Genomic DNA, 54,674 nt, shown 5'->3' on the forward strand with positions numbered 1-54,674 from the left:
TGCTGTTCTTCCTCGTCGCCACCTCTGTCGCGGTGTACTTCGTGCAGGACCTGCCGCGCCAGTCGCTGGCCCGCATGATGGCCTACCAGCTTCCCTATGCGGTCATGCAGTTCATCGGTCTCGTGATCGTGTGGTCGTCGCGGCAAAGGCACGCCCGTCTCGACCGCATCCTGATGGCGGTGCTAGCGGCCAGCGGACTGCAGTTTGCTTCAAAGCCGTTCATCGCGCATGCGCTCGGCGGCTGGGGCGCCAACCCGCAGGCCTATCTGCAAAGCAACTACGCGCTGGTGTCTCAGTCGCTCGGCACCGTCTTTGGCTTGGCGCTGGCGCTGCTGATTCTGGCCATCCTGGTTCGCGACGTGCTCGCCGAGGTGACGTCGAGGTCGGAGACGGACACGCTTTCGCGCCTGCTCAACCGCGGCGGCTTCGCCCGCCACGCTGAGCAGGCAGTGCTGGGCGCCGTGCGGCAAGGCGTGCCGGTCGCGCTGGTCATCGCCGACCTCGATCATTTCAAGACCGTCAACGACAGCTTCGGCCATGCGTCCGGCGACCGGGTGATCGAGACCTTTGCCGGTTTCCTGCGCGAGGCCGCCGCCGACCACCATGTCGCCGGCCGCATCGGCGGCGAGGAGTTCGCCATCATCCTGCCGGGAACCAACCTTGCCGCCGCCCGGCTGTTCGCCGAGGGCGCGCGCAGCGCTTTCAGCGCGCTGCCCATCGATGGACTGCCGGTGGACAATCGCTGCACGGCAAGCTTCGGCGTCGCCGAGCTTCATCCGAGCGAGGATTTTGCCGGTCTGATGCGGCGCGCCGACCAGGCACTTTACCAGGCGAAGAATGCCGGGCGCGATTGTGTGCGTGTCTCCGCCGGGCCGGCCGGCGGAAGAGAGATTACAGCCGGCGCTGGTTAGATCCGGATCACTGGCAGGGGCTGAGCTCGGGCATCTCGCCATCAGCAAGCCCGTACATATAGCTGCGCCCTTTCACGAACACCGGCGGCCGGTAACAATCGCCGGAGCCGGTGATTTCGTCCGATTCATTCTCGTAGATCACCTTGGGCTGGCCGGCGCCGGTGTAGTCGGACAGCTGCTTGGCCAATTTGCCTTCGCCGACCAGGATGCGCTTGTAGCCGGCGGCGCTGTCGATGACGAGATTGCCGAGCGAATCGGCGTAGACGCGGTCGTGGTGGCGTGCGCCAGCGAGCGCTGGCGCCGCCAGGCCAACGACGGAAGCCGCCACGATGAGCGCCGCAAGGCGCATTCTTTCCGAGTTCGAACGCATGGCGTCCTCCTTGTTTAGAGGAAAGCCTCCTCGAAACAGAAATTAACCTTTTCTTAACCTTTGTTAAGAGGCCGGCGCGTTTCGCAGCGATGTCTCGGTAAACATGGTTAATATCCGACTGGGTGGAAAATCCGGTGGCCATCTTTCGGCCATGCTTGGCCGCACCATCGCGGCCGGCGTCCAGTTCGGCATAGGATGACCTTGATCTTGGCAACGCATCGTGGCCGGTTTGCCGCGCGGGAGGGACAGCATATGGCGCCAGGCCGGACGTTTCGGGTGACGCTTGTCCTGTTGCCGCTTCTGGTCGCCATGGCCTGCGTGCCGCAGAATGATCCTCCGAGAGCCGGCAACAGGGCCGCTACGTCGTTCTCGCTGGCGCCTGCCGCCTCGGCGGGCGGTTCCGGCACCGACATGACCTCGCCGCAGCCGCGCACCGCGACCTACAGTTGCGCCGATGGCGGCAGGATGACCATCGAGAATCTTGGCACCTCGGTGCATGTTCTCGGGTCCGACGGTACCAGCGAAGATCTGCAGGCCTCGCCGGCCAACCAGAACAGCCGTTACCAGCAGGCGCATGACGCGATTGTGATCGATGGCCGCGAAGCGCTGGTCATGAAGGCTGGGTCGACGCCGGTGACCTGCAAGCGCTGACTTGGGGGCCATGTCGGACCGCTATGTTGCACTGCAGCGATAGCGAGCCGGCTTCGGCCCAATCACCGCTAATCGATTGAAGCCTGCGCCTGCCTTTTAGTCAGACTAAATTACGTTTTCGAAACGGTTTTCTGGCTTTGACGCGGTGCAAAAAGAGCATTAGAAACCGGCTGTCCGAAGTCGCATCCGGAAGCGGCAATGCCGCATTTCCACCTGAGGCTCCAGGGACGCCGAACTGGGGGAGCCATGAGCAAATCACCAGCCACCCGCGCAAGACCGCTTTCGCCGCACCTGACCGTGTACCGGCCGCCGATCACCATGACGATGTCGATCATCCATCGCATCACCGGCGGCGCGCTCTATTTCGGCACGCTGCTGGTCGCCATATGGCTGATGGCGGCGGCAAGCTCGCAGCCGACGTTCGACTGGATCAATTGGGCCTTCGGCACCTGGCTCGGCCGGCTGATCCTGTTCGGCTACACCTGGGCGCTGATGCACCACATGCTGGGTGGTGTGCGCCATCTGGTCTGGGACACCGGCGCCGGCCTGGAGAAGCACACGGCCTCGAAGATCGCCTGGGCGACGCTGGCCGGCTCGGTCCTGCTCACGCTGCTGATCTGGATCGCCGGCTATATGGCGCGGGGAGCCTGATCATGAGCACTGGCAAGACCGACATGCGCACGCCGCTGGCGAAAGTCCGCGGCCTGGGTTCGGCCCGCGAGGGCACCGGGCATTTCTGGCGCCAGCGCCTCACCGCCATCGCCAACATCCCGCTGACACTGTTCTTCGTCGGTTTCCTGATCGCGCTCAACGGCGCCGGCTACGCGGACGTGCGAGCCGCGCTTGCCGATCCGTTCGTGGCGCTGGTGCTGGCCCTGGTGCTCATCTCAGGGCTCATCCATATGCGGCTCGGCATGCAGGTGATCATCGAGGACTACGTGCATGGCGAAGGCATGAAGCTGGCGCTTATCGCGCTCAATACGTTTTTCACCATAGCGGTCGGCGTCGCCTCGATCTTCGCCCTGCTCAAGCTGGCATTCGGAGGCTGAGTTGGCCAAGGACGCAAAAGGAGCCAACACCGGTTCCGCTTACACCTATGTCGATCACAAATTCGACGTGGTGGTCGTCGGCGCCGGTGGCGCCGGCCTGCGCGCCACGCTCGGCATGGCCGAACAGGGCCTGCGCACCGCCTGCATCACCAAGGTTTTCCCGACCCGCTCGCACACGGTGGCGGCGCAAGGCGGCATCGCCGCTTCGCTGTCCAACATGGGGCCTGATTCCTGGCAGTGGCATATGTACGACACCGTCAAAGGTTCGGACTGGCTGGGCGATGTCGACGCCATGGAATATCTGGTGCGCGAAGCGCCGGCGGCGGTCTACGAGCTCGAGCACTATGGCGTGCCGTTCTCGCGCACCGAAGAGGGCAAGATCTACCAGCGGCCGTTCGGCGGCCACATGATGAATTACGGCGAAGGCCCGCCGGTGCAGCGTACCTGCGCGGCCGCAGACCGCACCGGCCACGCCATCCTGCACACGCTCTACGGCCAGTCGCTGAAGAATAACGCGCAGTTCTTCATCGAGTATTTCGCGCTCGACCTGATCATGGAGCCGGACGGTACCTGCACCGGCGTCGTCGCCTGGAACCTCGACGACGGCACCATCCACCGCTTCTCGGCCAAGATGGTGGTGCTGGCGACCGGCGGCTATGGCCGCTCCTATTTCTCGGCGACTTCGGCGCACACCTGCACCGGCGACGGCGGCGGCATGGCCGCACGCGCCGGCTTCCCGCTGCAAGACATGGAGTTCGTGCAGTTCCACCCGACCGGCATCTACGGCGCCGGCTGCCTGATCACCGAAGGCGCGCGCGGCGAGGGCGGCTATCTCGTCAACTCCGAGGGCGAGCGCTTCATGGAGCGCTACGCGCCGTCGGCCAAGGACCTTGCCTCGCGCGACGTCGTCTCACGCTGCATGACGCTGGAGATCCGCGAAGGCCGCGGCGTCGGCCCGAAGAAGGACCACATCTTCCTGCACCTCGACCATCTCGATCCGGCCGTACTGCACGAAAGGCTGCCGGGAATTTCGGAATCGGCGAAGATCTTTGCCGGCGTCGACCTGACCAAGGAGCCGATCCCGGTCCTGCCGACGGTGCACTACAATATGGGCGGCGTGCCGACCAATTACTGGGGCGAGGTGCTCAACCCGACGCCGAGGAGCCCGGACAAGGTGTCGCCCGGGCTGATGGCGGTCGGCGAAGCGGGCTGCGCCTCGGTGCATGGCGCCAACCGGCTGGGTTCGAACTCGCTGATCGACCTGGTGGTGTTCGGCCGCGCGGCCGCGATCCGGGCCGGCCAGGTCATCGACCGCAAGTCGGCGATCCCGGCGCCCAACGAAGCCTCTGTCGAAAAGATCATGGGCCGCTTCGACCGGCTCCGCCACGCCAACGGCTCGACACCGACGGCAAGCTTGCGCGAAAAAATGCAGCGGGCAATGCAGGAAGACGCGGCGGTGTTCCGCACGCAGGAATCGCTGGAGAATGGCTGCAAGCGCATTTCGGAAATCTGGACCGAGCTCAAGGACATAAAGGTGTTCGACCGTTCGATGATCTGGAACTCCGACCTGGTCGAGACGCTGGAACTGGAAAACCTGATGGCCAACGCCATCACAACGGTCTACAGCGCCGAGGCGCGCAAGGAGAGCCGCGGGGCGCATGCGCGGGAAGATTTTTCGGCGCGCGACGACACGGCCTGGCGCAAGCATACGCTGGCCCGGCTCAGCGAAGACGGCAAGGTGACGCTCAGCTACAGGCTGGTGCACACCGAGCCGCTGCTGGCGGAAAAGGACGGCGGCATCAGCCTCGCCAAGATCGCGCCCAAGGCCAGGGTGTATTGACCATGGCGCCGGCGGCTTCGGGATATTCCGGTACGCCCCTTCCGGCCAAGCTCGGCCTGAAGGACGGGATGACCGCCGCCTTCATCGCGCTGCCATCGGAACTCGACGACCTGGCCGGCGCCGTGGCTTTTGCCAATGTCGACCGGCTGGCCGATTGGTCGGAGATTTCGGGAACGACCCAGAAATACGATGCCGTCCATGCCTTCACCCGGCAGCGCGCCGAGATCGAGGATCGCCTCGGCGATGTCGAAGCGGCGATCAAGCGCGACGGCATGGTCTGGGTGTCCTGGCCGAAAAAGGCATCGAAGGTGCCGACCGACGTCACCGAGAGCGTCGTTCGCGCCGAGGCGCTGAAGCGCGACCTGGTCGACGTGAAAGTCGCCGCCGTCAATGAAATCTGGTCCGGGCTAAAGCTCGTCATCCGAAAAGACCGCAGGTAACGGTTGAACTGACGCTCCCCAAGAATTCGAAGATCCAGCAAGGCAAAACCTGACCGAAGCCGGATGGCGCACGGTCTCTATCGCGCTTTTCGATGACCTCTGCGATATGGCTGGCGCTGTCGACTTTGCACAGATCGACCGGCTGGCCCGTCTGATCGAGAATTTCGGCGCTCGCCTGAAATACGATGCCGTCCATCTATCACACAACAATGCGCTTAGAGCGGTTCACCGTTTCACGGAAACGACGAACCGCTCATGCACGCCGTTCGCCCAAAACCGAGGTCACTTTTGAGCGACGTATATTAGCGATCTCGAAAGTAATTGGCCGTTTGATATTTGCGCTCATCAGCATTGCCTTAGTATAGCTTTAAGTGATTCTCGATATCCACTTCGGAAATCGTCGATCGAGTGCGAAGTATGCTCGGATTTCATGCTATTCGTTGTTGGCCAATTGGATCATTGGTCAGCGTCGCGACAGTGGGGTCGCTCACCTGGCTCGTGTCGCTGGTTTATCTTCAGGAGAAAAGGCTGCTGGCGGTCCTTGGCCTGGGCGCTCTGTGCTCGCTTCTCTTGCTGGATCGCCTCCAAGGGGTCAGGACGGATCAGCCAACAAGCAGGTGGTTCAGCGCCTACTTGTCGCTTATTCCTTGTTTTCTCTTCCTTTTCTATGTCTACGTCGAAAGTGTTTTCGGCTATTTCGATTGGGGCGCGATGTTCATGCATGTCGACGCCGGAGTTCTCACGCCCGGTGTCGTTCTCGAATGTCTGGTGAATACGGGAAACACGATACTGGTCATTTTGGTCGTTCTTTTCGGCCTTGGCGCACTGAAGGCGCGCGGCACGCTGACACGAAGATTGGACGTTGCCTTGATGGCGTTCTTCCTAGCGGCAAACCCGATGCTGACGCGCCCGATCGCGGCTGCGATCCATCTCAACCCGCTGCATGATTTCCTGTCCAAGCGGTTCGTCGATATCACCTCTTTGACAAAACCGGCCGGAACAGCGTCGGAGACTGTCGCGCCAAGGAACCTCATTCATATTTTCATCGAGAGTGCCGAGCGCACCTACATGAACGAGGCGGAGTTCGGCGACGTCATGGGCCCGCTGCGCGAATTCGACAGGCGTGGCGTTTCGGCGACCAACATGGTGCAACTTGCCTACACCAACAACTCCATCTCCGGGATGGTCGCCGCCAACTGTGGAACGCCGCTGCTAATAACGTATTTCACAACGCGCCAGTACATGGAGGAGAATTCGCAATTCCTGCCAGGCCTGACCTGCCTGGGCGATGTTCTGAAGGCGCGAGGCTATCAGCAGAACTTCATTTCCGGTTGGCCGCTCGGCTTCACCGGTCAGGGAGAATTCTATTCCACCCATGGCTATTCATCGCTGTTTGGGGGATCCGAAGTGGTGGCCGCCGTCGGTGGGCGTGGCAGCTCTTTTGGCGCCGATGACGCCCAGGTTCTGGACATGAGCTTTGACGTTTTGCGGCGCGCGAACCGCGACGGCAAACCGGTCTCGCTGACGATCGCCCTCAGTGGTGGGCATGCGCCGGATGGCTACCTGACTGACAAATGTATCGGCAAGACAGGACTTTCCCCACAAGCCCCCAATATTCTCCATGCCGTGAAATGCACCAACATGCTGGTCGCAGACTTCATCCACAAAGCCGAGGCCGAAGGTCTGATGAGGAACACCGTTCTGGCGTTGCAAAGTGACCACCTCAGCGCGCCGAGCACGGTGACGGATCGCCTGAACACGTTTGAACGGCGCAATTTTTTCTCCCTGTCGGGCGATGGCATTCTCTCCAAGGCGTATACCGGGCTTTCGGGCACGATTGACATATTTCCCTCCATTCTGGAGGCGCTAGGCGTGCCGCTCCCAAATGACCAGGCTGCCCTTGGCGTTTCGCTGCTTGGGGATCGACCGACGCTGGTCCAGGCACTTGGACAGGGCCAGTTCGATGACGCGATCCATGCCGAGGATGTGCTCGTCAGATCATTCTGGCAGCTGAAACCGGCACGGACGGCCGGGGCGTCCGAGGCTGAGCCGCATTAATGCCAGGGTGCACACCGGCGGCAAGTGTTCGATGCCAGATAGCGCCTTGATTTGGCACCCAGAAGCCGATTAAAAGGTCACGTTCAGAGGCACGCCAATGGTCGAACTTACGCTCCCCAAGAACTCGAAGGTCCAGCAGGGCAAGACCTGGCCGAAGCCGGAAGGCGCGACCAATCTCAGGGAATACCGCATCTACCGCTGGTCGCCGGACGATGACGAGAACCCGCGCATCGACACCTATTTCGTCGACATGGACGATTGCGGACCGATGGTGCTCGACGCGCTGCTATGGATCAAGAACAAGATCGATCCGACGCTGACCTTGCGCCGCTCCTGCCGCGAGGGCATCTGCGGCTCCTGCGCCATGAACATCGACGGCTCCAACACACTTGCCTGCACGAAGGGCTGCGACGACATTTCCGGCGCCGTCAAGGTATACCCGCTGCCGCATATGCAAGTGGTCAAGGACCTGGTGCCCGACCTCACCAACTTCTATGCCCAGCACGCCTCGATCCAGCCGTGGCTGAAGACGGTGTCGCCGGAGCCGGCCAAGGAATGGCTGCAGAGCCACGAGGAGCGTGAGAAGCTGGATGGCCTCTATGAGTGCATCCTGTGCGCCTGCTGCTCGACCTCCTGCCCGAGCTACTGGTGGAACGGCGACCGCTATCTCGGCCCGGCAACGCTGCTGCAGGCCTATCGCTGGCTGATCGATTCCCGCGACGAGGCCAAGGGCGAGCGGCTCGACAATCTCGAGGACCCGTTCCGGCTCTATCGCTGCCACACCATCATGAACTGCGCGCAGACCTGCCCCAAGGGCCTCAATCCGGCCAAGGCGATCGCCGAGATCAAGAAGATGATGGTGGAACGGCGGGTGTAGTTTTAGTGGGGAAATCACCTCAGCCGTTGCGATCCTTCCCACCCCCCTCTGTCCTGCCGGACATCTCCCCCGCAAGGGGGGAGATTGGCCGTCATCCCGGCTTTCGCTAATTTCCAACTTTGCGAGAATGGTCTGACCGCGCTAAAGCTGCCGATCTCCCCCCTTGCGGGGGAGATGTCCGGCAGGACAGAGGGGGGTGCTGTCCCGCCGACCTCAGAAGGATAGCGACGCCATGACAGATACCGACCTTCCCATTCTCTCCCCTGTCGAGGCGCGCGTGCTTGGCTGCCTGATCGAGAAGAAGGAGCTGACGCCGGATGTCTATCCGCTGACGCTCAACAGCGCGCATGCCGCAGCCAACCAGAAGACGGCGCGCGAGCCGGTGATGGCGGTCGAACTTGTCGAGGTCAGGCGGGCGCTGAGCCAGTTGGAGCAGAAGGGCCTGGTCCGGCAGGTCTTCGCCTCGCGCGTCGAGCGCTACGAGCATCAGGTGGCGCAGCATTTCTCGCTCACCACGGCGCAGATCGCGCTGATCGGCCTGATGCTGTTGCGCGGCGCGCAGACGGCGCATGAATTGCTGGCGCGAGCCGAGCGCATGGCGCGGTTTTCGTCGATCGAGGCGCTCCGCACCGACCTCGACCTGCTGATCGGCCGCCGGCCGCCGCTGGTGGTGCTGATCGAGCGCGGCCCCGGCCAGCGCGAGGAGCGTTTTATGCATCTGCTGAGCGGGGCACCGCAGATCGCGGCCGTCGCCATGCACCAGGCCCCGTCGGTCGCCTCATCGGTCCCCGGCCTCGAAGAGCGCATCAGTACCCTCGAGGAAGAAGTTGCGAGGCTGCGCACCCTCATCGAGGCGCTGACCGGCGGGCGCTGACCCGAGAGTCCGTTTCAGACGATCATTGTCGACGTTGGGCGCCGCCCCTCATTGCCCTGCCGGGCATTTCTCCCCGTATAGGGACGGGGAGAAAGAGGACGGCCGCGACGCCGGCGTTCTTTTTGGCGAAACCGTCGATGTGAGCGCCCCTCTCCCCGTCACTATACGGGGAGAGGATGCCGGCAGGCAGGTGAGGGGCGGCGCAACGTCAGCAGGCTCTGCGATATTGTTCACCCAAGCCTGGCGTCTAGCGACACTTTTATGGCGCCGAGCGCCTTGGAGACCGGGCATTCGGCCTTGGCCTTCTCGGCCAATTCCTTGAATTTCGCCGCATCGATGCCCGGCACCTTGCCGACCACGGTGAGGGCGCTGCCGGTGATGCCGGTGCCGGGAACCAGCGTCACCACGGCCTTCGCGTCGAGCTCGGTGGCGGGCGTGCCGTTTTCAGCCAGGAAGTGCGAGAACTGCATGGCGTAGCAGCCGGCATGCGCCGCGGCGATCAGCTCTTCCGGATTGGTGCCGGATTTGCCGCTCTCGTCCTCGAAGCGCGCCTTGAACGAATAGGGCGTGCCCTTCAGGGCCCCGCTCTGCGTATCGAGCGTGCCATTTCCCTCTTTCAGATTGCCTTTCCAGACGGCGTTTGCGGTGCGGTCCATGAATTCCTCCTTGGTTGTCGTGGTGGGTTGTCGTGGCTGGTTGCCGGGCTTGTGATCGGGGTTGGGCCGGCGTCCGGTCAACTATAGCGCGCGCAGACACGAAGGCCACTGCGCTCTTTGGACCACTGCACGGGTGTCGACGGCGGTCGCTTCGATTCTTTTTGAAAAAAGCGCGTGCAGAAATGTCGACTTTGATCCGCCTCGCCCGTCCTGCGGGCGGCCACCCAAGTGATGGCCGGATGGAGGATCACATGGATATGCTGTTTTGTGCGCATTGGAAGAAAAAAGCCGGCCGCGGAGGCGGTGGACAGGAAGCCGACTGGATGCACCAGCCCGCGCCGGCGTTCGGCCGGTTTCTGGCGGCGGTTGCCATCATCGGGGTTGCGGTGTGCATTCTCGACCATGCAGCGGCGGGCAAGGGCCGGGCCGACACGCTCGTCGCCTCGACACAGCAAGGGAGCTCGAAATGAAATATGTTTGCCTGGTCTATGGTGAGGAAAAGGATCTTCACGCGCTGACCCCCGCAAGGTCGGTCAAGCTCAACGCCGATTCGCTGGCCTACGACCGATCGCTTGAGGACAAAGGCCTGCTGATCGTCGCCGAGGCGCTGCAATCGGTGAAGACCGCCAAGACGGTGCGGCGACGCCAGGGCAAGCGGCTGGTCACCGACGGGCCCTTCACCGAGACCAAGGAGCAGTTGCTTGGCTTCGTCATGGTCGAGGCAAGGGATCTCGAAGAGGCACTGGACATTGCCGCCGGTATTCCGCTGGCCGAACTCGGCACCATCGAGGTCCGCGCCATCTACGACATACCGGGATCATAGATCCGTGCCATGCGTTGCGGTCACTTCGAAACCAGGGCGTTCGGTCAACCTAACGTCTCGGTCGATCGCAACTTTTGCGCGTTGATGCAAGGCAAGAGTTCTCCTATCGTCACCTGGATTTTGGGGGATTCTTCATGCCTTTCCTGATTGCTATCCTTGGCGTGTTGGGCGCGGCGGCGTTCTGGTGGTACCGGATGAAGGCGATGAACGAGGCGGCGCGTGACGTTGCCGATGTCATCGGTCGGGTCCAGGGCTCCGTGCGCCGCAAGAAGCTGCGCAAGCAGGCGGCCCTGTCGCCGCTGACGGCGATCGACGATCCAGTGGTGGCGGCCGCGACGTTGATCACCGCCATCGTTTCCGAAGATGGGCCTGTGCTGCCGCAGCGCGAGGCGGTCATTCGCGCGGTGATTTCCGAGATCGCCGACAAGAAGAAGACCGACGAGGCGGTGATCTACGCCAAATGGGCCGCGTCACAGATCGACGACACGACGATCGTCATCGACAAGCTGGCGCCGTTCCTGCGCGAACGGCTCGATGTGGCCGAGCGAAACGATCTGCTGCAGATGGTCAACCGCGCCGCGCAAGGTGGCGAGAAACGCCTTGAGATCGCCGACCAGAGGATATTGCGGCTGCGGCAGAAGCTGGGCTTCGAGGTCAACTGATGTTCGGCTGAGGCCACCTGACCTGAATCTCAACACACCCTGGCATGTCGGTGTCAGATCGCCTCGCCCTTCAGCAGGCGCGGCGTCCCGGCGGACAATCCCGATGCCTGGCGGATAAAAAACTCCTTCAGTCGCGGCATGCGCTCGACCAGGCCGAGGCCGATGTCACGGACGGCGCGCAGCGGGCCGATGTCGTTGGAAAACAGCCGGTTCAGCACGTCTGTGGTGATGCCCATCTGCACGGTGTCGAAGCGCCGCCACTGCTGGTAGCGTTCGAGCACGTCGAGCGCGCCGATGTCCTGGCCGAGGCGGTCGGCCTCGACGATCACTTCGGCCAGAGCGGCGACATCCTTGAAGCCGAGATTGAGGCCCTGGCCGGCGATCGGGTGGATGCCGTGGGCGGCGTCGCCGGCCAGCGCTATGCGCGGCGCGACGAAGGCGCGCGCGATGGTCAGGCCGAGCGGCCAGGCGCGCGGCTTGTCCGCGACGCGGATCTCGCCAAGCTTCAGGCTGAAACGCTGTTCGAGTTCGTGCTCGAAGACGAGATCGTCACCGGCAACCAGCTTCTCGGCATCATGCGTGCGCTCGACCCAGACGATCGACGAACGGTTGGTGCCGTCCTCGCCGGGCTTGAGCGGCAGCGTGGCAAACGGGCCGGCCGGCAGGAAATGTTCTTCCGCGCGGCCATTGTGCGGGCGTTCATGCGCCACCGTGCAGACGATGCCGGACTGGCCATATTCCCACTTCACCGTCTTGATGCCGGCCATGTCGCGCAGCTTCGAGTTGACGCCGTCGGCGGCAACCAGCAGCCGGGCCTTCAGCGTCGCACCGTCGGCAAGATGCACGGTGATGCCGGCGCCGTTGGTGTCAAAACCCTGCACGGCGACGCCTTCGATGATGTCGATGCCGAGTTTCTCGGCGCTGGCCCGCAAGCCGCCGTTCAGTACCCGGTTGGCGACCATATGGGCAAAGGGTTCGCCCGGTGCGACCTCGCCGTCGAAGGTCAGGAAGACCGGGCGCACCGGATCGGAGGTGCGCGAATCGGTGATGATCATCTCGGTGATCGCCTGGGCCTGCGGCGCGATCTCGGCCCACACGCCGAGCTGGTCGAGCATGCGGCAGGCGGCGGCGGCAATGGCCGATGCGCGGCCATCCCTTTGCCAGGCGCCGGCGGGTGCGGCATCGACCAGAGCGACGGCAAGGCCCGGACGCGCCTGCTTCAGCGAGACGGCGCTGGCCAAGCCGACATAGCCGGCACCGGCGACCAGAACATCGAGCCCGGATCTGTTTTTTGCGTCGGTCTTGCGTTCCATCTTCTTCGCTCCTTCCACGCCGACCGGGCTTGCGCCCTTGACTGCCTGTCCGTCCTGTCGGAAACCGCCATAACACTTCTGCGGCAAGGGTGCGAAAATATGACGGCTGCCATGGACGAGCTTCTCGGCATTCTCGACCTCGAGAAGCTGGAACACAATCTGTATCGTGGTCGCAGCCCCTTGCTCGACTGGCAGCGCGTGTTCGGCGGGCAGACCATCGCCCAGGCGCTGGTGGCGGCACAGCGGACAGTCGACCCCGATCGCCACGTGCATTCGCTGCACGGCTATTTCATGCGGCCCGGCGACACCAAGGTGCCGATCGTCTACGAGGTCGACCGGATCCGCGACGGCGGCTCCTTCACCACGCGCCGCGTGGTGGCGATCCAGCATGGCCAGGCGATCTTTTCGCTGGAAGCCTCGTTCCAGCAGGACGAGGTCGGCCTCGAACACCAGGTGCCGATGCCGCAGGACGTCCCGGCGCCAGATACATTGCTGTCGCAGCGCGAATTGCTCGGCAAGTTCGGCGAGGCGGTGCCCGAAGGCATCAAGCGCTACTGGGAGCGCGACCGGCCGATCGAAATGAAGCCGGTCATGCTGAAGCACTACACCAGTCGCGAAAAGCTGGAGCCGAAGCAGAACATCTGGATCCGCACCACTGGTCCGGTGCCGGCGGATCGCGCCATCCAGGCAGCGGTGCTGGCCTATCTCTCCGACATGACGCTGCTCGACACATCGACCTTCGCGCATGGCCGCGCCATTTTCGATCGCGATATCCAGGCGGCGAGCCTCGATCACGCCATGTGGTTCCATCGCAGCCATGCGCTCGACGACTGGATGCTCTACACGCAAGACAGCCCGTCGACTCAGGGGTCGCGCGGCTTTACGCGCGGCTCGCTGTTTGCCCGCGATGGCACGCTGATCGCCTCGGTTGCGCAGGAAGGGCTGATCCGGCTCAAGCGATCGCCTGCAGAGTAGGCATTTTGAGAAAATTGCCTAATTTTTAAGCAGACGGTTTGCCGCCGTTGCGGGCACCTCGTCGCTTTGGCGACCTCAATTCTTTTGTTTACAATGGGTTAACACCCTGCTTCGGCAATTGGCACGGAGCTTGAATCCTGTCGGGCACTCTCCGGCTCTTTGGGTTCGGTGAAGTCGTGCAAACGCGGGGGACCGCAACAGCAAAGGGTGAAACCTTATGAAAATCGTGATGGCAATCATCAAGCCGTTCAAGCTCGACGAGGTGCGTGAAGCGCTTACCGCCGTCGGCATCCAGGGCCTGACCGTCACCGAAGTCAAAGGCTACGGGCGTCAGAAGGGACATACGGAAATCTATCGCGGAGCGGAATACGCGGTCAGTTTCCTGCCGAAGATCAAGATCGAAGTCGCGGTCAGTGCCGACGTGGTCGACAAGGCCGTCGAGGCTATCACCGCGGCCGCCAAGACCGGCCAGATCGGCGACGGCAAGATCTTCGTTTTCGGCATCGATCAGGCGGTGCGCATCCGCACCGGCGAAACAGACACCGACGCGCTCTGAGCGGCGAACACGTATTCCAATGGAGAGTTCAATGAATATTCCTTCCACCTTGAAGACGACGGGACGCGCCGCCCTTTTAGGGTCGCTCGCTCTCGCAGCATTGGGCACGGTCGCCGCCTTCGCGCAGGAAGCGGCTCCCGCCGCGGCCGCGGCTGCACCGGCTGCTGCCCCCACCCCGGTGCTCGACACCGGCAACACCGCCTGGATGCTGACCTCGACGGCGCTGGTGCTGATGATGACCATTCCGGGCCTGGCGCTGTTTTACGGCGGCATGGTGCGCAAGAAGAACGTGCTCGCCACGATCATGCAGAGCTTTGCCATCACCTGCCTGGTGACGGTGCTGTGGTTCATGTTCGGCTATTCGCTGGCCTTCTCCGACGGTGGCGGCATGAATGCCTATCTCGGCGGCACCTCGAAATTCTTCCATCACGGCATCACCACAGCCTCGCTGTGGCTGCCGGGCGTCGCGAACATTCCTGAATTCGTCTTCTCGATGTTCCAGATGACCTTCGCCATCATCACCCCGGCACTGATTGCCGGCGCCTTCGCCGAACGCTTCAAATTCTCGGCGCTGCTGATCTTCATGGCGCTCTGGCTGCTGGTCGTCTACGTGCCGATCGCGCATTGGGTCTGGGGTGGCGGCTTCCTCGGCACGGCTGGCGTACTCGACTTCGCCGGCGGTACGGTCGTCCACATCAACGCCGGTGTCGCCGGTCTGGTCTGCGCGCTGGTTCTCGGCAAGCGCGAAGGCTACGGCACCACCAACATGGCGCCGCACAACCTGGTCTACTCGGTGATCGGTGCTTCCCTGCTGTGGGTCGGCTGGTTCGGCTTCAACGCCGGTTCGGAACTGGCTGCCGACGGCCTCGCCGGTGCCGCCATGCTCAACACCCAGGTTGCCACCGCAGCAGCGGCGCTGGCCTGGATGTTCGCCGAATGGATCGTCGCCAAGAAGCCGTCCGTGCTCGGCATCATCTCGGGTGCCGTCGCCGGCCTGGTCGCGGTGACGCCGGCTTCCGGCTTCGTCAACCCGACCGGCGCCTTCATCGTCGGCATCGTTGCCGGCGTCGTCTGCTACCTCTCGGCGGTCAAGGTCAAGCACATGTTCGGCTATGACGACTCGCTCGATGCGTTCGGCGTGCACGGCGTCGGCGGCATCATCGGCGCCCTGCTCACCGGCGTGCTCGCCGATCCGGCGATCAACAGCCTGTCGTCGGGTGCTTCGCTCGGCAAGCAGATCTACGGCGTCGCCGTCACCATCGTGTGGACGGCTATCGCCACCTTCGTGATCCTCTACATCGTCAAGGCGCTGGTCGGCCTGCGTCCGACGACCCAGGAAGAGGTCGAGGGCCTCGACATCTCCCAGCATGGCGAAGTGGTGCCGTAAGGCCAGCTTAGCCAAGGGGCCGGTGGAACCCTCCTCCCGCCGGCCCCCTTGCCTGCCTACGCAATTCCGAACGGAAAACCACTGCACATTTTCCTGGAATTGCCTTGATAAGATCCCGTCGTGACGTTCCCGAAAGGAGGTCACGCATTGAGGCCCGGACACGTTCCGGGCCTTTTTTTTGGTCCGTTCTGCCAATGACGGAATTCCGGCAATCATGTTCACGTGACGAAGCTCTTTTAGGAAGCATCGACCGCTCTGGTCCCGACCTGTGGGGACGATCGTCGTGCTGACTTAAGCAGGATCTCCCGACAAACCGTTCCGGCGGCAGCCCTATCCGCCGGCGCCGTCGTCCATCATGGTGTTTGTCAGCGTCTCATAGGCCCTGCTGCATGACTGGGAATGAGGGCAGTTCCTGACGATCATCACAGGCGCCACCGTCAGGACGGCCGCGATGAAAATCTGCAGGCCGAGCCCCAGCAGCCCAAATCCATTGCCGAAAAGACCCCTGTACAGAAAATACAGGCCCTGCATCAGACAGGCGGTGGCGAGGGTGTGCAGCAGGGGGCCGGTCGCTCTTGCATAGGGCGTCACGTAACCGTCCGGGAAGCCCACCATGCCGAGTTCGACAAACCAGTGCAAAGCGAGCAGAAGACTGAGCCCTGCCCAGCCAAGAACCGCCACGCGAAGGATGACAGATTGCATACCTCTACCCAAATTGGTGGCCCTGCGGCAACGTCACGGCCCTTTCTCAGGTCGCTTTCCTCGGGCAGCAAGCGGTTCAACCGGCGGTAACGAGGTTTGATCATCTCAACCTCTTATAGTTAATGCGCCCTTAACCTTCCCGCCGATAGTCTGAGACCCGAATCTGCCGGAGTGCGCCACGCACCCGCACGAAGCAATGACAGACGGGGATGAGCATGCGTTCAGGGGCTTCAGCACCGCTCGCGCTGGCCGATACGGGGCACGGCATCCAGGCGTTCGCGCGGCGCCAGGTCGGGCGGCTGGTCGGCGCCGGACTGTTCGTGCTGGCCGCATTCGGCGTCGCCAGCCTTGCCACCTGGAATGTCGCCGATCCGAGCTTCTCGCACGCGACGAACAACACCGTCACCAACGCCATGGGCTATGCCGGCGCCGTGTTCTCCGACCTGGCCATGCAGTTCTTCGGCCTTGCCGCGGTTGCTGCGCTGGTTCCGACCGTGATCTGGGGCTTTCTGCTGTTTTCCGCGCGCGGCGTCGACAGGTTGCCCAGGCGCGGGCTTTCATGGTTTGGCTTCGCCCTGCTCGCCGCGGCAATGGCCGGCTGCGTGGTGCCGCCCAAGACCTGGCCGCTGCCCACCGGCCTCGGCGGCGTGTTCGGCGACATGGTGCTTAAGATCCCCGGGATTGTGATCGGCGGCTATCCGACCGGGCTGTTCGCCAGCATCATCGCGATCTTGCTGGCCGCACCCGCGCTGTGGCTCTTTGCCCACGGTTCGGCGCTGATCGGACGCAAGAACGGCTTCGCCGTGATGGAGGACGAGCCTGCCGTCGATCCGCGTGAGGACGACCTTTTGTTCGACAATGACGAGGATGAAGGCGACGAAGGCATTCTGGCGCTTGGCGCCATCACCCACTGGTGGCTGTCGCTGCGCGCCTGGATGCACCGCCGCGCCGTGCGCCGCAGGCAGGAGCGGGAGGAGTACGAGCCGGAGATGGAGCCGCGCGCGAGCGGCTGGCGGCGCGCCGCCGAACGGGTCGAATCGGCCGAGTTCGCCGAATCGCGGATGAGCCCGGACGGTCGCGCCCGCGTCGAGCCCGAATTCTTCGCCGCCATGGTCAATGACCGCAGCATTTCGGTCGACCTGGATGATGACGATGTCTTCGGCGATCGCTTCGATAATGGCGAAGATGCCGAATTCGACGATGAGCCCGTCGTGCAACGCCGTTCGGCGCCGACCGCCAGGGTGCAGCAGTTCCGCTCCGATGCCGCCACCCGCGTCGAGGCTCCGGCGCCGCGTCCGGCTCCGGGCGCCCGCGTCCAGCGCGAGGCGCAGACATCGCTGATCGGCTCGGAAAAATTCGAGATGCCGTCGCTGCATTTCCTGTCCGAACCGAAGAACGTGGTGCGCGATGCCAGCCTGTCCAAGGATGCGCTGGAACAGAATGCCCGCCTGCTCGAGGGCGTGCTGGAGGATTTCGGCGTCAAGGGCGAGATCATCGCCGTCCGCCCCGGTCCCGTCGTCACGCTCTATGAGCTCGAACCGGCGCCCGGCATCAAATCGTCGCGCGTCATTGGCCTGTCCGACGACATCGCCCGCTCGATGAGCGCCATCGCCTGCCGCGTCGCCGTGGTACCTGGCCGCAACGCCATCGGCATCGAACTGCCGAACGCCAAGCGCGAAACCGTTTATCTTCGCGAGATTCTGGCCAGCCGCGACTTCGAAACGACGAAGGCCAAACTGGCGCTGGCGCTGGGCAAGACCATCAATGGCGAGGCGGTCATCGTCGACATCGCCAAGATGCCGCACGTGCTGGTCGCCGGCACCACCGGCTCGGGCAAGTCGGTCGCCATCAACACCATGATCCTGTCGCTGCTCTACCGGCTGACGCCGCAGGATTGCCGGCTGATCATGATCGATCCGAAAATGCTGGAACTGTCGGTCTATGACGGTATTCCGCATCTGCTCACGCCGGTGGTCACCGATCCGAAGAAGGCGGTGGTGGCGCTGAAATGGACCGTGCGCGAGATGGAGGACCGTTACCGCAAGATGTCGAAGGTCGGCGTGCGCAACATCGATGGTTTCAACGCCCGTGTGCAGCAAGCCGACAAGAAGGGCGAAAAGATCTCGCGCACCGTGCAGACCGGCTTCGACCGCCAGACCGGCGAGGCGATCTACGAGACCGAGAATCTCGACCTCGAGCCGATGCCCTATATCGTCGTCATCATCGACGAGATGGCCGACCTGATGATGGTCGCCGGCAAGGACATTGAAGGTGCGGTGCAACGCCTGGCGCAGATGGCGCGCGCCGCCGGCATCCATGTCATCATGGCGACACAGCGTCCGTCGGTCGACGTCATCACCGGCACCATCAAGGCCAATTTCCCGACCCGCATCTCCTTCCAGGTGACGTCGAAGATCGACAGCCGCACCATCCTGGGCGAGCAGGGCGCCGAACAGCTGCTCGGCATGGGCGACATGCTCTACATGGCCGGCGGCGGCCGTATCCAGCGCGTGCACGGCCCGTTCGTCGCCGATGAGGAGGTCGAGAAGATCGTCGCACATCTGAAGCTGCAGGGCGTGCCGGAATATCTCGACGCCATCACCGAGGATGATGGCGAGGACGACGATGAGCCGTCGGGCAAGGGCGGCTCCGGCGGTGGTGGCGGCAACAGCAATTTCGAGGATTCCGATGATCCTTACGATCAGGCTGTTTCCGTGGTGCTGCGCGACGGCAAGGCTTCCACCAGCTACATCCAGCGCCGGCTGGGCATCGGCTACAACCGCGCCGCCTCGATCATCGAGAAAATGGAGAAGGAAGGGATTGTCGGCCCGGCCAACCATGCCGGCAAGCGCGAGATCCTGGTGCCGACCGAAGAGGACAAGTTCTGACCTTGTGGGCAACCTTGAACCGTTCAGGGCGTTGAAGCGAATGAGGCGCGCCTGACCCGCCAAACTTCAGCCCAACTGGGGGTTCAAGCACTAGAGCAACTCAGGAATCAGATGAGAGTGACCGACATGAAAAACGATCCTTCAGCGCTCCGCAGTTTTGCTCCCACCCGGCGCCAGTTGCTCGGGCTGGGCCTGGGGTTTGCAGGGGCGGCAGCCTTCAACGTGATGCCCGGCTTCCAGTTGCTGGCTTCGGCGCAAGCGGCCGTGCCGCCGGCCGCACAGAAGATCGCCGACCATTTTTCCTCGGTCAAATCGATGAGCGGCGAATTCGTGCAGTTCGGCCCCAAGGGCGAGCAGACCGGCGGCAAGTTCTTCCTCGAACGGCCGGGCAAGATCCGCTTCAACTATGACGGTGCGTCAAATTTCCGGGTGATTTCAGACGGCAAGTCGGTGGTCATCCTCAACAAGAGGCTCAACACGTCCGATCTCTATCCGCTGTCGAAGACGCCGCTGAAGCTGCTGCTCGACGACAGGATCGATCTCTCAGGCGACCGCGTCAAAAGTGTCAAGCAGGAAGACGACCTCACCACCATCCAGCTCGCCGACAAATCGGTGTTCGGCAATTCGAAGATCACGATGATGTTCGATGCCAAATCCTACGAGCTGCGTCAGTGGACGATCACCGACGCACAGGGCAAGGACACGACGGTGATGATCTTCAACGTCAAGGAAGGCGTCAGCTTCGCCGCCGACACCTTCGCCATCGACTACAGCGCGAATCGCGAAGTCAACACCAAGGCGCGGTAGAGCATTACAGGAAATGTGTGAAACGGTTTTCCCGGGAAAAGCGCGTAGTGCTTTCCTGGGGGAATCACGCCAAAACAAGGAGATAGAGCAGTTCTACGTTTCCGTGAAACGATGAACCGCCCCAGGACCAATCGCGTCAATAGCTGTGGAAAGCCCTGGGTCGCGCCTCGCTGGGCGGGGGCCGGCTTGTCTTTGCGGCTTGCGGCTGGCAGTTTCCCGGACTGACTCCGTCAAAAGGCGTCTTGCCCGCCAGGGCCTGTCGGTTCTGGCTGGCCATACGCTGTCCTGGATTGCCGAATGCCCTTTTCCATTGCCACCTGGAACATCAACTCCGTTCGTCTGCGCATGCCGATCGTCGAACGCCTGCTTGTCGAGCATGCGCCGGATGTGCTCTGCCTGCAGGAGACCAAGGTTCCGGACGAATTGTTTCCCGAAAAGGCGTTCCGCAAGCTCGGCTACGAGCACATCGCCTTCCACGGCCAGAAGGGCTACCACGGCGTCGCCACGGTGGCGCGGCGGCCGATCGAGGTGGTCGAAAGGCGCCGCTTCTGCGAGATCGAGGACAGCCGGCATCTGTCAGTGACGGTGCGAGCCGGCGGCAAGGCCATCCTGCTGCACAATTTCTACGTTCCGGCAGGCGGCGACGAACCGGATCCTGTCATCAACAGGAAGTTCAAGCACAAGCTCGATTTCGTCGCCGAGATGAATGCCATCCGTGCCGAGCATGACGAGGTGTCCGGCTCGGTCCTTGTCGGCGACCTCAACATCGCCCCGCTCGAACACGACGTCTGGTCGCACAAGCAGTTGCTCAACGTGGTCAGCCACACGCCGGTCGAAACGGAAAGCTTCGAGGCGATGCGGCTGGCCGGCAACTGGGTCGACCTGATGCGGCTCAATATTCCGCTGGAGCAGAAACTCTACACCTGGTGGAGCTATCGCGCGCAGGACTGGCAGGCCTCTGACCGTGGCCGGCGGCTCGATCACGTCTGGTCGTCGCCAAATCTGGTGGCTGATTTTGCCGGCTACGAGATCCTGCGCCTGGCGCGCGGCTGGGAGCGGCCGTCGGACCATGTGCCGGTCATAGCGCGCTTCGATCTCGATTAAAGCTACGACGCGGCCGACCTCACCCCTAAGGTCCTGGCAGCGGGATGACCAGCTCATCGCTGCCGCTAGTCAGAGAAGCGGGGCGCCAGTTCCTCGATACGGCGGATCAGTGTCTGAAATTCCTCGGAGATACGCTGGTGGAGATTCACCGCGATTTCCGGATATTCTTCCAGGATGCGGCGGAACATCTTGCGGCTGAGCCGTATCACTTCCGAATCGATTTCGGCCGACGCGCTGGTCAGCCGGTTGCTGTCGGCGATCAATGCCAGTTCGCTCAGGATCGCGCCGGGGCCGACCGAACGTATCGGGATGCGTTCGCCGTTCTGCTCTCGATAGAGCAGGATGCGCCCGCTGACCACGACATAGGCGGAATCGGCCTCGTCGTCCTCGCGGTAAAGCTTGTGGTTGGCAAGCAATATTGTGTTCTCGGCGCCGAAGGCGAGCAGACGCAACTGCTCCTGCGTGAAGCCCTCGAAGAGCCTCACGGCGGACAGGATGCGAATGTCGTCATCCAACGCCATCTAGCTGTGTCCCCGAACGGTCAGTCCATTCCCTCCCCTGCGATACGATCCACAACCCCCTCCGACTGGATCGTACCCGAATGCGGTCCCGCCCGGCCGCTGATTGGATAATGAAATGTTTAAGGAACCAGCTTGTAGCCACCGCTTTCTGTCACAAGAATTTCCGCATTGGAAGGATCGCGCTCGATCTTCTGGCGCAGCCGGTAGACGTGGGTTTCCAGCGTGTGCGTGGTGACGCCGGAATTGTAGCCCCACACCTCCTCGAGCAGCACGTCGCGTGTCACCACCTTCTGGTCGGCGCGATAGAGATATTTGATGATCGAGGCCTCCTTCTCCGTCAGCCGCACCTTGCCGCCGCGCGGGTCGATCAGCAGTTTCTGGCTGGGCTTGAAGGTGTAGGGCCCGACCGAGAAGGTGGCGTCCTCGCTCTGCTCATGCTGGCGCAATTGCGCCCGGATGCGCGCCAGCAGCACGGCGAAGCGGAACGGCTTCGTCACATAGTCGTTGGCGCCGGCCTCGAGACCAAGGATCGTATCGGAATCGGTGTCGTGGCCGGTCAGCATTATGATGGGCGCCTTGTAGCCGCCCTTGCGCAGGATCTTCACCGCTTCGCGGCCATCCATGTCGGGCAGCCCGACATCCATGATGAGCAGATCTATGAGGCCGCCGCGCGCGGTGGCGACGCCTTTTGCCGCAGTCGATTCCTGCAGCACGTCGAATTCCTCGTAGAGGGACAATTGCTCGACCAGAGTGCCGCGCAGGTCGTCATCGTCGTCGACGATTAGAATGGTGCGTGAAGTCATGGATCAATCCGTTGTTTTGAAAAGAAAATTCAGTTGACCGCTGTCTCTTTATGCGGAAGCTGACCAGCACAACAGCCGATCACAGTGATTTGTTCCGTGGCACGATCATACAAGAAAAAACGCGATAGCAATGCAGCCGGCGCAATTTTGCGAAAAGAGCTGCGCGTGGTGACCGTGCGGGCGAGGCCCGGAAACCCAAGCCAGGGCCTGCTGCAGGCCGGCAGAACGGTGTTTGCGTGTGCGCTGGGGCGGGGCGGCATCTCGGCCGACAAGCGTGAAGGCGACGGCGCCACGCCGCTTGGCCCGATGCGGATCGTGTCGGGCTACTTCCGGGGAGATCAGTTCTCCAGTGGCCGCAAAACCCGTTTGGCGATGACGCCGATCGGGCCTGATCTGGGCTGGTGCGAAGTGCCTGACGACCGCAACTATAACAGGCCGGTCAAGATCCCCTATGGCGCCAGCCACGAACGCATGCGGCGCGACGACCGCCTCTATGACGCCTGCCTGGTGCTAGACTGGAACCTGGCGCCACGCCGGCGTGGGCGCGGCAGCGCCATCTTCTTCCATCTGGCGCGCCCCGGCTTCACGCCGACTCAAGGGTGTGTGGCGGTGACCGCACGCACGATGGCGCGGCTGCTGCCGCTGCTGTCGGATAGGACGGTGATGAGGGTAGTAAGGTAAGGGCCATTGATATTCAGGTGATGCCGGCCTGCAAATGACGATTTCCTGCGCTTCCGGTGCTCACGTACGTCAAGTACGCTCCACTCCGGTTCTCGGAACCCGTCATTTTCGGCTCGGCCTGACCTGAATCTCAACAGCCCTTTGAGCAATCAACCGTTCGGCCGGCGCGGCTTTTGCCAGCCGATGTCGAGCAGGCCCAGCCGACCCATTTCCCTGTCCACGGCGCGGGCGACGTTACGGCGCTCGGCGCCGATGTCGCGTAGCTGGCGATCGGAGAGGTTCTCGACGTTCTGGTGGGCTATTTCGTGGCGGGCGAGGCGGATGGCGACCCTGGCATGTCGAAACCAGTCAAGCACCGCGTTAAGCCAGGCCGGCGTGGATACCGGCGCATTCAAGACAATGTGGGACATGGCGTGATCCGTTTCATCCGGATATCAAATCCGGTTTGATGGTGTTGCGATGGCTGGATCATGCCGCATTGAAATTTAAATGAGAAACGAGTAGTTCTTTCGAGATCGTCAAGTTTTATTTGAGGATGGCATGTCCCGCCTGCTGCCTGGAACGCGAGCGCTGAGGACGCTGGAAGCCGCCGCCCGGCACCTCAACTTCACGCGTGCCGCCGACGAGCTCGGCCTGACGCCAGCAGCGGTCAGCCATCAGATCAAGGAAATCGAGGATCAACTGGGCATCGTGCTGTTCACCCGCACCAGCCGCACCATCCGGCTGACTGCGGCGGGCACGGTGCTGTTCGAGGCATCGATCGATGCACTCGACCTGCTTGGCCGAGCCGTCTCGCGGGCGCGCAAGCTGACGCGCGGCACGACACTGCTGAAGGTAACGCTCGACGCCCAGTTCGCGTCAAAATGGCTGATGCGGCGCGTCGACGATTTTCGCAGGCATCAGCCCAATATCGAGCTCAGGTTCGACATCGCCTACGAGGTGCGGGATTTCGAGCTCGACGACGTCGATGTCGGCATCCGGTTCGGCGTCGGGAAGTACCCGGGCCTTCGCGCCCATCGCCTGTTCGACAACATCATTATCCCGGTGTGCAGCCCGGGCCTGCTGACGTCCGGTCCGCCGCTGCGCGAGCCGCGTGACCTCTTCAACCACACGCTTGCCCATATCGAATGGGCGCGGCAAGGCGTGACATGGCCGAACTGGCGGATGTGGATGGCGGCGGCCGGCATCAACGATTTCGACGACAGCCGCACCATCGTGTTCAGGAACTCCACCGACGCCGTTCAGGCGGCGATCGAGGGCAATGCCGTCGCACTCGCCGACTTCGCCATGGTGGCAAACGACCTCTCCGAAGGCAGACTGGTGCAGCCTTTTGAACTCGGCCTGAGGGTGGGAGCCGAGTTCGCCTATTTCCTGGTTTATCCCGAGAGCACTGCCGACGATCCACGCATCGCCGCCTTTCGCGAATGGATTCTCGAGGAAGTCGCCAGGACGCAGACCTGACGATCGCGGCAGGTTGTCAGCCTGCCGCCGCGCCGAACCAGCCGATGACCACGCCGATGATCAGCAGCACGCCGAGCCAGTGGCCGCCGTCGATGAGGGTCAGGTCCCACCCGAAATCCTGGTAGCGATGGTTGGCCGAGAGCGTCGTGGCGACGAAGCCCAGCCAAAGCACGAAGCCGAAAACAAGTCCGGCGAGCAATGTCGGCTCGCCGCCGGTCATCGCGCCGACCACCAGGGCCATTATGTAGGCCATGATCAGTTCGGCGATGAAGCTGATGACGAAGGGCAGCGGTGATTTCTTCATTGTTGCGGGATCGAGCCTGGCGGCCTTCAGCCACGGCTTGCTCAGGCCCATGTACCAGGCGGCGCCGAACAACCATGCGACGACGGCGGCGGCGATCACCGCCAGCCAGTTCACTGCTTCAAAATCCATGCGTCCCCCTCCAATGCAAATCTGATGGAACGCCTGTTCGGCGAAGGCGTCAAGCAAACCGCCAGACGGTGGTGCGCTTGACCAGTGAATCCTCCAATGCCCGGGTGACGGCCACTTCATAGACCGCAAGCGGTTCCAGCCCTGCCTTCGGCATATACGACCGGCCGGGATCGCCGACGAGGATCTCGGCGCCGCGCGCCTTCAGCGTTGCGAACCACGGCATCAGCCGGACGGCGAATGAATTGTCGTAGAAAACATCGCCGGCCAGGATCACGTCCCATCCCGCATCGGTGCCGATGCAATCGGTGCCGAGGAAGTCGATCCCGACATCGTTGGCCTGCGCATTGAGGCGGATCGCGGTTGCACAGAAAGGATCGATATCGGTTGCGATCACGCCGGCAGCACCGGCCTTGGCCGCAGCAATGGCGACAAGGCCGGAGCCGGAAGCGAAGTCGAGCACACGCTTTCCCCGCACCATAGCCGGATTGTCGATGATGTAGCGGGCAAGGCCCTGGCCGCCGGCCCAGGCAAAGGCCCAGAAGGGCGGCGGCAGGCCGATCTCGACCAGCTCATCCTCCGTCCGCTGCCACAAATCATGCGCCTCATCGGCAAGATGAAGCAGGATTTCCGGCACATGCGGCGGCGCCATCAGCGCCGTGTTGTCGAGGATGAATTGTTTCGCGCTGTCTGGTGTGAGCGCCGTCACGGAGCGGGTGTCAGGCCGCCCATGCGGCAGACTTCCTTCCACTCCGCCGGCGTCACCGGCTGCACGGAAAGCCGCCCGAGCCGCACCAGCGCCATTTCGGCAAGCTTTGGATTGGCCTTGACCTCTTCCAGCGTCGGCGGGTTCGGCACGTCCTTGAAGGCACGGATGTCGACGCATTCCCAGCGCGGGTCGTCGGTCGTGGTGTCGGGATGGGCAAGCGCGCAGACTTCGGCGATGCCGACCACGTTCAGCCCCTCGTTGGAATGGTAGAAGAAGCCGAGATCGCCGATCTGCATGGCCTTCATGTTGTTGCGCGCGGCATAGTTGCGCACGCCATCCCATTGCGTGCCGGCCTTGCCCTTCGCCTTCAGCGCCTCGAAGGAGAAGACCGAGGGTTCGGATTTGAACAGCCAGTAGTTCATTTCTTTTGCTCCTCCTTGGCGTGCGTCCGCCAGCGACCGGAATTAACTAGCCGCCGGCTTGTTGAACGTCCAGTTCCACTGGCGGATTTCGACGCTGTCGAACAGTCCGGCCTTGGCGTACGGGTCGGCGGCCGACAAGGCCTGTGCCCCTGCCAGGTCCGGTGCCTCGACGACGACGAGGCTGCCATTGGGCTTGCCTTCGGCGTCAAGGAAGGGACCGGCGAAAGCCAGTTTCTTGTCGCCGTTCAACCCTTCGAGAAAGGCGATATGCTCGGGACGCGTGTCGAGGCGTACCTGCAGGCTCCCGGGCTTGTCCTTGCAAATCAAAGCAAACAGCATGGTCTTTCTCCTGGTCGTGGGATCGATGTTGTGGGGATCAATCGTCGGTTTCGGTCTTCAGCGGCCGGGTCATCAAGGCTGTCACAGCCTGCCGGATGGTGATGGTGCCGTCCAGTATGGCCGCCACGGCGGCAATGATCGGCGCGTCGATGTTTCGCTCGGTGGCGATGCGGGCGGCGATCGCCGCCGTCGGCACGCCTTCCGCCAGCGGCAATCCGGCAAGCGGCTTGCCTTGCCCCAGCGCCAGCCCATAGGCGAAGTTGCGCGACTGGGTCGACGAGCAGGTGAGCAGCAGGTCGCCAAGGCCGGACAGGCCCATCAACGTTTCGGGCCTGGCGCCGAACGCGGCACCGATGCGCCGCAGTTCGACGAAGCCGCGCGTCACCATGGCGGCCTGGGCACTGGCGCCGAGCCCCGCCCCGGTGACAGCACCTGCGGCGATGGCGAAGACGTTCTTCAAGGCGCCGCCGATCTCGACGCCGATGAGGTCGTCGCTCGAATAGCAGCGCAGATTCTCCGCCGAAAAGCGGGCGGCGAGGTCCGCGGCCAATGCCTCGTCGCGGGCGGCCACGACCACCGCAGTCGGCAGGCCGCGGGCGACATCGGTGGCGAAGCTTGGACCCGACAGAGCGGCGACCGGATTTTGCGGCAGGATCTCGCCGACAATCGCCGACAGCAAGGCGCCGGTGTCGCGCTCGATGCCCTTGGCGCAGAGGACGAGCGGAATATCGGCAGGCACGTGGCCTTTCGCGACCGCCAGCGTTGCCCGCAGCGATTGCGCCGGCGTCACCGCCAGCACGCAATCGGCGCCAGTGAGTGCCGCCTTGATGTCGCTCGTCGCGTCGATGCCGAGCGCGATGGCGATGCCGGGCAGATAGCGCGGGTTCTCGCCGCGATCGATCGCGGCGACGGTTTCGGGGTCGCGGGCGAACAACCGCACCGAATGGCCGGCACGCAGCATGGCCAGCGCCAGCGCCGTGCCCCAGGCGCCACCGCCAAGCACGCTGACGCGCCAGCCGCTTTTACCCAGTTTTCCCATGTCTTGGCTGTTCTCGTCCCGGCCACTCATGCCTTGGCTCCGCGCCGGCCGGAGCCGACCATCGGCGTCGAAATGCTGTCCAGCGGCCAGCGCGAGCGCGGCACGAAGTCGAAGCCGTTTTCCTGCGCCATACCTTGGCGCAACCGCTCGATGCCCGCCCAGGCGATCATCGCCGCATTGTCGGTGCACAGTTTGAGCGGTGGCGCGACGAAGGTGAAACCGGCCTCGTCACACTGCCGCTCCAGCGTCGCCTTGATGGTGAGGTTGGCGGCAACACCGCCGGCAACCACAAGGGCCGGATTTTTGGTGCCGGGAAACGTCTCGCGAAAGCGCGCCAGCGCACGCGCGACACGGTCGGCCAGCGCATCGGCCACCGCTGCCTGGAACGAAGCGCAGATGTCGGCGACATCCTGGTCGCTCAAGGGCGCAATGGCTGTCGCCGCCTGGCGCACGGCGGTCTTCAGGCCGGAAAAGGAGAAGTCGGGCTGGGCCGAGCCTTTCATCGGACGCGGAAAGGCAAAGCGCGACGCATCGCCGGTTTGGGCGGCCTTCTCGACATTGGGTCCGCCGGGATAGGGCAGGCCGAGCATCTTGGCGGTCTTGTCGAAGGCTTCGCCGAGCGCATCGTCGATGGTGGTTGCCCAGCGCTGATAGTCGCCGACGCCGCGCACGGCGAGGATCTGCGTGTGGCCACCGGAGACCAGGAGCAGCAGATAGGGAAAATCGAGCCCGTCGGTCAGCCTTGCGGTCAAGGCATGGCCTTCGAGGTGGTTGATGGCGATCAGCGGCTTGTTCGCCGCTGCGGCGATCGCCTTGGCGGTCATCAGCCCGACAATCAGCCCGCCGACCAGACCGGGGCCGGCAGTGGCTGCGATCGCATCGATATCGGCAAGTGCTGTGCCCGAATCGGCAAGGGCTGCCTCGACGATACCGTCCAGCGCCTCGACATGGGCGCGCGCCGCGATCTCCGGCACGACGCCCCCAAAGGCGGCATGCTCCTCGATCTGGCTGAGCACGATGTTGGACAGGATTTTTGGCGCAGCGTCACCGTCCAGCGCCACGACGCTGGCAGCGGTCTCGTCACAACTCGTCTCAATGCCCAGAACGCGGATCAATTCGTCGCTGTCCCTAGAGATTGTCTGCCGGCGCTTTCCCCATTAGGAGAAAGCCCGGAAAGGCCTCGGTCTGCCCGGGGGTTATCACGGACCGCACGCCATGCAAACAATCTTGAGAATCGGAACACGCGGCAGCCCGCTGGCGCTGGCACAGGCGCATGAAACGCAGGCGCGGCTGATGGCGGCGCATGGCATGCCGGCGGAAGCGTTCGAGATCGTCGTCATCTCGACCAGCGGCGACCGCATCCAGGACCGGCCGCTGTCGGAGGCCGGCGGCAAGGGCCTGTTCACCAAAGAGATCGAGGAGGCACTGCTGGCGGGCCGGATCGACATCGCCGTGCATTCGTCGAAGGACATGCCGACGCAACTGCCGAAAGGCCTGGAACTCAGCGCCTTCCTGCCGCGCGAGGACGCGCGCGACGCCTTTATCGGCAAGGCGGCGAATGCCATTGCCGACCTGCCGCATCGAGCGAAAGTCGGCTCGTCATCGCTGCGGCGACAGGCGCTGATCCGCCGGATGCGGCCGGATCTCGACGTGGTGATGTTCCGCGGCAATGTGCAGACGCGCCTGCGCAAGCTTGATGAAGGCGTGGCCGCCGGCACCATCCTGGCCTATGCCGGGCTGAAGCGGCTCGGGCTCGACCACGTCGTCACCGACCTGATGCCGCTCGACATCTTTCCGCCGGCGCCGGGACAAGGCGCGATCTGCATCGAGACCCGCATCGGCGATGGCGACGTCGAAAAGATGCTGGCGGCCATCCATGATGCGCCGACCGGCCAAGCGCTCGGCTGTGAGCGTGCCTTCCTGGCGGCGCTCGATGGTTCCTGTCGCACGCCGATCGCCGGCTATGCGGCGATCGAGGCCGGAAAGCTGTCCTTCGCCGGGTTGATCATCTCGCCCGACGGTACGCAGTGGCACACGGTCGAGCTCAAGGGACCGGCGCAGGATGCTGCTCGCATCGGCCAGGAAGCCGCCCGGACCGTGCGGGCCAAGGCTGGCGAAAAGTTCTTCGACGGCTGGCTCTGAAATGCTTCGCGTCCTGGTGACGAGACCGGAACCGGGCGCTTCGCGCACGGCACAGCGGCTTCAGGAGACAGGGTTCCAGCCGATACTTCTGCCCTTGACCGAAACGGCGGCGTTGCCGGTCGATGCCGGACTGCTTCCAGGCAATGCCGTCGCGGCGGTCATCACCAGCGCCAACGCCGTGCGGCTTGCTTCCAGGGAGCTCATCGCGGCGCTTGCCGGTCTGCCCTGCCATGCCGTCGGAACAAGGACGGCGGAAGCGGCTCGCAAAGCGGGGTTCTCCTCGGTCAGCGAAGGCCCGGGCGATGCCGAGGCGCTTGCCGCCAGTCTTGCCGGTCATCTCTCGGGGATGACCATCGTCTATCTCTGCGGACGCGTACGCTTTCCGGTGTTCGAACAAAGGCTGAAGGCGGCAGGTGTCCAGGTCCATGCCGTCGAGACATATGACACGGTCGCGGTGGGTTATTCCGATGAAGCCGTCCTCGAGCGCCTGTCCGGCCAACCCGCCGATGCGGTGCTGCTATATTCAGCCAAGGCCGCCGCCGCGATGCGGATCTTGGCCAGGCGGTCCGCTCTGCAAGGGCTTCTTGAAAAGACAAGGTTTTTCGCCCTTTCCGCGCGCATTGCGGCAGCGCTTGACGATACCCCCGATGAAAGAATCCGTACTGCCGCGCAGCCCGACGAGGAAACGCTGCTGGCACTTTTGCGGGCGCGGCCCTGAGCCGCGTCATCACACCGCCCCTTTTCACCGCTTGGTGATGTGCTAGACCATTTTCTGAACCATCATGCGCCGCCAGGCGTTGAGACGAAGCGAATTGTGCGGAGCCCAAGCATGGTCAAGACGCCGAAGATGCGACACTCGAAAGGCCGCCGCGAGCCGGTGACCATCGATCTCGAGCCCGGCGCGGTCTCGCGCATCGCCGACGAGCACGCCGCCAAGCCCCAGGCCGGCGCCGAAGAGGCGCCGGAGGAGGCCGTCTCGCAGGCCGAGATTCCCGAAGAACCGGTGCATGCCGACCAGACCGATCTCGAGCCCTGGGAGCATACGAACGCTCAGGCCGAATCGGAGCAGCCAGCGGCGACGGCCGCAGAAGCGGCAGCCAAGGGCGCCAGCGAAGCTGAACCTGCCTATCCCGGAGCGTCCGAGGCGCCGGCCAACAAGACCAAAGCCTTCGACTACAATTTCGAGGATGCGTCGGCGAAGCGCTCCCAGGCCGACGACAACAAGGCGAGAACCGAGACACGGGACGACAGAATGGTGCCAACACCACCGGCAAAGCGTAGCGGCCTCAATGGCATTGCCGCCGGCATCATAGGCGGCGTCATCGCGCTGGTCGGCGCGGGTGGCCTGCAATATGCCGGGCTGCTCGGCGCGCCGGGGTCCAGTTCCGGCGTATCGCTCGACGGCGTCAACAGCGAGATCGCCGCGCTGAATCGCGAAATCGCCGGCCTGAAGGAAACGGGCGGCAACACCGACGCGTCGGCCAAGGTCGATGGCCTGTCGTCGGCGCTGGATCAGGTCAAGACCGATGTCGCGGCGCTGAAGTCGGCGGTCGAATCCGGTGGAGCGGGCGACACTGCCGGGCTCGCAGCGCTTGGCGACAAGATCAAGCAGATCGAAACCGCGGTCGCCGCCCTAGGTAAGGCCGGCGGCACGGCACCGGTCGATCTCGGCCCGCTCAACGAAAAACTGGCTGGTCTCGACGCGCAGGCGAAGTCAGCCGGCGAAGCGACGACGGCGCTGGATGGCCGGCTCACCGCGTTGGAGCAGTCGGTGTCGCAGCTTTCCGGCAAGGTCGAGGCGGCGGCGGGACAGCCGAAGATCGCCCTCGCCATCGCCGCCTCGGCGCTCAAGTCCGCGCTCGACCGTGGCGCGCCATTCTCGGCGGAACTCGAAACCTTTGCCGCGATCTCGCCGGATGCGCCGCAACTGGCGACACTGCGCACCTACGCTGAAAAAGGCGTTCCCACCCGGGCCGAGATCGCATCGCAAGCGGATGCCGCGGCCAATGCCATGGTTGCCGCCGCGACGCCTGTCGACGAGAATGCCGGCTTCCTGCAGAACCTTTTGTCGAGCGCCGAATCGCTGGTCAAGGTCCGGCCGATCGGCGCCGTCGAAGGTGCCGGTGCACCGGAAACCGTCGCGCGCATGGAGGTGGCCGTCAACCAGGGCGACTATGCCAAGGCGCTCAGCGAGTATGGCACGCTGCCCGAAGCCGTGAAGGCGGCCGGTGCCGACTTTGCCGGCAAACTGAAAGCACGCATCGAGGTCGAAACGCAGGTCGACGCGCTGATCTCCGGCGCGATGAAGGCATGAGGGCAACACCATGATCCGCCTCTTGGCCTTCCTCATCGTCGTTTTCGCGCTCGGGCTGGGCTTTGCCTGGCTGGCCGACCGGCCGGGCGACATGGTCGTCACTTTCAGCGGCTACCAGTACCAGGTCAGCCTGATGGTGGCGGCAGTGGCCGTCGTTGCCGTCGTCGCCGCGGTGATGATCTTCTGGTGGCTGATCAAGTCGCTGTGGAACAGCCCCTACACCATTTCGCGCTATTTCCGCGTGCGCCGCCGCGACCGTGGCTATCAGGCGCTGTCGACCGGCATGATCGCCGCCGGCGCCGGTGACGGCGCACTGGCTCGCAAGAAAACCAAGGAAGCGGCCAAGCTGATCCGCTCCGACCAGGAGCCACTGATCCATCTGCTCGAGGCGCAGGCGTCGTTGCTCGAAGGCGATCACGAAGGCGCGCGGCAGAAATTCGAGAGCATGCTCGACGATCCCGAAATGCGGCTACTCGGCCTGCGCGGGCTCTATCTCGAGGCCGAACGGCTTGGCGACCGCAACGCCGCCAGGCACTATGCCGGCCGCGCCGCCGTCATGGCACCGCAACTGGCCTGGGCGGCCGAATCGACGCTGGAAGAATTGACCGCGCGCGGCGACTGGGACGGTGCCTTGAAACTGGTCGACGCTCAGAAGTCGACACGGCAGATCGAACGCGATGCCGCCAACCGCCGTCGCGCCGTGCTGTTGACGGCCAAGGCGCAGGCGCTTGCCGGTAGCGATCCGACTGCCGCCAGAACCGCGGCAATCGAGGCCAACCGGCTGCGGCCGGACTTCGCCCCCGCCGCCGTTGCCGCCGCCGCCGCGCTGTTCAAGCAGAACGATGTGCGCAAGGGCTCGAAAATCCTCGAGACGGCATGGAGGGCCGAGCCGCATCCTGAGATCGCCGAGCTCTATACCCATGCACGGCCGGGCGACGCCGTGCTCGACCGCCTCAACCGGGCGAAGAAGCTGCAGGAGATGAAGAAGAACCACGCCGAGTCGTCGATGACGGTGGCGCGCGCAGCACTTGACGCGCTGGATTTTTCGACTGCCCGCCGCGAGGCCGAGGCAGCGATCAGGATGGACCGCCGCGAGGGCGCCTATCTGCTATTGGCCGACATCGAGGAGGCCGATACCGGCGACCAGGGCAAGGTGCGGCAGCTTCTGTCCAGGGCGGTGCGGGCGCCGCGCGATCCGGCCTGGGTCGCCGATGGCGTCGTTTCGGAGCGGTGGGTGCCGGTATCGCCGGTCACCGGCCGGCTCGACGCCTTCGAGTGGCGCGCGCCGATGCAGCGTCTCGGCCAGCTGATCGACAGCCATGATGATGCAGCGGCCGCCCCCGTGGCGGTCATCGAAGCGCTGGCAAAGCCGGTGAGCGAGAGGCCGGTCGAGGTGATCGATGACGCTGGCGGCGAGATTTCGGCGGGCAAGGAGGCTGAGGCCCGCGAGGAAGATCATGTCCGGCCGATCACGGCCGCCGCCTTCGCCGAGGTGCCGACCAACGCGGAAGCGGTCGAGCCGGCCGAGGAGCATGCGCGGCTGCCGGACGATCCCGGCGTCGATCCGGACGAGGAAGCGGAAAAATCGCCGCGTCGGTTTCGGTTGTTTTGAGTTGGGCCGGCCGTGAGGGCCGTTGAGGAATAGGATATGTTTGAACGCGTTCTGTCATTTCTGAGGGATTTGCCGGCCGGCGCCGGCACGCATGCCAGCAGCGACGATCCGCGCGTTGCGGCTTCGGCGCTCCTCTATCACGTCATGAATGCCGATGGCGTGCGCCAGGATGTCGAGTGGGAGCGGTTCAAGGCGGTGCTGGCCCAGAGCTACTCGATTAGCGGCGCCGAACTCGAAGCACTCGCCGCCGCCGGCGAGCGGGCCGACAATGAGGCGATCGATCTCTATGCCTTCACCAGTGTCTTGAAGCGCCATCTCGACGCCGAGGCGCGCAAGGCCTTCATCGGCCTGATGTGGGAGATCGTCTACGCCGATGGCGAGCTGCACGAGTTGGAGGACAATACGGTCTGGCGCGTCGCCGAGCTGATCGGCGTCGAACGCCGCGACCGCATAGAGGCACGTCGCAAGGCGGCGGAGCAGGCACCCGGCGCCACCGGAACGTCGAGCGACGAATAAACGGATTTCGCCTGCCCATGCTGCGCCAAACGAGTTCGAAGCCAAAAATCCTGATCGTGCTGCATCAGGAGAATTCGAGCCCCGGACGTGTCGGCCACATGCTCCTGGAAGAAGGCTTCGAGCTCGACATCCGTCGCCCGCCGCTCGGCGATACCCTGCCGGAAACGCTGGACGGCCACGCCGGCACGGTGGTGTTCGGTGGACCGATGAGCGCCAATGACGAGGACGAGTTCGTCCGCCGTGAGACCGCCTGGCTGGAAGTACCGCTCAAGGAGAACCGGCCGTTCCTAGGCATCTGCCTTGGTGCGCAGATGCTGGTCAACCATCTCGGCGGCAAGGTCGAAGGTCACGGCGAAGGATTGGTCGAGATCGGCTGGTATCCGCTGAAGGCGACCGAAGCCGGCAAGACCCTGATGCATTGGCCGGAGATGGTCTATCAGTTCCACCGCGAGGGTTTTTCGCTGCCCAGGGACGCGACCCTGCTGGCGACGGCCGAGACCTATCCCAACCAGGCCTTCCGCTATGGCGACAATGCCTGGGGCATCCAGTTCCATGGCGAGTTGACCAGGGCGATGATGCAGCGTTGGGTGGTGCGCGGCGCGCATCGCTTCGAGTTGCCCGGGGCGCAGCCCGGCCGCGATCATCTCGGCGGCCGGCTGATCTGGGACATGCATCTCAAGCGCTGGCTGGATGAATTCCTGCGCACGATCTTCGGTAAGCCGGCGCTGCGATAGACGTCAGTTTCGCCCGTTGAGGTGGCGCACCTTGCGCAGTTGCGGGAACAGCACGATCCACAGCCCGGCGACCGCGATCGCGCCGACGCCGCCGACCACGACGGCCGGCACCGTGCCGATCAACGCCGCCATCGTGCCGGCCCGGAATTCGCCGACCTCGTTGGAGGCGCCGACGAAGACCTGGTTCACGGCGTTGACGCGGCCGCGCACATGGTCGGGCGTCCACAACTGGATCAAGGTCTCCCTGATATAGACGCTGAACATGTCAGTAGCGCCAAGGAAGGCGAGCGCTGCGATCGACAGCCAGGTGATGGTCGACAGGCCGAACAGCACGGTGAAGGCGCCGAACGCCGCAACGAAGCCGAGCATGATCAGCCCCGCATGGTTGCGGATCGGATGGCCGGCCAGCCAGATGGCGACGCAGATGGCGCCCACGCCCGGCGCCGAGCGCAGCAGGCCTAAGCCCCAGGGGCCGAGCTGGAGGATGTCGCGCGCATAGATCGGCAGCAGTGCCGAGGCGCCCGACAAAAGCACGGCGAACAGATCGAGCGAGATGGCGCCCAGCACGATCTTCTCGCTCCAGATATAGCTGAACCCACCGAACAGGTTCTGCAGCGTCGGCTTCTCGGTCTCGGTGCGTTGCGCGGGCTTCGGGATGGTGAAGATCAGCAACCCGGACGCAAGCATCAGCACGGCGGCGGTGCCATAGGCGACTTCCGCCGACACGCCGTAGAGCAGACCGCCGGCGACCGGGCCGACGATGGTCGCCGTCTGCCAGGCCGACGAGTTCCAGGCGATGGCGTTGGCGAAATCCTCAGGTGGCACGAGATTGGCGAACAGCGAGGCCGAGGCCGGGCCGAAAAAGGCGCGGGCGACGCCGAACATGGCAAGCACGACGAAGATCGGCAGCGGTCCGCTGATGCCATGCAGTGTCAGGAACAGCAGCGTCAGCGCGCAGATCGCCTCCACCACCACCGCCAGCGCCATGATCAGGCGGCGGCCGAAGCGGTCGGCGACGACACCGGTGACCAACACCAGCAGCAGCGACGGCAGGAACTGGACGATGCCGACCAGCCCGAGATCGAGAGGATCCCTCGTAAGGTCATACATCTGCCAGCCGACCGCGACCGACACGATCATGGTGGCGAAGGTGGTGAGGAAACGCGCCGCCCAATAGCTCAGGAAGGAGCGGTGGCGGAACGCGGCATAGCGCTGGTCCGGCGAGGTTTGTGCGGCAGTCATGGATCGAGGCCCCGTTGCGATGGCATTGGAGCGACGTGCGTCCAATCGGACGCACAAAGTACGCTCCAACACTTTGGTTTTCGCATCGTGCTTTCCGAAAATCGGAACCGATTTTCGGGCCGATGCGATGGCCGGCGGGGCACTTCCCGGATGGGCGCTGTTCCGGCCAAGGGAATTTCTAACAAAGTTCGCAGCGCGATGTGCGCCAAAATCAGCGCTGGATCAACGAAATTTCACCCTGTTCCGTTGATTACACGAGGACGTTATTGCCTGAGCGCCGCGGAGATAGCGTCGAGGCCGCTCCTCAACTCGGCTTCCGTCGGCCAGCCAAAACCGACGCGGAAGAAGCGCTTTGGCATTTCGAACCAATGGCCGGGCCCGACATAGGCGCCATGGTTTTCCAGCAGGTTCACATAGAACCGGTCGAGGTCGAAGTCGGGATCGACGTTCAGGCGCGGGAAGCCGACGACACCGCCTTCAGGGCGCACCCAGTCGACCAGCGGCTCGCGGTCGATCCAGGCCTGGACGATGTCGCGGCGCCTGGCCATTTCTGGCAGCAGCGTCGCCAGGAACGTGTCCCGGCGCTCCAGCATGCCGCGCGCGATGCCTTCGTCGATGACGCTGCCGCAGATGCCGATCTGCTCCTTGGCGGCGAGGAATTTCTCCTGAAGTTCCGCATCCCTGGTGATCAGCCAACCGATGCGGATGCCGGGAATGCCGAAGGCCTTGGACAGCGACGAGACGCTGATCGCCTTCGGGCTCAGCGATGCCGCGGACGGCAGGCGCTTGCCATAGGAGAGGTCGCGATAGGTTTCGTCGACCAGCAGATGGCAGTCCCTGCTTTCGGCGAGCGCGACCAGGGCGTCGAGGTCGGCGCGGCTCATCATCGTGCCGGTCGGGTTGTGCGGGCAGGTGACGCTGATCAGCCTGGTGTTCGGCCGTATCGCGGCCGCGACCTGGCCGACATCGATGGCGAAGCCGTCCTCGAAGGCCAGATCGACAAAGCTGATGGCGCAGCCGATCGCCCTTGGGGTCTCGATGTTGGTGGCGTAGTTGGGTCTGATGACGACCAGATGATCACTCTGCGACAACAGCGAGGTCGAGATGATGAACAGGGCGCCAGCAGCACCAGCGGTGACCAGCACATCATCGGGCGAGACGCCGGCGTCCTGCGCGGCGATCTGCGCGCGCAATTCCTTGTCGCCGCGATGCTCGCCGTAGAAGAGCGTGAGATCGGGCAAGGACAGGCCGATATCGGAGAGTTTCTGGTCGGCGATCGAACTTTCGGAAAGATTGTAGCGGATCCGGTCGTAGCCGTATTCTTCCGGCGCCTCTTTCTCAATCACCATCCTGGTGTAGTTCATGGCTTCCCCCAAAGAACCGTCCGGTTCATCCAAGCCATAAAAACATGAAGCCTGCCAAGGCGGATTCGCCGGCAGGCTTCTGTTCCAGTCGTCCTAAGTGTTGGCTCAGGACCGAATTGCTCAGGCCGAGGCCTTCTTCCTGCCCCTGCCCTTGGCGGGCACGACTTCGGCGGCCTTGCGGCCGAGGCCGATCGACTTCGCCAGCAGCGAACGCGAAGCGGCATAGTTGGGGGCGACCATGGGATAGTCGGCCGGCAAGCCCCATTTGGCGCGATAGGCGTCCGGCGTCAGGCCGAAATGCACGCCGAGGTGCCGTTTCAGGGATTTGAACTTCTTGCCGTCCTCGAGGCAGATGATGAAATCCGGTGTTACCGATTTCCTGGGGTTGACCGCTGGGACCAGCGGTGCCGCCACCGGGACCACCGGCTGGCCGAGCCCGCTTATCGACGTGCTGACGCTGGCGATGAGATCGGCGAGACCAGAAGCGGGCAGGCGGTTCTTCTCGACGTAAGCGGACACGATGTGAGCGGTCAGCTCGAGCAGGTCGATGTCCTTACGGGCGCTGTCGTTATCGTCGGTCAATCTATTTCTCCGTCTAAAGCGAATGACCTGAAAATCGGATTCGATTCCCGGAAAGGATCATGCGCAAAATCAAAATGCTGCGGCGTCCTTTGTGCATCCACGAGACGGCAGCGTTGTTGTGGCGCGGAATTCCTAGTCGGCAAATCTGCGCAGCGCAATGACTTGATGCCGCGGCACACGTTATTTTGAACAACTATATTAAACAATAACAATATCAGACTATCAGCGCTTTGTCGCGCCACAAACGAAATCCGCCTTCAAAGGCGCGTGTGTTGTCGCCGCGCCGGCTGTCGGCGGGCAATTCATCGAGCTTCTCGACATTGCCGCCGCCAATGACGACGTAGTCAGGCTGCATGGCGGCGCGGAGCCGGTCGACGACGTCGAAGACATATTTGCGCCATCTCTTCTTGCCGCGCTTTTCCAAGCCGCGTTCGCCGACATAGTCCTCGAAGCTCTTGCCCTTCTTGTAGGGAAGATGGGCGAGTTCCATCGGCTGGGCGACATTGTCGACGATCATCGCGGCACCGAGACCGGTTCCCAACCCGATGAACAGCATGCGGCCGCCTTCATAACTGCCGATGGCCTGCATCAGCGCGTCGTTGACCACCTTCACCGGCTTGCCGAATTGCGCGGCGAAATCGTAGCCTGCCCAACCCTTGCCTAGATTGGCAGGGTCGGTGAGTGGCCTGTTGTGGTTGACCGGGCCGGGGTAGCCCATCGAGATGACGTCGTAGGACAAGCCCTCGGCTAACTTCTTTACCGTATCGGTCATCTGCTGCGGCGTCAGGCCGGGCCCGGAGTCGGCGCGCCGCTCCACGCCGCCGGCGCTGCTGAGAATCTTGACATGCGAGCCGCCAATGTCGATCGCAAGCACGATCTTCTCAGCGTCCGATGCCGGTTGCTTCACCGCTTTGGGCATTGCGCCACCTCCACTCACTTTACCGGATCGATCCAGCCATTGGGCGGCCCGAACCCGGCCATCGCGTCCGCCGGACCCCATGTGAGCGGTTCATAGACGTGCGGCGGCGTGGTGTCGCCGAGCACCGGGCCGACGATGCGCCAGGCCATTTCGCTGGCGTCCTGGCGGGTGAACAACTGGCCGTTGCCGTTCATGGCATCGCCGATCAGCCGCTCATAGGGCGGCATGTCGCTCTTGCTGTCGTCGAGCGCCGTCAGTTCGACCTGTTCGCCGATCATGTCGTCGCCCGCCGCCTTGCGCTGGGCGCCGATGGCGATCACCACTTGCGGATCGATGCGGAAGCGAACGTAGTTCTGGTCGGCCGGCTTGATCGGATCGAAGACGTCGAGCGGCGGCCGCTTCAGCCGCACCACCACTTCGGTGACATGCACCGGCATGTTCTTGCCGGCGCGGATGAAGAACGGCACATCCTGCCAGCGCCAGGTGTCGACGAAGAAACGCACCGCCGCAAAGGTCTCGACCGGTGAGTTCGGTGCCACGCCGGGTTCGGCCAGATAGCCGGTGAACTGACCGCGCACGACATCGTCTTTCGCCAAGGTCCGGATCGCCCGCAGCACCTGCACCTTCTCGTCGATCAAATCGTCGGCGGATCGGCCGACGGGTGGCTCCATGGCAAGCAGCAACAGGATGTTGAGCAGATGGTTCTCGATGACGTCCCGGATGCAGCCGACGTTGTCATAGAAGCGGCCACGCCCCTCGACGCCGAAATCCTCGGCCATGGTGATCTGCACGCTCTCGACGAAGTTGCGGTTCCAGATCGGCTCCAGAAAGGAATTGGCAAAGCGGAAATAGAGCAGGTTCTGGATCGCTTCCTTGCCGAGATAATGGTCGATGCGGAAGATCGACTGTTCGTCGAAAACCAGATGCAGAACCCGGTTCAGCCAGCGCGCCGATTGCAGATCGTGGCCGAAGGGCTTTTCCACCATCAGCCGCGCGCCACGAGCCGTGCCCGATTGCTCCAGTCCCTGGACGACGGTCTCGAACATGGTCGGCGGCACCGCCATGTAGTGCAGCGGCCGCTGGGCGGTGCCGAGCGCGCTTTTGAGTTTCTCGAACGTCGCCGGATCGCGGTAGTCGCCGCTGACATAGCGCAGCAGGGAGGCGAACTTGGCGAACAATTTTTCGTCGATCTTGCCGAGCGCATTGACGATGCCGTCGCGGGCGCGCGCCTGCAATTGCTGAAGGTCCCAGGCGTCGAACGCCACGCCGATCACCGGTTCGGTGAGCGTACCCTTGGCCACCATCTGGTAAAGGGCTGGAAATATCTTCTTGTGGGCGAGGTCGCCGGTGGCTCCGAAGAGCACCAGCGTGTCGGACCGTTCCGGGGTCATCGGCGTGTCTCCCCTGCCGCCGTCACGAGCCGGACTTCGGCTTCTCGACATGGCCGCCAAAGGCATAACGCATTGCCGAGAGCAGCTTGTCGGAGAATTCGGACTCGCCTTGGGAGGAGAAGCGGTCGAACAGCGCCGAGGACAGAACCGGCGCCGGCACGCCGGTGTCGATCGCCGCCTTCAGCGTCCAGCGGCCTTCGCCGGAATCCGAGACGCGGCCGCCGAAATTCGCCAGGCCCGGATCATTCTTCAGCGCGCCCGCGGTGAGATCGAGCAACCAGGAGCCGATGACGCTGCCATGCCGCCAAACCTCGGCCACCTGAGGGAGGTCGACGTCGAACTGGTAGTATTGAGGGTTTTCCAGGGGGCTGGTCTCGGCGTCCGCCGTTCGTTGCCGCTTGCCGGCATTGGCCGACTTCAGGATGTTCATGCCTTCTGCATAGGCGGCCATCACGCCATATTCGATGCCGTTGTGCACCATCTTGACGAAGTGGCCGGCACCGCTCGGCCCGCAATGCAGATAGCCAAAGGGTGCGGTCCCGGCATCCTTGGGCGGATTGGAGCCGGCATCGGCACCGGGCGCCAGCGTGGCAAAGATCGAATCAAGGTGCTGCACCGCCACGTCGGGACCGCCGATCATCAGGCAATAGCCACGCTCAAGGCCCCAGACACCGCCGCTGGTTCCGACATCGACAAGATGGATACCCTTGGCGGCCAGTTTCGCGGCCTGGTCGACGGCGTCGTGATAGTAGGAATTGCCGCCGTCGATGATGATGTCGCCTGGTTCCATCAGGGCGGCGACCTGATCGATGATCTTGCCGGTGATCGCCGCCGGCAGCATCAGCCACACACAGCGCGGCTTGACCAGCTTGCCGACGAATTCTTCCATGGATGCCGTTCCTGAAGCGCCGTCGGTCACCAGAGCCGCGACGCTGGCCGGGTTGATGTCGTAGACGACGCATTCGTGGCCGTCGCGCATCAGGCGCCGGACCATGTTGGCGCCCATCCGGCCCAATCCCATCATTCCGATCTGCATGGTTTCGTCCCTGTTTCCTGGAGATTTACTGGGTTTATCGAGGAAGGATCGACTGGCTATCCTGATCGCCTGATATGACGGAGAAGTCGACATTCTCCCAATCGCCGGCTTCGGGCCAGAAAAAAGTGAAGATCAGCGAGCTTCCGCAGGGGAGGCTGGCCGTGGGCAGGTCGACAAGATGGATGCCGAAAGCGTTCTCGATCGTCTGGCTGTCGGCGGCGGTCGCCCAGTGATCGCTACTCCAGCGAACCGTCGCCGGGGCCAAGAGCTCGACGCGCAGCGTCTTGCCGGCCGGCAGCGTGCGGATCTTGTTGTTGAAGCGCCATGTCCTGAACGGCGACACGGTCTTGTCCTCGATGTAGCGCTTGACGCCTTGCGGCGGCATGTCGAAGACCGTGCCATCGCGCAACGAGCGCAACAGCTTGATATGCTCCGAATGCGCCCAGACCAGCGGCATGGCGCTGCCCGAGGGGCGACCGTGCAGCAGTTCGCGCTCGGCCATGTCGGCGCCGTCCCAGACCTGTTCGGGCAGCAGGCCGCCCAGCCCGGCCGAGCCTTCCAGCGCAGCCAGCAGGTCTACAGCTCTGTCCTTGCGTCCGGCTGCAAGCTCGTAATGGGCGCGTTCGCCGGCGAGCAACGGCCACGGCCGGCCCTGACCGGTGCCGTCGAAGGGTGCGCCATCCTCATGCTCGCCATAGCCATCGTCATTGTAGCGGTACCAGAGCGGCCCCTGCGGCAGGTCGCAGCGCAATTGCGCATCGATGATCGTGACCGTGTCGACGATACGCGGATCGTCGGCTGCCCTCAGGCCGAAGCGGACGAGAGCCAGTGCGTCCGGGCTGACGATCGCCTCGGTTGGCTGGTCAGTATCGCCGGGCGGCCGGTTCTTGATCGGGACATAGCCGTCCTTCGGCGAACCGGCCTCGGCGCTGTCGGGTGGAGCGATGCGCACATAATAACCGCCGACGCCGGCCTGCCTGCCGAGTGCCGTGCCGGTGACATAGGTCCAACGCTCGACCTGGTCGTTCCAGACATCGGCGGTCTCGCGCAGATAGGTCGCGGCGACCTGCTTGCCGCAGCCGTCGAGCAGGTCGGCCGCGGCAAGCAGTGCCGCGATCTCGACGGCAAGCGTGAACGGGCTGTAACCGGCATCCTCTTCCCAGCGGTCCTCACCGGTGACGGGTCCGTTGCGCACGACATAGCCGGCGGCGCGCTCGATCATCGGCTGAAAGGCGAGCAGCCTGGCTTGCGGCAGGTGCCCGGCGCGGTGCAGCGCATCGGCCAGCAGCAACGGGAAGGCGCATTCGTCCATCTGGATGCCTGGCCAATAGGCCGATCCGTCGAGCCAGGCGTTCTGCGGCCAGTGGCCGTCCGGCTGCTGGATGGAGCTGAGATAGTCGAGGATTTGCAGGGCCGACGCGGCATCGCCGGCGGCGAGAAAACCACCGGCCGTCTCGACCAGATCGCGCGGCCAGACCAGATGGTAGCCGCCGAGGTCGTCGTCACCCTTATTGAAGCCCCACGGAATCGAAAGGCTGGCGACCGCCGCACCCGGTATCGCGATCGACCGGTGGGTCGACAGGACCGCGGTCGAGACGCGATAGAAGTTGATCCCGGATTCGCCATGCCGGTCCAGCGGCAGCAGGCTCTTTTGCCATTTGCGCCATCTCTCGACGTAGGCTTTGGCGGCGTGCTCAAAGCCTTGCTTCAGGCTGGCGAAGGCATTTTCGGCCGCCTCGTCCGATGTCGCGCCAAAGCCCAGCGCCAGCACGGCCGTTGTCTTGGAAGGGGTAAAGCCGATCTCGCCGGTCAGCGCGACATTGCCGTCCTCGGCCCGCTGGCAGGCCGGATCGAGCTCGCCTGTATTGTGGAGCTGCTGCCAGCCGTCGGAGACGCCGACATAGCCGGCCGAGCCGGTTCGCCAGGGCAGTGACGAGGCCAGCGCCAGGCAGGTGCCGCGCCCCGAGGCGAACAGCACAGGTTTTCCCTTGTGGTCACCGACCCAGGCGGTGTTGCCCATGCCAGCATTGACGAGATGCGGCGCCAGCAAGGCGTAGACGCGATGGTCGCCTGCGGCACCCTTGAGCGCTGTGAAGGTAATTTCCTGCAGCAAAGCGGGCCGCGCCGGGTCGGCGAGGATGCGCTTTTCGATCCGGTAGGCGCCGTCAGTCGCGGTGTTGACCAGCCTGTAGGCCGGCACGCCGTCCTCGAATGGCTCGACGGCGTGCACAGCATCGCGTTTTTCTTCGGAGAAATAGCCGTCGGGGCCGGTGACGATCAGGCCGAGGTCGCGCGTGCAGGCGCTGTCGAGGTGCGGATAGTAGATCTCGTTGAGAATGCCATGGCTGATCGTGAACCAGATATGGCCGTTTGGCGAAAGGGACGTTCCAACGCCACTCTTGGCGCTTGACGTCCAGCGGGCCGGAATTCCCGGGGCGCCCGGAGCAACGGTTGGCGTCACTGGCATTCGATTGCGATCTCCTGGCCCTTTCCCTAGACCAGGACGCGAACCCTTTTCAATCGTTGCACCGCAAGTTGATCGCCACGGCCAATGGCGCCCTCGTTGACAGGGGCGCCGCGTAGCGTCCACTATTCCCGGTACGGGAGGATCGCGAAGCCATGCCGGAGGTGTCCCTGGTCCTGATCGACCGGTTGCTGGCGATTTCGGCGGCGCTTGCCGGCCATATCGATCCCGGCACGGCGTTTCGCGCCACAGCCATCGAGATCGGAACGCTCATTCCGCACGACCACATGGATCTGGCGGTGCTGTCGCATGACGGGCGCAGGCATGCCTGTTATGAAGCCGGCTTCCACACCAGCTGGAGCGAGCTTGCCCAGCATCCGCTGCCGACCGAAGTCAGCCCGATTCGCTCGGTGCTGTGGGGCGAGGTGGCATATCTGCTCTCCGACGACGCGCTGCGCGACGAGCGCTTCCATTTCGCCACGGCCATCGACGGACCGATCTTCGCCGCCAAGCTGCGCAGCCGCATCGTCGTGCCCCTCAGGGCGCGCGGCGGCATCATCGGGGCGCTGAACATCAGCCGGCACGAGGTTGGCTGCTACACGCTTGCCGATGTCGCGGTCGCCCAGCAATGCGCCGACCTGATCGCGCCTTATATCTTTGCGCTGATCCAGACCGAGGAGGCGCGCCGCGCCATGCTTGCCGAGAGCGAGGCGCGCAACCGCGTCGAATTGCTGCGCGTCGGCGCCTCGCAGCTGACCGAAGGCATGGAGCGCGAACGCCGGCGCATGGCGATGGACCTGCATGACCAGACGCTTGCCGACCTCGCCCGCATCGCACGCCAGCTTTCGGCCCTGCGCGGCCAGGGCGTGGCGCGGGCGGCGCAGCTGGCAGACCTCGAGCAGGAGGTCGCCGGCTGCCTGACGGAACTGCGCCACATAGTCGATGACATGCGGCCGAGCGTGCTCGAACTGTTCGGCCTGCGCGACGCGGTCGAAGCGCATCTCAACCGCAGTGTCGCCAGAGCCAAGCCGCCTATCGCCGTGCGCATCGCCGACACCAGCGACGGCGGCGCCGACAATCTGCCGGAGCCCGTCCGCACGGCACTTTACCGGATCGTGCAGGAAGCCATCAACAACGCGGTTCGCCACGCCGCGCCGCGCCGCATCGATGTGCTGCTGGCGTCGACGGCAAGCGTGCTGCGGGTGATCGTCACCGATGACGGCCAGGGCTGTGGCACTGTCGATCCGGCCGCCCATGGCGGCATTGGCCACATGCATACGCGCGCCGCGCTGATCGGTGCGCGGCTGCGCATCGGGCAGGCCGGCCGCAAGAGTGGCGGCACGCGTGTCGTCGTGGAGATCGACCGCCGGCCGTCGCGGGAGCTGCCGGTTGCGGCAGCTGCAGCGGCGCCCGGCCAGCTCGCCGTGTCGGAGGCCATGTGATGCTTGTGATGATCGCCGAAAATGACGGACTGCACCGCACCTTCGCGCGGCGCACCGTCGAGCAATTGTGGCCCGGCGACGTCGAGGTGATCGAAGCGAGCGACGGCGAGGACGCCATCAACCTGGCGGCCGAGCGCGAGCCGCCGCATGTCGTGCTCGACCTGCAGATGCCGAAGGCGACCGGGATCGAGGTTGCCAGGGCGATCTGGAACCGCCGCGCCGGCACGCACATCCTGTTCTGGTCGAATTTCGCCGACGAGGCCTATGTGCGCGGCGTGGCGCGCATCGTGCCGCCGGGCTCGGTCTATGGCTATGTGCTGAAATCGGCAACGGAGGAGGGCATGCGCTCGGCCTTGCGCGGCGTTTTCCGCGAGGGCCACTGCATCATCGACCGCGAGATCCGCGGCATCCAGCACCGCGTCCAGGACAAGTTCGAGGGAATCACCGACGGCGAATATGAAAGCCTGATCGACATCGCGCTTGGCCTGACCGACCGGGCGATCGCCGCCCGCCGCGGCCTGTCGATCCGCGGCGCGCAGAGCCGCATCAAGCATGTCTACGACAAGCTCGGTATCGTGCCGCCGGAGGACGGCGCCGGCGATGCATCCGTGTTCAACTCGCGGACGCGGGCGATCTATCTCGCCATGGCGCGCGGCCTGATCAACATCGACGCGCTGCGCCGCGAGCAGGACCGGCTCGACGCCTGGCTGGCGCAGGCTTCGCCCGATCACTGATCGCAGCCACAGCGGTTCGGAAAGCCGTTTGACACTTTTCCTTTGCTTGGGCCCGACTGTGCAAATGCACAGTCGGGCGTGCGCTTTGACCCGTATCGCCACGCCGGTGCCGCAACTACCTTCGATCCCCAATAAGAAAACATGTCAGGGAAGCGCTCATGCCATTCGTCGCCATGCGAATTCGCACGGCTGTTCGCGCCGCCAGGCACCAGTGATGTCGGTGTCGGCGCGAGCTCGCCATTCCGGCTTCGACGACGTCGTCGGCGATGCGACGATCGAAACGCTGGCGAGCGGCTTCGGTTTCCTCGAAGGGCCGGTGTGGCACCCCTATGAAAAGTGGCTGGTTTTCTCCGACATTCCGGAAAGCCGCATGTATCGCCGCAGCGCCACGGGCGAGATCGAGCTGTTCCGCGAGCCGAGCCACAAAGCCAATGGCAATACGCTGGATCGCCAGGGACGGTTGGTCACCTGCGAACACGCGACGAGCCGGGTGACCCGCGCCGAACCCAATGGCAGCGTGACCGTTCTTGCCACACACCATCAGAACAAGCAGCTCAACAGCCCGAACGATATCGTCGTTGCCACCGGCGGCTCGATCTACTTCACCGATCCGGGTTATGGCCGAGTGGAATTCTACGGCGTACCGCGGCCGCAGGAATTGTCTTTCCAGGGCGTCTACCGCATCGACGGCGACGGCGCCCGGCTGACATTGCTGGCCGACGATTTCGTCCAGCCGAACGGGCTTTGCTTCTCGCTGGACGAGTCGCGGCTGTTTATCAACGACACCGAACGCGGACATATCAGGGTGTTCGGCGTCGAGGCGGATGGCGACCTCAACGGCGGTGCGGTGTGGGCGGTGACAGAGGGTGACGGGCCGGGAGCGCCGGACGGCATGAAGATCGACAGCCGCGGCAATGTCTACTGCACCGGCCCCGGCGGCATCCATGTCTTCGACGCGTCGGGTGCCATTCTGGGCGTCATCCGGACGCCGGAAGACTGCGCGAATTTCACCTTCGGCGACGATGATCTGAGGAGCCTGTACATCGCCGCATCGACGTCGCTGTACCGGCTCCGGGTGCGGGTGCCGGGATTGAGACTGTTTTGAGTTCGGGACCGTCCGTGCTCAAATCAGATTGGGAGTGAGGCCGGGGTCAAAACCGGCAGGAACTGCAGCAGTAAACATCTGGGAGGATTACGACATGAAGAAACTGTTTGTCTTGGGCGCTCTGGCGGCGATGCTCGCCTCGGGCACCGCACTTGCCGACACCAGTGGCAAGAAGATCGCCTTCTCCAACAACTACGCCGGCAATTCGTGGCGGCAGGCGATGCTCGACAGCTATGGCATCGTCACCAAGAAGGCGGTCGCCGACAAGGTCGTCGGCGCGGCCGATATCTTCACGACCGCCGACAAGGAAGTGCCGACGCAGGCGGCTCAGGTGCAGAACCTGATCCTGCAGGGCTATGACGCGATCGTCATCAACTCCGCTTCGCCGGACGCGCTCAACGGCGCCATCAAGCAGGCGTGTGACGCCGGCATCACCGTCGTCTCCTTCGACGGCACCGTCACCGAACCTTGCGCCTATCGCGTCGTCGTCGACTTCAAGGACATGGGCAAGCAGGAAGTCGAGCAGATGGCCAAGTTCCAGCCCAAGGGCGGCAATCTGCTGGAAATCCGTGGCCTTGCCGGCACCTCGATCGACGACGCCATCCATGCCGGCATCCTTGAAGGTGTCGCTGCCCATCCCGAGTTCAAGATCGTCGGTTCGGTGACCGGCGATTGGGACCAGACCACGGCGCAGAAGGCGGTCGCGACCATCCTGCCGTCGCTGCCCGACGTCGTCGGCATCGTCGACCAGGGCGGTGACGGCTACGGCGCGGCGCAGGCCTTTGCCGCCGCCGGCAAGCCGCGCCCGACCATCATCATGGGCAACCGCCAGGACGAATTGCAGTGGTGGAAGGAACAGAAGGACAAGGACGGCTACAAGACCTGGTCGGCGTCGATCGCGCCGGGCGTGTCGTCGCTCGCATTCTGGGTGGCGCAACAGGTGCTCGACGGCCGCACCGACATCCCGCACGATCTGCTGGTGCCGTATCTGGCCTTCACCCAGGACGATTTCGAGGCCGAACTGCCGAAGATCGTCAAGGGTGGCGTCGCCAGCCACGAATACACGCAAGAGGACGCGATCGCGGCCATCAAAGCCAACATCAAGTGAGTGTCGGAGAAGCGTTGCCGTCCGTATCGTCGAGCGGATATCGTTGAGCATGGTTGCAGGGAACGCTGACATCATCAGACTGAACGGCGCCGAAAAACATTTCGGCGCCGTTCGCGCGCTGGGCGGCGTGGATTTCCACGTTGGCCCCGGCGAATGCGTTGGGCTTGTCGGCCACAATGGCGCCGGCAAGTCGACGCTGATGCATATGGTTGCGGGCACGCTGGTGCCCGACAGCGGCCAGATCGGCGTGCATGGCGGCATCGAGGACAATTACTCGGTGTCGCGGGCACAGCAACTGGGCATACGCTGCGTCTTCCAGGAATTGTCGTTGTGTCCCAACCTCAGCGTTGCAGAAAACACGCGCATCAACCATGCCTCGCTGCGCGGCTTCGGCTGGCGGCGCAAGGCGGCCGAACTGATCGCCGCCAAGCTCGACGAGATCTTTCCCGGTCACAGCATCTCGGCGTCCGACATCGTCGGCGACCTGTCGATCGGCCGGCGCCAGATGGTCGAGGTGGCGCGCGCCTTCACGGTCACGCAGGATAGGCTCGACCTCGTCATCCTGGACGAGCCGACATCGTCGCTCGACGCGCACACGGCAGGACAGTTGCTGGCGTTCGTGCGCCGCTTCGTCGCCGGCGGCAAAAGCTGCATCCTGATCTCGCATGTGCTGGGCGAGGTGTTGCGGAATGCCGACCGCATCGTGGTGATGCGCGACGGCAAGGTGGTTGTCGCCGACGCCGCTGGTGCCTTCGACCGCGACCGGCTGGTGACGGCGATGGGCGGGGCGGAAGCGCGCCAGAAGATCGCGGCGCAAGTCGCCGACGCCAAACCAGGGGCCAGCGCGCTCCGGGTGCGGGCGCGACCCGCCGTGCAGAAGGACGGCACCGACCTTGTCGCCCGTGCCGGCGAGATCATCGGCCTAGCCGGTCTGGCGGGCCATGGCCAGACCGACCTGTTGCTGGCGATCTTCGCTGCTGCATCGCGTGCCCGAGCCGGTATCGAGGTCACCGCGCCAGTGGCGCTGGTGGCCGGCGACCGCCAGTCGGATGGCATCTTCCCGCAATGGTCGATTGTGCAGAATATCGGCATCCGCTCGCTGGCGCGTTTGCGCAACGGGCTGTTGATCTCGCCGCAGCGCGAGGCCGAACTCGCTGCAGTCTGGCAAAAGAAGATCGGCATCCGCACGCCGGACATGAACAACAACATCTTCTCGCTGTCGGGCGGTAACCAGCAGAAGGCGCTGTTTGCCCGGGCGCTTGGCTCGGACGCGCAGATCGTGCTGATGGACGACCCGATGCGCGGCGTCGATATAGGCACCAAACTGGAGGTCTATGACCTCGTACAGGAAGAGGCCCGCCGCGGCCGCACTTTCCTTTGGTACACCACAGAAACCGAAGAGCTCGACAATTGCGACCACATCTATGTCTTCAAGAACGGCCGCATCGTCGCCAATCTGGGCCGCGACGAATTGACCGAAGAGAAGATTATCCAGTCCTCGTTCGGCGATGCGGCCTGAGATGACGGCCGCCAGCCTCGACACCACTGCCAGGAGTTCCGCCGAGCGCGGCGCGCTGGCCCGCGCCCGCCTGTTGCGAGGGTTGTTGCCGGCGCTGTCGCTGGCGCTGGTGCTGCTCGCCATCGCCTGGCTCAATCCGCGGGCCATCAGCTATTTCGGCTTCAGCCTGATGCTGAACCTCGCGATCCCGATCGCCCTGGCGACGATCGCGCAGATGTTCGTCATCGCCGGCAATGAACTCGACCTGTCGATCGGCACTTTCGTCGGTTTCGTCGGCTGCGTGACCGCGACGTGGCTGAAGGACGCGCCGCTGATCGGTGTCGCCATCCTGCTCGGGTCGATCGGCGTCTATGCTTTGCTCGGCGCGCTGATCCATCTGCGCAACCTGCCTTCGATCGTGGTGACGCTTGGGATGAGCTTCGTCTGGCAAGGTCTGGCCATCCTCGTCCTGCCCAAACCCGGCGGGAAGGCGCCGGACTGGCTGCTGGCCTTCATGGCATTCAAACCGCCTTTCGTGCCGTTCCCGATCATCGCGGCGCTGCTGATCGGCCTCATCGTCCATTTCGGGCTGATGCGTACCTCCTATGGCGTGATCCTGCGTGGTTCCGGCGGCAATCCGGCCGCCCTCGGCCGCGCCGGCTGGTCGCTGCTCAAGACCAAGATCGTGCTGTTTGCGCTGGCCGGCCTGTTCGGCGTGCTGTCCGGCATGGCGCTGATTGGCATCACCACCTCGGCCGATGCCAATATCGGCAATGGCTACACGCTGCTGGCGATTGCCGGCGTCATCCTCGGCGGCGGCGAATTCGTCGGCGGCCGGGTGTCGCCGATCGGCGCGGTGATCGGCGCGCTGACACTGGCGCTGGCCGCCTCGCCGCTGCTCACCTTTATGCACATTCCGCCCGACTGGCAGGTGGCCGCCAATGGCGCCATCCTGATCATCGTGCTGGCGGCCCGCGTCCTGATCAGCCGCCGGGAGAGGTAGCCATGGCCGCATTGAAACCACTGCTTGCCAAACCCTGGATCTGGTCGTTCCTCGGTGCCTTGCTGGTGTGGCTGGCGACGATCGCCTTCACCGGCGGCTATGGCGCCGGCGGCATGGTCACCGCGGCACTGTCGCTGGCGGTGTTCACCGTCATTGTCGGTGTCGGCCAGATGTTCGTCATCACGCTTGGGCCTGGTAATGTCGACCTGTCGCTGCCGGCCAATATCGGCCTTGCCAGCGCCGTCGCCATGAAGGTGATGGACGGCAACGATGCCATGATCGTGGTCGGGCTTTTGGCGGCGCTCGCCACGGGTGCCGCGATCGGCGCCGCCAACTATTTGCTGATCTGGGCGCTGCGCATCCCGCCGATCATAGCCACGCTGTCGGCCAGCTTCATCATCCAGTCGATCGACATCAGCTATGGGCGCGGGTTGCAGATCAAGCCGCCGCCCGGCTTCGCCGATTTCGCCAACTGGCAGGTGCTGGGCATTCCGGTGCTGGCGATCCTTACCGTGCTGTTCACCGTCGGTGCCGCCATCGCGCTGCAGCGGATGATCTATGGCCGCTCGGTGCTGGCGATCGGCCAGAACATCCGCGCGGCGTGGCTTGCCGGCGTCAATGTCGGCCTTATACGCTTCCTCACCTATACGCTGTCCGGGGCGCTCGGCGGCATCGACGGGGCGCTGCTCGCCGGCTATTTCCGTGGCGCCAATGTCGATATCGGCAACGAATATCTGCTGGCCTCGATCGCCGTCGTCGTCATTGGCGGCACCTCGGTGGCCGGCGGCAAAGCCAACGTGCCGGGCGTCTGGGGTGCGGCGCTGTTCCTGGTGCTGCTTTTGACCATGCTCAACACGTTCGGCGTCAGTGCCGGCGTGCGGCTGCTGCTGACAGGGCTTATCATCGTCGGTGTCATCACGGCCGCGGGTGGGCAGAAGGCGCTGCGGTAGTCGCGATGGCGCGCAGTGTGGCGGCGGCGGAGGCCGCCGGCGCGCAGCGGCACGTCAAGGCCGGTAATCATTGTGCCAGGCCGGCACCCGGTTCCCATCGGCGTCGTGGCGCTGTAAATCCCGTGCGCGCGGCTGCAAGCCGCTCACCAATGCTGGGAGGTTTGCGTGTCCGATTTCCTGAAGGTCAGCCGCGACGGCGATGTCGCCATCGTCACCATCGACAATCCGCCGGTCAATGCGCTGAGCTTTCATGTTCGCGAACCGCTGATGCAGGCTCTCGTTGGGCTGCGGGATGATCCGACGGTCGCGGCGATCGTCATCGCCTGCGCCGGCCGAACGTTCGTTGCCGGCGCCGACATCACCGAATTCGGCAAGCCGGTGCAGCAGCCCGAACTGCGCGCCATCGTGGCAACGCTGGAAACCATCGCCAAGCCGACGATCGCCGCCATCCACGGCACCGCGCTGGGCGGCGGCCTGGAGCTGGCGCTCGGCTGTCATTTCCGCGTCGCCGACGCCGGCGCCAAGCTCGGCCTGCCGGAAGTCAAGCTCGGTCTCTTGCCGGGCGGCGGCGGCACGGTGCGGTTGCCGCGCCTTGTCGGCGCGGTGAAGGCGCTCAAGATGATCGTTTCCGGTGCGTTGATCGGGGCAGAAGAGGCGCATGCCGCCGGTCTGGTCGACGCCGTCTTCAAAGGCGATCTGACCACGCATGCCGTGAACTTCGCCAGGGAAATAGCCCGCAAGGGTGGTCCCTTCACGCCGGTGCGCGATCGAAATGATGGGCCTAGGGAAACCGACCTGGCGGCTTTCGACGCCGAGGCGGCGGACCTTGCCAAGAAAGCGCGCGGCCTCGAAGCGCCGATCGCCTGTGCGCAGGCGGTGCGCAATGCCGTCACGCTGCCGTTCGACGAGGCGCTGGCGGCGGAGCGCGCGCTGTTCGTCGAGCTCGTCGCCAGCGACCAGTCGCGCGCGCAGCGCCACCTGTTCTTCGCCGAACGTGAGGCGGCAAAGATTCCCGGCAAAGATATCATCAAGCGCAGGATCGCGCGTATCGGCATCATCGGCGCCGGCACCATGGGCGGCGGCATCGCCATGGCTTTCGCCAATGGCGGCTATTCCGTCACCTTGCTGGAGACCAGCCAGGAGGTGCTGCAACGCGGCCTGGGCACCATCGACAAGAACTATGCCGTCTCCGTCACGCGGGGATCATTGACCGAAGATGCGAAGTGGCAGCGGCTGGCCCAATTCACCGGCTCCACCAACTATGCCGATCTCGCTGATTGCGACTTGATCGTCGAGGCGGTGTTCGAAGACATGGCAGTCAAGAAGGAAGTCTTCGGCAAGCTCGACGCGGTGGCCAAGCCCGGCGCCATCCTCGCCACAAACACCTCCTATCTCGACATCAACGAAATCGCTGCCTCGACTTCACGCCCGCAGGATGTGCTCGGACTGCATTTCTTTTCGCCGGCAAATGTCATGAAGCTCTTGGAGATCGTGCGCGCCGAGAAGACCGCTCCCGAGGCGCTGGCTACCGTCGTCGACCTGGCGCGGCGGATCGGCAAGGTGGCTGTCGTCGTCGGCGTCTGCCACGGTTTTGTCGGCAACCGCATGCTGGCGGCGCGTGGCGCCGAGTCCGAGGCGCTTCTGCTGGAGGGCGCAACGCCGCGCCAGATCGACCAGGCGTTTACCGATTTCGGCTGGCCGATGGGGCCGTTCCAGATGGGCGATCTCGCCGGCCTCGACATTGGCTGGCGCAACCGCAAGGCGCGCGGCCAGACGGCCGTGATCGCCGACACCCTGTGCGAACAAGGGCGTTTCGGCCAGAAGACCGGCCGTGGTTTCTATCTCTACGAGGCCAGCGAACGCACGCCGGTTCCTGACCCGCAAGTCGAGGCGCTGATCCGCGACAAGGCGGCCGAGAAGGGCATCGTGCCGCGCGCGATCGGCGCGGAAGAAATCATCGAACGCACGCTCTATCCCCTGGTCAACGAGGGCGCCAAGATCCTGGAGGAAGGGATCGCCGCCCGCGCCTCCGACATCGATGTCGTCTGGGCCAATGGCTATGGCTTTCCCGTCGGCAAGGGCGGACCGATGTTCTGGGCCGGCCTCGAAGGGCCGGCCAAGCTCATCGAGCGGCTCGACCATTGGCATCAGCGGACGGGCAAGGACGTGTTCAAGGTGGCGCCATTGCTCAGGCGGATGGCCGAAACCGGCTCCTGGGAAACCGGGGGCTAAGGAACTACCGAACCCGTGCGTCGATGATCTCGACGAAGCGCGCGAACAGGCCGGCCTGCGACTTGATCTTGAGCTTGCGGTAGATGTTGCGGCGATGGACCTTCACGGTTCCCGGCACGATGCGCATCGCCCTGGCGATCGATTCGGTTGAATGCCCCTGCAGCACCAGGTCGACGACATGCTTTTCGCGCGGCGTCAGCGACAGGCTCTGCCAGATATGGGCGCGATCGAACTCGTTGACCGGAGCGATCGTCTCGTCCTGCTTTGTCTCGGGCGGTTCGTCGGCCGGGAGGGCAGGCCAGCGCAATCTGGCGAAGCTGATCACCGCCGGAGCCATGTCGCGCAGAAGCCTGGCATCGGCGGTGCCAAACGGACCCGACGCGCACAGCCGCATCAGCGACAACACCAGCGCGTCCTTTCCCGGCAAAGGCACGAAGAAGCCGACCTCCTCGGCCAGCCTGGTCTGGCTGTAATAGGAGCGGAAATATTCGCTGGCGTAGAAGCGGTCCGGCGCGAGTTCGCGCATGCGCCAGAACCCTTCCTTGCGCTCCACCGCCGCATGGTGGAACGGGTCGAGCAGATAGGGACCTTCCTGGTAGAGCGCGACGAAGACATGGCTTTCGGCCGGCGAAAAGGTCTCGAACAGCAGCGGCGGGCGTGCGGCACCGCGATAGCCGAAGATCACGCAGTGGTCGAAGCTGACATGCTGGCGCAGCCAATCGACCATCGCCTTGCCGAAGAGGTCGCCGCTCGTCTCCCGCGTCGCGGTGACAAGCGTTGCAAGCTGGCCGTATTCGTCGCTGCGGGACAATCCATACCCCCTTAAACGAGAAAATAGATCAGATATACCACCTGCGAGGTATATACTAGCTGCCATTGGCTCTGGTAGCGTCCTGAAATTGCCCTGTTGCTGGAGCCCCCGCAGCCTTGACCGCAGT

General features: G+C 64.1%; 57 protein-coding genes (2 of these 57 only partly in view). 35 read left to right on the forward strand and 22 right to left on the reverse strand.

The window, feature by feature from the left end; translation table 11 throughout:
- Positions 1-911, forward strand: the 3' portion of a protein-coding gene (locus CGZ66_RS11000) for a GGDEF domain-containing protein (RefSeq protein WP_095084036.1). It extends 286 nt beyond the left edge of the window; 911 of the gene's 1,197 nt are visible here — the last part of the coding sequence; its start codon lies beyond the left edge, outside the window; it ends in the stop codon at positions 909-911.
- A 7-nt stretch (positions 912-918) separates the two neighbouring features.
- Here the strand turns inward: CGZ66_RS11000 and CGZ66_RS11005 are convergent, their stop codons facing one another.
- A complete protein-coding gene (locus CGZ66_RS11005) occupies positions 919-1,281 on the reverse strand; it encodes a hypothetical protein (protein WP_095084037.1) in 363 nt (120 codons plus the stop codon).
- A gap of 207 nt (positions 1,282-1,488) precedes the next feature.
- On the opposite strand from CGZ66_RS11005, the gene CGZ66_RS11010 reads away from it, so the two are divergent.
- From CGZ66_RS11010 to CGZ66_RS11030, 5 genes are all read left to right on the forward strand, one after another.
- Positions 1,489-1,932 (forward strand): hypothetical protein, encoded by a 444-nt coding sequence (locus CGZ66_RS11010; RefSeq protein WP_342586861.1) that lies wholly within the window; start codon positions 1,489-1,491, stop codon positions 1,930-1,932.
- Positions 1,933-2,178: 246 nt separating this feature from the next.
- On the forward strand, positions 2,179-2,583 hold the full coding sequence (gene sdhC / locus CGZ66_RS11015; protein WP_095084039.1) for a succinate dehydrogenase, cytochrome b556 subunit: 405 nt from the start codon (positions 2,179-2,181) through the stop codon (positions 2,581-2,583).
- A gap of 2 nt (positions 2,584-2,585) precedes the next feature.
- Positions 2,586-2,981: a succinate dehydrogenase, hydrophobic membrane anchor protein gene (gene sdhD, locus CGZ66_RS11020; protein ID WP_095084040.1), complete on the forward strand. Its 396-nt coding sequence runs from the start codon at positions 2,586-2,588 to the stop codon at positions 2,979-2,981.
- Between the two features lies 1 nt (position 2,982).
- On the forward strand, positions 2,983-4,821 hold the full coding sequence (gene sdhA, locus CGZ66_RS11025; RefSeq protein WP_095084041.1) for a succinate dehydrogenase flavoprotein subunit: 1,839 nt from the start codon (positions 2,983-2,985) through the stop codon (positions 4,819-4,821).
- Between the two features lie 2 nt (positions 4,822-4,823).
- On the forward strand, positions 4,824-5,261 hold the full coding sequence (locus CGZ66_RS11030; protein ID WP_095084042.1) for a DUF3052 family protein: 438 nt from the start codon (positions 4,824-4,826) through the stop codon (positions 5,259-5,261).
- Here the strand turns inward: CGZ66_RS11030 and CGZ66_RS11035 are convergent.
- Complete coding sequence (locus CGZ66_RS11035; RefSeq protein ID WP_095084043.1) at positions 5,239-5,457, reverse strand: hypothetical protein; 219 nt, start codon at positions 5,455-5,457, stop codon at positions 5,239-5,241. The genes CGZ66_RS11030 and CGZ66_RS11035 overlap by 23 nt on opposite strands.
- Positions 5,458-5,894: 437 nt before the next feature.
- Between CGZ66_RS11035 and CGZ66_RS11040 the strand changes: the two genes are divergently transcribed.
- The 3 genes from CGZ66_RS11040 (at position 5,895) to CGZ66_RS11050 (ending at position 9,070) form a co-directional block, all read left to right on the forward strand.
- Complete coding sequence (locus tag CGZ66_RS11040; protein ID WP_245331060.1) at positions 5,895-7,319, forward strand: sulfatase-like hydrolase/transferase; 1,425 nt, start codon at positions 5,895-5,897, stop codon at positions 7,317-7,319.
- Between the two features lie 97 nt (positions 7,320-7,416).
- Positions 7,417-8,196 (forward strand): succinate dehydrogenase iron-sulfur subunit, encoded by a 780-nt coding sequence (locus CGZ66_RS11045; RefSeq protein WP_095084045.1) that lies wholly within the window; start codon positions 7,417-7,419, stop codon positions 8,194-8,196.
- Between the two features lie 232 nt (positions 8,197-8,428).
- Entirely contained in the window at positions 8,429-9,070 is a 642-nt protein-coding gene (locus tag CGZ66_RS11050) for a YceH family protein (protein ID WP_095084046.1), read from the forward strand.
- 230 nt (positions 9,071-9,300) lie between these two features.
- Here the strand turns inward: CGZ66_RS11050 and CGZ66_RS11055 are convergent, their stop codons facing one another.
- The gene (locus CGZ66_RS11055) at positions 9,301-9,726 is read right to left on the reverse strand and encodes an OsmC family protein (RefSeq protein WP_095084047.1); all 426 of its coding nucleotides are present in this window, start codon (positions 9,724-9,726) and stop codon (positions 9,301-9,303) included.
- Between the two features lie 251 nt (positions 9,727-9,977).
- Here CGZ66_RS11055 and CGZ66_RS11060 point away from each other — a divergent pair, with 251 nt between their 5' ends.
- The 3 genes from CGZ66_RS11060 to CGZ66_RS11070 all read left to right on the forward strand — a co-directional run bounded on the left by CGZ66_RS11060 (position 9,978) and on the right by CGZ66_RS11070 (position 11,211).
- Complete coding sequence (locus CGZ66_RS11060; RefSeq protein WP_095084396.1) at positions 9,978-10,196, forward strand: hypothetical protein; 219 nt, start codon at positions 9,978-9,980, stop codon at positions 10,194-10,196.
- Positions 10,193-10,549, forward strand: a complete 357-nt coding sequence (locus CGZ66_RS11065) for a YciI family protein (RefSeq protein ID WP_095084048.1) — start codon at positions 10,193-10,195, stop codon at positions 10,547-10,549. The genes CGZ66_RS11060 and CGZ66_RS11065 overlap by 4 nt, the downstream gene beginning before the upstream one ends.
- A gap of 134 nt (positions 10,550-10,683) precedes the next feature.
- Positions 10,684-11,211, forward strand: a complete 528-nt coding sequence (locus CGZ66_RS11070) for a hypothetical protein (RefSeq protein WP_095084049.1) — start codon at positions 10,684-10,686, stop codon at positions 11,209-11,211.
- Positions 11,212-11,264: 53 nt separating this feature from the next.
- Here the strand turns inward: CGZ66_RS11070 and CGZ66_RS11075 are convergent, their stop codons facing one another.
- Positions 11,265-12,524, reverse strand: coding sequence for a ubiquinone biosynthesis hydroxylase (locus CGZ66_RS11075; RefSeq protein WP_095084397.1), 1,260 nt, complete (start codon positions 12,522-12,524; stop codon positions 11,265-11,267).
- A gap of 99 nt (positions 12,525-12,623) precedes the next feature.
- Between CGZ66_RS11075 and tesB the strand changes: the two genes are divergently transcribed.
- The 3 genes from tesB to CGZ66_RS11090 all read left to right on the forward strand — a co-directional run bounded on the left by tesB (position 12,624) and on the right by CGZ66_RS11090 (position 15,442).
- Entirely contained in the window at positions 12,624-13,499 is an 876-nt protein-coding gene (tesB, locus tag CGZ66_RS11080) for an acyl-CoA thioesterase II (protein WP_095084050.1), read from the forward strand.
- A 217-nt stretch (positions 13,500-13,716) separates the two neighbouring features.
- The gene (locus tag CGZ66_RS11085; RefSeq protein ID WP_095084051.1) at positions 13,717-14,055 is read left to right on the forward strand and encodes a P-II family nitrogen regulator; all 339 of its coding nucleotides are present in this window, start codon (positions 13,717-13,719) and stop codon (positions 14,053-14,055) included.
- A gap of 31 nt (positions 14,056-14,086) precedes the next feature.
- A complete protein-coding gene (locus tag CGZ66_RS11090) occupies positions 14,087-15,442 on the forward strand; it encodes an ammonium transporter (RefSeq protein WP_095084052.1) in 1,356 nt (451 codons plus the stop codon).
- Positions 15,443-15,772: 330 nt separating this feature from the next.
- Here CGZ66_RS11090 and CGZ66_RS11095 read toward each other — a convergent pair whose 3' ends face one another.
- Complete coding sequence (locus CGZ66_RS11095; protein WP_095084053.1) at positions 15,773-16,144, reverse strand: hypothetical protein; 372 nt, start codon at positions 16,142-16,144, stop codon at positions 15,773-15,775.
- A gap of 215 nt (positions 16,145-16,359) precedes the next feature.
- Between CGZ66_RS11095 and CGZ66_RS11100 the strand changes: the two genes are divergently transcribed.
- From CGZ66_RS11100 to CGZ66_RS11110, 3 genes are all read left to right on the forward strand, one after another.
- Positions 16,360-19,032 (forward strand): DNA translocase FtsK, encoded by a 2,673-nt coding sequence (locus CGZ66_RS11100; protein ID WP_095084398.1) that lies wholly within the window; start codon positions 16,360-16,362, stop codon positions 19,030-19,032.
- A gap of 126 nt (positions 19,033-19,158) precedes the next feature.
- Entirely contained in the window at positions 19,159-19,839 is a 681-nt protein-coding gene (locus CGZ66_RS11105) for an outer membrane lipoprotein carrier protein LolA (RefSeq protein ID WP_095084399.1), read from the forward strand.
- 297 nt (positions 19,840-20,136) lie between these two features.
- Positions 20,137-20,943: an exodeoxyribonuclease III gene (locus CGZ66_RS11110; protein WP_095084054.1), complete on the forward strand. Its 807-nt coding sequence runs from the start codon at positions 20,137-20,139 to the stop codon at positions 20,941-20,943.
- Between the two features lie 65 nt (positions 20,944-21,008).
- Here the strand turns inward: CGZ66_RS11110 and CGZ66_RS11115 are convergent, their stop codons facing one another.
- Together CGZ66_RS11115 and CGZ66_RS11120 are read right to left on the reverse strand one after the other, a co-directional pair.
- Positions 21,009-21,464: a Crp/Fnr family transcriptional regulator gene (locus CGZ66_RS11115; protein WP_095084055.1), complete on the reverse strand. Its 456-nt coding sequence runs from the start codon at positions 21,462-21,464 to the stop codon at positions 21,009-21,011.
- 119 nt (positions 21,465-21,583) lie between these two features.
- Positions 21,584-22,267, reverse strand: coding sequence for a response regulator transcription factor (locus CGZ66_RS11120; protein WP_023760937.1), 684 nt, complete (start codon positions 22,265-22,267; stop codon positions 21,584-21,586).
- A 165-nt stretch (positions 22,268-22,432) separates the two neighbouring features.
- Here CGZ66_RS11120 and CGZ66_RS11125 point away from each other — a divergent pair, with 165 nt between their 5' ends.
- On the forward strand, positions 22,433-22,948 hold the full coding sequence (locus CGZ66_RS11125; RefSeq protein WP_167392051.1) for a L,D-transpeptidase family protein: 516 nt from the start codon (positions 22,433-22,435) through the stop codon (positions 22,946-22,948).
- 149 nt (positions 22,949-23,097) lie between these two features.
- On the opposite strand, the gene CGZ66_RS11130 is transcribed toward CGZ66_RS11125, so the two are convergent.
- On the reverse strand, positions 23,098-23,358 hold the full coding sequence (locus CGZ66_RS11130) for a hypothetical protein (RefSeq protein ID WP_095084057.1): 261 nt from the start codon (positions 23,356-23,358) through the stop codon (positions 23,098-23,100).
- A 130-nt stretch (positions 23,359-23,488) separates the two neighbouring features.
- On the opposite strand from CGZ66_RS11130, the gene gcvA reads away from it, so the two are divergent.
- Positions 23,489-24,409, forward strand: a complete 921-nt coding sequence (gcvA, locus tag CGZ66_RS11135) for a transcriptional regulator GcvA (protein ID WP_095084058.1) — start codon at positions 23,489-23,491, stop codon at positions 24,407-24,409.
- A gap of 16 nt (positions 24,410-24,425) precedes the next feature.
- Here gcvA and CGZ66_RS11140 read toward each other — a convergent pair whose 3' ends face one another.
- The 6 genes from CGZ66_RS11140 to tsaD are packed head-to-tail and all read right to left on the reverse strand — an operon-like array spanning position 24,426 to position 28,463.
- Positions 24,426-24,842, reverse strand: coding sequence for a DUF1761 domain-containing protein (locus CGZ66_RS11140; protein ID WP_095084059.1), 417 nt, complete (start codon positions 24,840-24,842; stop codon positions 24,426-24,428).
- Positions 24,843-24,891: 49 nt separating this feature from the next.
- Positions 24,892-25,491 (reverse strand): class I SAM-dependent methyltransferase, encoded by a 600-nt coding sequence (locus tag CGZ66_RS11145; protein WP_206073708.1) that lies wholly within the window; start codon positions 25,489-25,491, stop codon positions 24,892-24,894.
- A 53-nt stretch (positions 25,492-25,544) separates the two neighbouring features.
- A complete protein-coding gene (locus CGZ66_RS11150; RefSeq protein ID WP_095084061.1) occupies positions 25,545-25,970 on the reverse strand; it encodes an EVE domain-containing protein in 426 nt (141 codons plus the stop codon).
- 42 nt (positions 25,971-26,012) lie between these two features.
- Positions 26,013-26,309, reverse strand: coding sequence for a YciI-like protein (locus CGZ66_RS11155; RefSeq protein WP_095084062.1), 297 nt, complete (start codon positions 26,307-26,309; stop codon positions 26,013-26,015).
- A gap of 37 nt (positions 26,310-26,346) precedes the next feature.
- Positions 26,347-27,378: an NAD(P)H-dependent glycerol-3-phosphate dehydrogenase gene (locus tag CGZ66_RS11160; protein ID WP_095084063.1), complete on the reverse strand. Its 1,032-nt coding sequence runs from the start codon at positions 27,376-27,378 to the stop codon at positions 26,347-26,349.
- Positions 27,375-28,463: a tRNA (adenosine(37)-N6)-threonylcarbamoyltransferase complex transferase subunit TsaD gene (gene tsaD / locus CGZ66_RS11165; protein ID WP_095084064.1), complete on the reverse strand. Its 1,089-nt coding sequence runs from the start codon at positions 28,461-28,463 to the stop codon at positions 27,375-27,377. The genes CGZ66_RS11160 and tsaD overlap by 4 nt, the downstream gene beginning before the upstream one ends.
- Before the next feature lie 100 nt (positions 28,464-28,563).
- On the opposite strand from tsaD, the gene hemC reads away from it, so the two are divergent.
- The 6 genes from hemC to CGZ66_RS11195 all read left to right on the forward strand — a co-directional run bounded on the left by hemC (position 28,564) and on the right by CGZ66_RS11195 (position 34,666).
- The gene (gene hemC / locus CGZ66_RS11170; protein ID WP_095084065.1) at positions 28,564-29,490 is read left to right on the forward strand and encodes a hydroxymethylbilane synthase; all 927 of its coding nucleotides are present in this window, start codon (positions 28,564-28,566) and stop codon (positions 29,488-29,490) included.
- Position 29,491: 1 nt separating this feature from the next.
- On the forward strand, positions 29,492-30,208 hold the full coding sequence (locus tag CGZ66_RS11175; RefSeq protein ID WP_095084066.1) for a uroporphyrinogen-III synthase: 717 nt from the start codon (positions 29,492-29,494) through the stop codon (positions 30,206-30,208).
- 111 nt (positions 30,209-30,319) lie between these two features.
- Positions 30,320-31,804 (forward strand): COG4223 family protein, encoded by a 1,485-nt coding sequence (locus CGZ66_RS11180; RefSeq protein WP_095084067.1) that lies wholly within the window; start codon positions 30,320-30,322, stop codon positions 31,802-31,804.
- Between the two features lie 10 nt (positions 31,805-31,814).
- The gene (locus tag CGZ66_RS11185) at positions 31,815-33,416 is read left to right on the forward strand and encodes a heme biosynthesis protein HemY (protein WP_095084068.1); all 1,602 of its coding nucleotides are present in this window, start codon (positions 31,815-31,817) and stop codon (positions 33,414-33,416) included.
- A gap of 36 nt (positions 33,417-33,452) precedes the next feature.
- Positions 33,453-33,932, forward strand: a complete 480-nt coding sequence (locus CGZ66_RS11190; protein WP_095084069.1) for a tellurite resistance TerB family protein — start codon at positions 33,453-33,455, stop codon at positions 33,930-33,932.
- 17 nt (positions 33,933-33,949) lie between these two features.
- The gene (locus CGZ66_RS11195) at positions 33,950-34,666 is read left to right on the forward strand and encodes a glutamine amidotransferase (RefSeq protein ID WP_095084070.1); all 717 of its coding nucleotides are present in this window, start codon (positions 33,950-33,952) and stop codon (positions 34,664-34,666) included.
- A gap of 3 nt (positions 34,667-34,669) precedes the next feature.
- Here the strand turns inward: CGZ66_RS11195 and CGZ66_RS11200 are convergent, their stop codons facing one another.
- From CGZ66_RS11200 to CGZ66_RS11230, 7 genes are all read right to left on the reverse strand, one after another.
- On the reverse strand, positions 34,670-35,908 hold the full coding sequence (locus CGZ66_RS11200; RefSeq protein ID WP_095084071.1) for an MFS transporter: 1,239 nt from the start codon (positions 35,906-35,908) through the stop codon (positions 34,670-34,672).
- Positions 35,909-36,171: 263 nt separating this feature from the next.
- A complete protein-coding gene (locus tag CGZ66_RS11205; RefSeq protein ID WP_095084072.1) occupies positions 36,172-37,272 on the reverse strand; it encodes an aminotransferase class I/II-fold pyridoxal phosphate-dependent enzyme in 1,101 nt (366 codons plus the stop codon).
- A gap of 120 nt (positions 37,273-37,392) precedes the next feature.
- Positions 37,393-37,854 carry a Ros/MucR family transcriptional regulator gene (locus tag CGZ66_RS11210; protein WP_095084073.1) on the reverse strand — a complete coding sequence of 154 codons (462 nt, stop codon included), beginning with the start codon at positions 37,852-37,854 and terminating at the stop codon, positions 37,393-37,395.
- Between the two features lie 214 nt (positions 37,855-38,068).
- A complete protein-coding gene (locus tag CGZ66_RS11215; RefSeq protein WP_095084074.1) occupies positions 38,069-38,773 on the reverse strand; it encodes an ROK family protein in 705 nt (234 codons plus the stop codon).
- Between the two features lie 14 nt (positions 38,774-38,787).
- On the reverse strand, positions 38,788-40,164 hold the full coding sequence (zwf, locus tag CGZ66_RS11220) for a glucose-6-phosphate dehydrogenase (RefSeq protein ID WP_095084075.1): 1,377 nt from the start codon (positions 40,162-40,164) through the stop codon (positions 38,788-38,790).
- Positions 40,165-40,186: 22 nt separating this feature from the next.
- Entirely contained in the window at positions 40,187-41,200 is a 1,014-nt protein-coding gene (gnd, locus tag CGZ66_RS11225) for a phosphogluconate dehydrogenase (NAD(+)-dependent, decarboxylating) (RefSeq protein WP_095084076.1), read from the reverse strand.
- Between the two features lie 34 nt (positions 41,201-41,234).
- Complete coding sequence (locus tag CGZ66_RS11230) at positions 41,235-43,667, reverse strand: glucan 1,4-alpha-glucosidase (RefSeq protein ID WP_095084077.1); 2,433 nt, start codon at positions 43,665-43,667, stop codon at positions 41,235-41,237.
- A 152-nt stretch (positions 43,668-43,819) separates the two neighbouring features.
- Here CGZ66_RS11230 and CGZ66_RS11235 point away from each other — a divergent pair, with 152 nt between their 5' ends.
- From CGZ66_RS11235 to CGZ66_RS11270, 8 genes are all read left to right on the forward strand, one after another.
- Entirely contained in the window at positions 43,820-45,106 is a 1,287-nt protein-coding gene (locus tag CGZ66_RS11235; protein WP_095084078.1) for a sensor histidine kinase, read from the forward strand.
- Positions 45,106-45,840 (forward strand): response regulator transcription factor, encoded by a 735-nt coding sequence (locus CGZ66_RS11240; protein ID WP_095084079.1) that lies wholly within the window; start codon positions 45,106-45,108, stop codon positions 45,838-45,840. Before CGZ66_RS11235 ends, CGZ66_RS11240 begins: the two co-directional genes overlap by 1 nt.
- Before the next feature lie 214 nt (positions 45,841-46,054).
- Positions 46,055-46,945 carry an SMP-30/gluconolactonase/LRE family protein gene (locus CGZ66_RS11245; protein WP_095084080.1) on the forward strand — a complete coding sequence of 297 codons (891 nt, stop codon included), beginning with the start codon at positions 46,055-46,057 and terminating at the stop codon, positions 46,943-46,945.
- A 94-nt stretch (positions 46,946-47,039) separates the two neighbouring features.
- Positions 47,040-48,053, forward strand: a complete 1,014-nt coding sequence (locus CGZ66_RS11250) for a substrate-binding domain-containing protein (protein WP_095084081.1) — start codon at positions 47,040-47,042, stop codon at positions 48,051-48,053.
- A gap of 49 nt (positions 48,054-48,102) precedes the next feature.
- Positions 48,103-49,572 (forward strand): sugar ABC transporter ATP-binding protein, encoded by a 1,470-nt coding sequence (locus tag CGZ66_RS11255; RefSeq protein ID WP_095084082.1) that lies wholly within the window; start codon positions 48,103-48,105, stop codon positions 49,570-49,572.
- 1 nt (position 49,573) lies between these two features.
- A complete protein-coding gene (locus CGZ66_RS11260; protein ID WP_167392052.1) occupies positions 49,574-50,554 on the forward strand; it encodes an ABC transporter permease in 981 nt (326 codons plus the stop codon).
- A 2-nt stretch (positions 50,555-50,556) separates the two neighbouring features.
- Positions 50,557-51,504, forward strand: coding sequence for an ABC transporter permease (locus CGZ66_RS11265; protein WP_095084084.1), 948 nt, complete (start codon positions 50,557-50,559; stop codon positions 51,502-51,504).
- 165 nt (positions 51,505-51,669) lie between these two features.
- Complete coding sequence (locus CGZ66_RS11270; protein ID WP_095084085.1) at positions 51,670-53,736, forward strand: 3-hydroxyacyl-CoA dehydrogenase NAD-binding domain-containing protein; 2,067 nt, start codon at positions 51,670-51,672, stop codon at positions 53,734-53,736.
- 4 nt (positions 53,737-53,740) lie between these two features.
- Here CGZ66_RS11270 and CGZ66_RS11275 read toward each other — a convergent pair whose 3' ends face one another.
- The gene (locus tag CGZ66_RS11275; protein WP_095084086.1) at positions 53,741-54,547 is read right to left on the reverse strand and encodes a response regulator transcription factor; all 807 of its coding nucleotides are present in this window, start codon (positions 54,545-54,547) and stop codon (positions 53,741-53,743) included.
- Between the two features lie 116 nt (positions 54,548-54,663).
- Here CGZ66_RS11275 and CGZ66_RS11280 point away from each other — a divergent pair, with 116 nt between their 5' ends.
- Positions 54,664-54,674: the beginning of an ABC transporter ATP-binding protein gene (locus CGZ66_RS11280; RefSeq protein WP_095084087.1), read on the forward strand. The gene runs 1,126 nt beyond the window's last position; only the first 11 of its 1,137 coding nucleotides appear in the window; the start codon lies at positions 54,664-54,666; the stop codon falls past the right edge of the window.

Origin of the sequence: Mesorhizobium sophorae, from assembly GCF_002270415.1 — a bacterium.
GTDB lineage: Bacteria > Pseudomonadota > Alphaproteobacteria > Rhizobiales > Rhizobiaceae > Mesorhizobium > Mesorhizobium sophorae.

What these genes read in the sequence shown, in the direction of transcription:
- CGZ66_RS11005 (WP_095084037.1), bottom strand. Translation starts at nt 1,281, where the DNA reads ATGCGTTCGAACTCGGAAAGAATGCGCCTTGCGGCGCTCATCGTGGCG.
- sdhC (WP_095084039.1), top strand. Translation starts at nt 2,179, where the DNA reads ATGAGCAAATCACCAGCCACCCGCGCAAGACCGCTTTCGCCGCACCTG.
- sdhD (WP_095084040.1), top strand. Translation starts at nt 2,586, where the DNA reads ATGAGCACTGGCAAGACCGACATGCGCACGCCGCTGGCGAAAGTCCGC.
- CGZ66_RS11030 (WP_095084042.1), top strand. Translation starts at nt 4,824, where the DNA reads ATGGCGCCGGCGGCTTCGGGATATTCCGGTACGCCCCTTCCGGCCAAG.
- CGZ66_RS11035 (WP_095084043.1), bottom strand. Translation starts at nt 5,457, where the DNA reads ATGGACGGCATCGTATTTCAGGCGAGCGCCGAAATTCTCGATCAGACG.
- CGZ66_RS11045 (WP_095084045.1), top strand. Translation starts at nt 7,417, where the DNA reads ATGGTCGAACTTACGCTCCCCAAGAACTCGAAGGTCCAGCAGGGCAAG.
- CGZ66_RS11050 (WP_095084046.1), top strand. Translation starts at nt 8,429, where the DNA reads ATGACAGATACCGACCTTCCCATTCTCTCCCCTGTCGAGGCGCGCGTG.
- CGZ66_RS11055 (WP_095084047.1), bottom strand. Translation starts at nt 9,726, where the DNA reads ATGGACCGCACCGCAAACGCCGTCTGGAAAGGCAATCTGAAAGAGGGA.
- CGZ66_RS11060 (WP_095084396.1), top strand. Translation starts at nt 9,978, where the DNA reads ATGGATATGCTGTTTTGTGCGCATTGGAAGAAAAAAGCCGGCCGCGGA.
- CGZ66_RS11065 (WP_095084048.1), top strand. Translation starts at nt 10,193, where the DNA reads ATGAAATATGTTTGCCTGGTCTATGGTGAGGAAAAGGATCTTCACGCG.
- CGZ66_RS11070 (WP_095084049.1), top strand. Translation starts at nt 10,684, where the DNA reads ATGCCTTTCCTGATTGCTATCCTTGGCGTGTTGGGCGCGGCGGCGTTC.
- CGZ66_RS11075 (WP_095084397.1), bottom strand. Translation starts at nt 12,524, where the DNA reads ATGGAACGCAAGACCGACGCAAAAAACAGATCCGGGCTCGATGTTCTG.
- tesB (WP_095084050.1), top strand. Translation starts at nt 12,624, where the DNA reads ATGACGGCTGCCATGGACGAGCTTCTCGGCATTCTCGACCTCGAGAAG.
- CGZ66_RS11085 (WP_095084051.1), top strand. Translation starts at nt 13,717, where the DNA reads ATGAAAATCGTGATGGCAATCATCAAGCCGTTCAAGCTCGACGAGGTG.
- CGZ66_RS11090 (WP_095084052.1), top strand. Translation starts at nt 14,087, where the DNA reads ATGAATATTCCTTCCACCTTGAAGACGACGGGACGCGCCGCCCTTTTA.
- CGZ66_RS11095 (WP_095084053.1), bottom strand. Translation starts at nt 16,144, where the DNA reads ATGCAATCTGTCATCCTTCGCGTGGCGGTTCTTGGCTGGGCAGGGCTC.
- CGZ66_RS11100 (WP_095084398.1), top strand. Translation starts at nt 16,360, where the DNA reads ATGCGTTCAGGGGCTTCAGCACCGCTCGCGCTGGCCGATACGGGGCAC.
- CGZ66_RS11105 (WP_095084399.1), top strand. Translation starts at nt 19,159, where the DNA reads ATGAAAAACGATCCTTCAGCGCTCCGCAGTTTTGCTCCCACCCGGCGC.
- CGZ66_RS11110 (WP_095084054.1), top strand. Translation starts at nt 20,137, where the DNA reads ATGCCCTTTTCCATTGCCACCTGGAACATCAACTCCGTTCGTCTGCGC.
- CGZ66_RS11115 (WP_095084055.1), bottom strand. Translation starts at nt 21,464, where the DNA reads ATGGCGTTGGATGACGACATTCGCATCCTGTCCGCCGTGAGGCTCTTC.
- CGZ66_RS11120 (WP_023760937.1), bottom strand. Translation starts at nt 22,267, where the DNA reads ATGACTTCACGCACCATTCTAATCGTCGACGACGATGACGACCTGCGC.
- CGZ66_RS11130 (WP_095084057.1), bottom strand. Translation starts at nt 23,358, where the DNA reads ATGTCCCACATTGTCTTGAATGCGCCGGTATCCACGCCGGCCTGGCTT.
- gcvA (WP_095084058.1), top strand. Translation starts at nt 23,489, where the DNA reads ATGTCCCGCCTGCTGCCTGGAACGCGAGCGCTGAGGACGCTGGAAGCC.
- CGZ66_RS11140 (WP_095084059.1), bottom strand. Translation starts at nt 24,842, where the DNA reads ATGGATTTTGAAGCAGTGAACTGGCTGGCGGTGATCGCCGCCGCCGTC.
- CGZ66_RS11145 (WP_206073708.1), bottom strand. Translation starts at nt 25,491, where the DNA reads ATGGCGCCGCCGCATGTGCCGGAAATCCTGCTTCATCTTGCCGATGAG.
- CGZ66_RS11150 (WP_095084061.1), bottom strand. Translation starts at nt 25,970, where the DNA reads ATGAACTACTGGCTGTTCAAATCCGAACCCTCGGTCTTCTCCTTCGAG.
- CGZ66_RS11155 (WP_095084062.1), bottom strand. Translation starts at nt 26,309, where the DNA reads ATGCTGTTTGCTTTGATTTGCAAGGACAAGCCCGGGAGCCTGCAGGTA.
- CGZ66_RS11160 (WP_095084063.1), bottom strand. Translation starts at nt 27,378, where the DNA reads ATGAGTGGCCGGGACGAGAACAGCCAAGACATGGGAAAACTGGGTAAA.
- hemC (WP_095084065.1), top strand. Translation starts at nt 28,564, where the DNA reads ATGCAAACAATCTTGAGAATCGGAACACGCGGCAGCCCGCTGGCGCTG.
- CGZ66_RS11175 (WP_095084066.1), top strand. Translation starts at nt 29,492, where the DNA reads ATGCTTCGCGTCCTGGTGACGAGACCGGAACCGGGCGCTTCGCGCACG.
- CGZ66_RS11180 (WP_095084067.1), top strand. Translation starts at nt 30,320, where the DNA reads ATGGTCAAGACGCCGAAGATGCGACACTCGAAAGGCCGCCGCGAGCCG.
- CGZ66_RS11185 (WP_095084068.1), top strand. Translation starts at nt 31,815, where the DNA reads ATGATCCGCCTCTTGGCCTTCCTCATCGTCGTTTTCGCGCTCGGGCTG.
- CGZ66_RS11190 (WP_095084069.1), top strand. Translation starts at nt 33,453, where the DNA reads ATGTTTGAACGCGTTCTGTCATTTCTGAGGGATTTGCCGGCCGGCGCC.
- CGZ66_RS11195 (WP_095084070.1), top strand. Translation starts at nt 33,950, where the DNA reads ATGCTGCGCCAAACGAGTTCGAAGCCAAAAATCCTGATCGTGCTGCAT.
- CGZ66_RS11200 (WP_095084071.1), bottom strand. Translation starts at nt 35,908, where the DNA reads ATGACTGCCGCACAAACCTCGCCGGACCAGCGCTATGCCGCGTTCCGC.
- CGZ66_RS11205 (WP_095084072.1), bottom strand. Translation starts at nt 37,272, where the DNA reads ATGAACTACACCAGGATGGTGATTGAGAAAGAGGCGCCGGAAGAATAC.
- CGZ66_RS11215 (WP_095084074.1), bottom strand. Translation starts at nt 38,773, where the DNA reads ATGCCCAAAGCGGTGAAGCAACCGGCATCGGACGCTGAGAAGATCGTG.
- zwf (WP_095084075.1), bottom strand. Translation starts at nt 40,164, where the DNA reads ATGACCCCGGAACGGTCCGACACGCTGGTGCTCTTCGGAGCCACCGGC.
- gnd (WP_095084076.1), bottom strand. Translation starts at nt 41,200, where the DNA reads ATGCAGATCGGAATGATGGGATTGGGCCGGATGGGCGCCAACATGGTC.
- CGZ66_RS11230 (WP_095084077.1), bottom strand. Translation starts at nt 43,667, where the DNA reads ATGCCAGTGACGCCAACCGTTGCTCCGGGCGCCCCGGGAATTCCGGCC.
- CGZ66_RS11235 (WP_095084078.1), top strand. Translation starts at nt 43,820, where the DNA reads ATGCCGGAGGTGTCCCTGGTCCTGATCGACCGGTTGCTGGCGATTTCG.
- CGZ66_RS11240 (WP_095084079.1), top strand. Translation starts at nt 45,106, where the DNA reads ATGCTTGTGATGATCGCCGAAAATGACGGACTGCACCGCACCTTCGCG.
- CGZ66_RS11245 (WP_095084080.1), top strand. Translation starts at nt 46,055, where the DNA reads ATGTCGGTGTCGGCGCGAGCTCGCCATTCCGGCTTCGACGACGTCGTC.
- CGZ66_RS11250 (WP_095084081.1), top strand. Translation starts at nt 47,040, where the DNA reads ATGAAGAAACTGTTTGTCTTGGGCGCTCTGGCGGCGATGCTCGCCTCG.
- CGZ66_RS11255 (WP_095084082.1), top strand. Translation starts at nt 48,103, where the DNA reads ATGGTTGCAGGGAACGCTGACATCATCAGACTGAACGGCGCCGAAAAA.
- CGZ66_RS11260 (WP_167392052.1), top strand. Translation starts at nt 49,574, where the DNA reads ATGACGGCCGCCAGCCTCGACACCACTGCCAGGAGTTCCGCCGAGCGC.
- CGZ66_RS11265 (WP_095084084.1), top strand. Translation starts at nt 50,557, where the DNA reads ATGGCCGCATTGAAACCACTGCTTGCCAAACCCTGGATCTGGTCGTTC.